This window comes from Helicobacter sp. MIT 03-1614, from assembly GCF_000762925.2.
In the GTDB taxonomy this organism is placed as follows: Bacteria; Campylobacterota; Campylobacteria; order Campylobacterales; family Helicobacteraceae; genus Helicobacter_C; species Helicobacter_C hepaticus.
Genome location: NZ_JRMS02000001.1, coordinates 57,672 through 115,342 on the forward strand (window position 1 = coordinate 57,672; position 57,671 = coordinate 115,342).

60 protein-coding genes (2 of these 60 cut by a window edge) are annotated in these 57,671 nt (G+C 36.0%); 21 read left to right on the forward strand and 39 right to left on the reverse strand.

Annotated features, from left to right (window positions below):
- Positions 1-722 carry the 5' portion of an ankyrin repeat domain-containing protein gene (locus LS66_RS00320; RefSeq protein WP_052057265.1) on the reverse strand. The gene continues 682 nt to the left of window position 1, outside the view, so 722 of the gene's 1,404 nt are visible here — the first part of the coding sequence; the start codon lies at positions 720-722; the stop codon falls past the left edge of the window.
- A gap of 156 nt (positions 723-878) precedes the next feature.
- Between LS66_RS00320 and dnaE the strand changes: the two genes are divergently transcribed.
- The 3 genes from dnaE to LS66_RS00335 are packed head-to-tail and all read left to right on the forward strand — an operon-like array spanning position 879 to position 7,957.
- Entirely contained in the window at positions 879-4,535 is a 3,657-nt protein-coding gene (gene dnaE / locus LS66_RS00325) for a DNA polymerase III subunit alpha (protein WP_034365051.1), read from the forward strand.
- Between the two features lie 53 nt (positions 4,536-4,588).
- A complete protein-coding gene (locus LS66_RS00330; RefSeq protein WP_052057267.1) occupies positions 4,589-5,005 on the forward strand; it encodes an META domain-containing protein in 417 nt (138 codons plus the stop codon).
- A 51-nt stretch (positions 5,006-5,056) separates the two neighbouring features.
- Positions 5,057-7,957 carry an FAD-binding and (Fe-S)-binding domain-containing protein gene (locus LS66_RS00335; protein WP_034365055.1) on the forward strand — a complete coding sequence of 967 codons (2,901 nt, stop codon included), beginning with the start codon at positions 5,057-5,059 and terminating at the stop codon, positions 7,955-7,957.
- An 11-nt stretch (positions 7,958-7,968) separates the two neighbouring features.
- Here LS66_RS00335 and LS66_RS00340 read toward each other — a convergent pair whose 3' ends face one another.
- The 15 genes from LS66_RS00340 to LS66_RS00410 form a co-directional block, all read right to left on the reverse strand.
- Entirely contained in the window at positions 7,969-9,159 is a 1,191-nt protein-coding gene (locus LS66_RS00340) for an MFS transporter (RefSeq protein ID WP_034365058.1), read from the reverse strand.
- 81 nt (positions 9,160-9,240) lie between these two features.
- The gene (locus LS66_RS00345; protein ID WP_034365062.1) at positions 9,241-9,585 is read right to left on the reverse strand and encodes a hypothetical protein; all 345 of its coding nucleotides are present in this window, start codon (positions 9,583-9,585) and stop codon (positions 9,241-9,243) included.
- Between the two features lie 62 nt (positions 9,586-9,647).
- On the reverse strand, positions 9,648-10,412 hold the full coding sequence (locus LS66_RS00350) for a prepilin-type N-terminal cleavage/methylation domain-containing protein (RefSeq protein ID WP_034365065.1): 765 nt from the start codon (positions 10,410-10,412) through the stop codon (positions 9,648-9,650).
- A complete protein-coding gene (locus LS66_RS00355; protein ID WP_034365069.1) occupies positions 10,412-10,711 on the reverse strand; it encodes a hypothetical protein in 300 nt (99 codons plus the stop codon). Before LS66_RS00355 ends, LS66_RS00350 begins: the two co-directional genes overlap by 1 nt.
- A 9-nt stretch (positions 10,712-10,720) precedes the next feature.
- Positions 10,721-11,353: a hypothetical protein gene (locus LS66_RS00360; protein ID WP_011116103.1), complete on the reverse strand. Its 633-nt coding sequence runs from the start codon at positions 11,351-11,353 to the stop codon at positions 10,721-10,723.
- A 16-nt stretch (positions 11,354-11,369) separates the two neighbouring features.
- The gene (locus LS66_RS00365) at positions 11,370-12,044 is read right to left on the reverse strand and encodes a hypothetical protein (RefSeq protein WP_034365072.1); all 675 of its coding nucleotides are present in this window, start codon (positions 12,042-12,044) and stop codon (positions 11,370-11,372) included.
- Positions 12,045-12,164: 120 nt separating this feature from the next.
- Complete coding sequence (locus tag LS66_RS00370; protein WP_011116100.1) at positions 12,165-12,365, reverse strand: DUF4006 family protein; 201 nt, start codon at positions 12,363-12,365, stop codon at positions 12,165-12,167.
- 11 nt (positions 12,366-12,376) lie between these two features.
- Positions 12,377-13,249 (reverse strand): c-type cytochrome, encoded by an 873-nt coding sequence (locus tag LS66_RS00375; protein ID WP_011116099.1) that lies wholly within the window; start codon positions 13,247-13,249, stop codon positions 12,377-12,379.
- The gene (locus LS66_RS00380; RefSeq protein ID WP_011116098.1) at positions 13,246-13,476 is read right to left on the reverse strand and encodes a cytochrome c oxidase, cbb3-type, CcoQ subunit; all 231 of its coding nucleotides are present in this window, start codon (positions 13,474-13,476) and stop codon (positions 13,246-13,248) included. Before LS66_RS00380 ends, LS66_RS00375 begins: the two co-directional genes overlap by 4 nt.
- Positions 13,473-14,213, reverse strand: a complete 741-nt coding sequence (gene ccoO, locus LS66_RS00385; RefSeq protein WP_034365076.1) for a cytochrome-c oxidase, cbb3-type subunit II — start codon at positions 14,211-14,213, stop codon at positions 13,473-13,475. The genes LS66_RS00380 and ccoO overlap by 4 nt, the downstream gene beginning before the upstream one ends.
- A gap of 15 nt (positions 14,214-14,228) precedes the next feature.
- On the reverse strand, positions 14,229-15,692 hold the full coding sequence (gene ccoN, locus LS66_RS00390) for a cytochrome-c oxidase, cbb3-type subunit I (protein WP_011116096.1): 1,464 nt from the start codon (positions 15,690-15,692) through the stop codon (positions 14,229-14,231).
- A 105-nt stretch (positions 15,693-15,797) separates the two neighbouring features.
- On the reverse strand, positions 15,798-17,069 hold the full coding sequence (gene tilS, locus LS66_RS00395; RefSeq protein WP_052057269.1) for a tRNA lysidine(34) synthetase TilS: 1,272 nt from the start codon (positions 17,067-17,069) through the stop codon (positions 15,798-15,800).
- Positions 17,070-17,122: 53 nt separating this feature from the next.
- Positions 17,123-17,911 (reverse strand): HugZ family heme oxygenase, encoded by a 789-nt coding sequence (locus tag LS66_RS00400; RefSeq protein WP_034365080.1) that lies wholly within the window; start codon positions 17,909-17,911, stop codon positions 17,123-17,125.
- 255 nt (positions 17,912-18,166) lie between these two features.
- Complete coding sequence (locus LS66_RS00405; RefSeq protein ID WP_034365083.1) at positions 18,167-18,940, reverse strand: sulfite exporter TauE/SafE family protein; 774 nt, start codon at positions 18,938-18,940, stop codon at positions 18,167-18,169.
- A gap of 73 nt (positions 18,941-19,013) precedes the next feature.
- Entirely contained in the window at positions 19,014-20,303 is a 1,290-nt protein-coding gene (locus LS66_RS00410) for a metallophosphoesterase (RefSeq protein ID WP_236096938.1), read from the reverse strand.
- A gap of 145 nt (positions 20,304-20,448) precedes the next feature.
- Here LS66_RS00410 and LS66_RS00415 point away from each other — a divergent pair, with 145 nt between their 5' ends.
- The gene (locus tag LS66_RS00415) at positions 20,449-22,146 is read left to right on the forward strand and encodes a cation:proton antiporter (RefSeq protein ID WP_034365089.1); all 1,698 of its coding nucleotides are present in this window, start codon (positions 20,449-20,451) and stop codon (positions 22,144-22,146) included.
- Between the two features lie 6 nt (positions 22,147-22,152).
- Here the strand turns inward: LS66_RS00415 and ung are convergent, their stop codons facing one another.
- The 7 genes from ung to LS66_RS00450 all read right to left on the reverse strand — a co-directional run bounded on the left by ung (position 22,153) and on the right by LS66_RS00450 (position 28,000).
- Positions 22,153-22,860, reverse strand: coding sequence for a uracil-DNA glycosylase (gene ung / locus LS66_RS00420; RefSeq protein WP_034365093.1), 708 nt, complete (start codon positions 22,858-22,860; stop codon positions 22,153-22,155).
- Complete coding sequence (gene gatC / locus LS66_RS00425) at positions 22,857-23,135, reverse strand: Asp-tRNA(Asn)/Glu-tRNA(Gln) amidotransferase subunit GatC (protein WP_011116088.1); 279 nt, start codon at positions 23,133-23,135, stop codon at positions 22,857-22,859. Before gatC ends, ung begins: the two co-directional genes overlap by 4 nt.
- Before the next feature lie 55 nt (positions 23,136-23,190).
- Positions 23,191-23,997 (reverse strand): shikimate dehydrogenase, encoded by an 807-nt coding sequence (locus tag LS66_RS00430; RefSeq protein ID WP_034365097.1) that lies wholly within the window; start codon positions 23,995-23,997, stop codon positions 23,191-23,193.
- A 2-nt stretch (positions 23,998-23,999) separates the two neighbouring features.
- The gene (locus LS66_RS00435; RefSeq protein WP_081947917.1) at positions 24,000-24,791 is read right to left on the reverse strand and encodes an SH3 domain-containing protein; all 792 of its coding nucleotides are present in this window, start codon (positions 24,789-24,791) and stop codon (positions 24,000-24,002) included.
- 15 nt (positions 24,792-24,806) lie between these two features.
- Positions 24,807-25,814, reverse strand: a complete 1,008-nt coding sequence (gene purM, locus LS66_RS00440) for a phosphoribosylformylglycinamidine cyclo-ligase (protein ID WP_034365103.1) — start codon at positions 25,812-25,814, stop codon at positions 24,807-24,809.
- Between the two features lie 70 nt (positions 25,815-25,884).
- On the reverse strand, positions 25,885-26,568 hold the full coding sequence (locus LS66_RS00445) for a DNA methyltransferase (RefSeq protein ID WP_034365107.1): 684 nt from the start codon (positions 26,566-26,568) through the stop codon (positions 25,885-25,887).
- 226 nt (positions 26,569-26,794) lie between these two features.
- Positions 26,795-28,000, reverse strand: a complete 1,206-nt coding sequence (locus LS66_RS00450; protein ID WP_011116083.1) for an NAD(P)/FAD-dependent oxidoreductase — start codon at positions 27,998-28,000, stop codon at positions 26,795-26,797.
- Between the two features lie 147 nt (positions 28,001-28,147).
- On the opposite strand from LS66_RS00450, the gene mutY reads away from it, so the two are divergent.
- The gene (mutY, locus tag LS66_RS00455) at positions 28,148-29,200 is read left to right on the forward strand and encodes an A/G-specific adenine glycosylase (protein WP_052057271.1); all 1,053 of its coding nucleotides are present in this window, start codon (positions 28,148-28,150) and stop codon (positions 29,198-29,200) included.
- Between the two features lie 84 nt (positions 29,201-29,284).
- Here mutY and gdhA read toward each other — a convergent pair whose 3' ends face one another.
- Positions 29,285-30,637, reverse strand: coding sequence for an NADP-specific glutamate dehydrogenase (gene gdhA / locus LS66_RS00460; RefSeq protein ID WP_011116081.1), 1,353 nt, complete (start codon positions 30,635-30,637; stop codon positions 29,285-29,287).
- Between the two features lie 112 nt (positions 30,638-30,749).
- Entirely contained in the window at positions 30,750-31,376 is a 627-nt protein-coding gene (gene recO / locus LS66_RS00465; RefSeq protein ID WP_034365113.1) for a recombination protein RecO, read from the reverse strand.
- Between the two features lie 68 nt (positions 31,377-31,444).
- Between recO and LS66_RS00470 the strand changes: the two genes are divergently transcribed.
- The 5 genes from LS66_RS00470 to LS66_RS00490 are packed head-to-tail and all read left to right on the forward strand — an operon-like array spanning position 31,445 to position 34,896.
- A complete protein-coding gene (locus LS66_RS00470) occupies positions 31,445-32,191 on the forward strand; it encodes an inositol monophosphatase family protein (protein WP_034365117.1) in 747 nt (248 codons plus the stop codon).
- Positions 32,192-32,193: 2 nt separating this feature from the next.
- Positions 32,194-33,072: an acetyl-CoA carboxylase, carboxyltransferase subunit beta gene (accD, locus tag LS66_RS00475; RefSeq protein ID WP_011116078.1), complete on the forward strand. Its 879-nt coding sequence runs from the start codon at positions 32,194-32,196 to the stop codon at positions 33,070-33,072.
- Complete coding sequence (gene rlmH, locus LS66_RS00480; protein WP_034365120.1) at positions 33,044-33,505, forward strand: 23S rRNA (pseudouridine(1915)-N(3))-methyltransferase RlmH; 462 nt, start codon at positions 33,044-33,046, stop codon at positions 33,503-33,505. Before accD ends, rlmH begins: the two co-directional genes overlap by 29 nt.
- Positions 33,506-33,514: 9 nt before the next feature.
- Positions 33,515-33,871, forward strand: coding sequence for an RNA polymerase-binding protein DksA (gene dksA / locus LS66_RS00485; protein ID WP_011116076.1), 357 nt, complete (start codon positions 33,515-33,517; stop codon positions 33,869-33,871).
- Positions 33,871-34,896: a hypothetical protein gene (locus tag LS66_RS00490; protein WP_034365123.1), complete on the forward strand. Its 1,026-nt coding sequence runs from the start codon at positions 33,871-33,873 to the stop codon at positions 34,894-34,896. Before dksA ends, LS66_RS00490 begins: the two co-directional genes overlap by 1 nt.
- Positions 34,897-34,905: 9 nt before the next feature.
- Here the strand turns inward: LS66_RS00490 and cysE are convergent, their stop codons facing one another.
- Positions 34,906-35,610 (reverse strand): serine O-acetyltransferase, encoded by a 705-nt coding sequence (gene cysE / locus LS66_RS00495; RefSeq protein ID WP_034365125.1) that lies wholly within the window; start codon positions 35,608-35,610, stop codon positions 34,906-34,908.
- Positions 35,610-37,463: an arginine decarboxylase gene (gene speA / locus LS66_RS00500; protein WP_011116073.1), complete on the reverse strand. Its 1,854-nt coding sequence runs from the start codon at positions 37,461-37,463 to the stop codon at positions 35,610-35,612. Before speA ends, cysE begins: the two co-directional genes overlap by 1 nt.
- A gap of 103 nt (positions 37,464-37,566) precedes the next feature.
- On the opposite strand from speA, the gene ybeY reads away from it, so the two are divergent.
- Entirely contained in the window at positions 37,567-38,046 is a 480-nt protein-coding gene (gene ybeY / locus LS66_RS00505; RefSeq protein WP_371414310.1) for an rRNA maturation RNase YbeY, read from the forward strand.
- 1 nt (position 38,047) lies between these two features.
- Here the strand turns inward: ybeY and LS66_RS00510 are convergent, their stop codons facing one another.
- The 10 genes from LS66_RS00510 to LS66_RS00560 form a co-directional block, all read right to left on the reverse strand.
- Positions 38,048-39,442: a penicillin-binding protein activator LpoB gene (locus tag LS66_RS00510; protein ID WP_052057275.1), complete on the reverse strand. Its 1,395-nt coding sequence runs from the start codon at positions 39,440-39,442 to the stop codon at positions 38,048-38,050.
- A gap of 312 nt (positions 39,443-39,754) precedes the next feature.
- On the reverse strand, positions 39,755-39,907 hold the full coding sequence (locus LS66_RS00515) for a DUF262 domain-containing protein (protein ID WP_081947920.1): 153 nt from the start codon (positions 39,905-39,907) through the stop codon (positions 39,755-39,757).
- Between the two features lie 283 nt (positions 39,908-40,190).
- Positions 40,191-40,607 carry a Holliday junction resolvase RuvX gene (ruvX, locus tag LS66_RS00525; protein WP_201273630.1) on the reverse strand — a complete coding sequence of 139 codons (417 nt, stop codon included), beginning with the start codon at positions 40,605-40,607 and terminating at the stop codon, positions 40,191-40,193.
- On the reverse strand, positions 40,607-40,948 hold the full coding sequence (locus LS66_RS00530; protein WP_034367473.1) for a hypothetical protein: 342 nt from the start codon (positions 40,946-40,948) through the stop codon (positions 40,607-40,609). Before LS66_RS00530 ends, ruvX begins: the two co-directional genes overlap by 1 nt.
- Before the next feature lie 59 nt (positions 40,949-41,007).
- The gene (locus LS66_RS00535) at positions 41,008-41,799 is read right to left on the reverse strand and encodes a DNA-processing protein DprA (RefSeq protein ID WP_034367471.1); all 792 of its coding nucleotides are present in this window, start codon (positions 41,797-41,799) and stop codon (positions 41,008-41,010) included.
- A 9-nt stretch (positions 41,800-41,808) separates the two neighbouring features.
- The gene (locus LS66_RS00540; protein WP_236096939.1) at positions 41,809-42,807 is read right to left on the reverse strand and encodes a divergent polysaccharide deacetylase family protein; all 999 of its coding nucleotides are present in this window, start codon (positions 42,805-42,807) and stop codon (positions 41,809-41,811) included.
- Positions 42,808-43,044 (reverse strand): cell division topological specificity factor MinE, encoded by a 237-nt coding sequence (gene minE, locus LS66_RS00545; RefSeq protein WP_034367469.1) that lies wholly within the window; start codon positions 43,042-43,044, stop codon positions 42,808-42,810.
- Positions 43,041-43,856, reverse strand: a complete 816-nt coding sequence (gene minD / locus LS66_RS00550; protein ID WP_034325394.1) for a septum site-determining protein MinD — start codon at positions 43,854-43,856, stop codon at positions 43,041-43,043. Before minD ends, minE begins: the two co-directional genes overlap by 4 nt.
- A 58-nt stretch (positions 43,857-43,914) precedes the next feature.
- The gene (locus LS66_RS00555; protein WP_138091778.1) at positions 43,915-45,429 is read right to left on the reverse strand and encodes an SEL1-like repeat protein; all 1,515 of its coding nucleotides are present in this window, start codon (positions 45,427-45,429) and stop codon (positions 43,915-43,917) included.
- A gap of 3 nt (positions 45,430-45,432) precedes the next feature.
- Positions 45,433-46,647 carry an argininosuccinate synthase gene (locus LS66_RS00560; protein ID WP_034367466.1) on the reverse strand — a complete coding sequence of 405 codons (1,215 nt, stop codon included), beginning with the start codon at positions 46,645-46,647 and terminating at the stop codon, positions 45,433-45,435.
- Between the two features lie 122 nt (positions 46,648-46,769).
- Here LS66_RS00560 and LS66_RS00565 point away from each other — a divergent pair, with 122 nt between their 5' ends.
- Complete coding sequence (locus LS66_RS00565) at positions 46,770-47,864, forward strand: cation diffusion facilitator family transporter (RefSeq protein WP_034367463.1); 1,095 nt, start codon at positions 46,770-46,772, stop codon at positions 47,862-47,864.
- A 3-nt stretch (positions 47,865-47,867) separates the two neighbouring features.
- Here LS66_RS00565 and LS66_RS00570 read toward each other — a convergent pair whose 3' ends face one another.
- The gene (locus LS66_RS00570; RefSeq protein WP_011116059.1) at positions 47,868-48,842 is read right to left on the reverse strand and encodes a catalase family peroxidase; all 975 of its coding nucleotides are present in this window, start codon (positions 48,840-48,842) and stop codon (positions 47,868-47,870) included.
- A gap of 133 nt (positions 48,843-48,975) precedes the next feature.
- On the opposite strand from LS66_RS00570, the gene cutA reads away from it, so the two are divergent.
- The 7 genes from cutA to bioD all read left to right on the forward strand — a co-directional run bounded on the left by cutA (position 48,976) and on the right by bioD (position 54,570).
- Positions 48,976-49,302 carry a divalent-cation tolerance protein CutA gene (gene cutA, locus LS66_RS00575; RefSeq protein WP_011116058.1) on the forward strand — a complete coding sequence of 109 codons (327 nt, stop codon included), beginning with the start codon at positions 48,976-48,978 and terminating at the stop codon, positions 49,300-49,302.
- A 108-nt stretch (positions 49,303-49,410) separates the two neighbouring features.
- Positions 49,411-49,632, forward strand: coding sequence for a hypothetical protein (locus tag LS66_RS00580; RefSeq protein ID WP_034325398.1), 222 nt, complete (start codon positions 49,411-49,413; stop codon positions 49,630-49,632).
- Positions 49,633-49,810: 178 nt separating this feature from the next.
- Positions 49,811-50,074 (forward strand): hypothetical protein, encoded by a 264-nt coding sequence (locus tag LS66_RS00585; RefSeq protein ID WP_034367461.1) that lies wholly within the window; start codon positions 49,811-49,813, stop codon positions 50,072-50,074.
- 342 nt (positions 50,075-50,416) lie between these two features.
- The gene (locus LS66_RS00590; protein ID WP_034367459.1) at positions 50,417-51,862 is read left to right on the forward strand and encodes an LLM class flavin-dependent oxidoreductase; all 1,446 of its coding nucleotides are present in this window, start codon (positions 50,417-50,419) and stop codon (positions 51,860-51,862) included.
- A complete protein-coding gene (locus LS66_RS00595) occupies positions 51,852-52,859 on the forward strand; it encodes a RimK family alpha-L-glutamate ligase (protein WP_011116054.1) in 1,008 nt (335 codons plus the stop codon). Before LS66_RS00590 ends, LS66_RS00595 begins: the two co-directional genes overlap by 11 nt.
- Positions 52,860-52,880: 21 nt before the next feature.
- A complete protein-coding gene (locus LS66_RS00600; protein ID WP_034325401.1) occupies positions 52,881-53,903 on the forward strand; it encodes an LLM class flavin-dependent oxidoreductase in 1,023 nt (340 codons plus the stop codon).
- A 37-nt stretch (positions 53,904-53,940) separates the two neighbouring features.
- Positions 53,941-54,570 (forward strand): ATP-dependent dethiobiotin synthetase BioD, encoded by a 630-nt coding sequence (gene bioD / locus LS66_RS00605; protein ID WP_034367458.1) that lies wholly within the window; start codon positions 53,941-53,943, stop codon positions 54,568-54,570.
- Between the two features lies 1 nt (position 54,571).
- Here the strand turns inward: bioD and LS66_RS00610 are convergent, their stop codons facing one another.
- Positions 54,572-55,885, reverse strand: a complete 1,314-nt coding sequence (locus LS66_RS00610; protein WP_138091781.1) for an adenosylmethionine--8-amino-7-oxononanoate transaminase — start codon at positions 55,883-55,885, stop codon at positions 54,572-54,574.
- A gap of 121 nt (positions 55,886-56,006) precedes the next feature.
- Between LS66_RS00610 and LS66_RS00615 the strand changes: the two genes are divergently transcribed.
- Together LS66_RS00615 and LS66_RS00620 are read left to right on the forward strand one after the other, a co-directional pair.
- Entirely contained in the window at positions 56,007-57,161 is a 1,155-nt protein-coding gene (locus tag LS66_RS00615) for an aminotransferase class I/II-fold pyridoxal phosphate-dependent enzyme (RefSeq protein ID WP_034365476.1), read from the forward strand.
- Positions 57,158-57,671, forward strand: the 5' portion of a protein-coding gene (locus LS66_RS00620) for a pimeloyl-ACP methyl esterase BioG family protein (RefSeq protein ID WP_034365446.1). 182 nt of this gene lie beyond the right edge of the window; 514 of the gene's 696 nt are visible here — the first part of the coding sequence; it begins with the start codon at positions 57,158-57,160; its stop codon lies off the right edge, out of view. The genes LS66_RS00615 and LS66_RS00620 overlap by 4 nt, the downstream gene beginning before the upstream one ends.

The window sequence follows — 57,671 nt, forward strand, 5'->3', positions numbered from 1 at the left end:
TCCTCATAAAAATAACTTCTCGTACCCTCATCATCCATTGGCTCAAATCTTTCCCATGTATAATAAACAAGTGGCTTATTTGCCTCTGTTTGATTTGTAATGAGCACTGACAAAGCATTATAACAACCATAGTTTAAGCTTAGATATGTCATAAAATCCCACGCATTATTAAAATATGATATACCCATATTATTAAAATCATCAAGTTCTCCTAGAGTGTCTGGGTAAAATCTATCATAAGGAAATATAGCGAGAGAAAGCACTCTGAGAGCAAGGAGTTCTCTCACACAAAGGCGAGCCTTATTAGAAGGGAGATTCTGACAACTTTGTAAAGTTTTAAGCCAATCGCGTTGCATTGATAAAAGCATATTTTTAAGCTCTTTTTGCCCTATTGCTTGAAGTTGTGGGTTACTTTCAACAAGTGTGGGGATATAATCTTTGACATATTTATAACGTTGTGCCATAAGCGCATCAAGCATAGCAATCTCTTTGTCTTTGCAAATCATTTGTTCTATGGCATTGTGAGCTTTTGTGCAATCAAAACTTGGTGCTTTTATCGGCTCTATATCATCTTTAAGCGTTAAGTCATCATTGAGTGCATTATCAAAGCACACTTCATCACAATTTGCAAAAACTGCCAACGGGTGCTTTCTAAGCTCATCTTTTGCATTTACCCCCAAAGGCAAAATCCACACAAAGACAAAAATATACCAAACCCTCATTAATCTATCTCCTCCATAAAATATAGCAAGATTATAAACTATGAAATTTAATGTTAAAATAAAGAATCTTTCCCATTTTAAGTGTTTCTAATGGAGTTTATTTTATAATTTCACTTACTTTTAATAAAATGAATATTACATTCAAAGGGCATACTTATGAGCTTTACACATCTTCATCTTCATACCGAATACTCCTTACTTGATGGCGCAAATAAAATTAAATTCCTAGCTAAACGCATTCGTGAATTAGGTATGGAATCTGTTGCGATTACTGACCACGGCAATATGTTTGGTGCGCTTGATTTTTATGTAAGTATGAAAGAAGAGGGGCTTAATCCCATTATCGGTATGGAAGCCTATCTGCATAATGGCGATACACTCGGTGATAAAACAATCAAACAGCGATTCCATCTCTGCCTCTTTGCCAAAAATGAAATAGGTTATAAGAATCTAATGTATCTCTCCTCACAATCTTTTATTGAGGGATTTTATTACTATCCTCGTATTAACAAAGCTTTACTAAGAGAGAGGAGCGAAGGGCTTGTTTGCTCTTCAGCCTGCCTACAAGGCGAGATAAATTGGCAACTTAATATCAGCAATCAACGCAATGTACGATTTGGAGCAAAAGGTTATGAAGTAGCCAAAGAAGTAGCATTAGAATACAAAGATATTTTTGGTGAAGATTTTTACCTTGAGCTTATGCGACACGGCATTAACGACCAACTTTTCATTGATGAGCAGATTCTAAAGCTTGGCAGAGAGCTTGATATTAAAGTGATTGCGACAAATGATACGCATTATTCTTTACAAGAAGATGCAAGTGCGCAAGAAGTAGCAATGTGTGTGGCAATGGGTAAAACATTTAACGACAAAGATAGACTAAAACATTCAGTTAAAGAATTTTATGTTAAATCCCCGCAGGAGATGCAAAAGCTCTTTTGTGATGTGCCTGAAGTGCTAGAAAATACGCAAGAAATTGCGCAAAAATGCCGACTTCATTTAGATTTGAAAAATATTGAGATTAAAAACAAACATACAGGTGAGATACTATTAAAAAATACTCCAGCAACCCCTCCTACTTTTAAACATACCACAAATTATGCGCTTAAAGAAAATTTGCCACAGATTCTTAATTGCTCTTTAGAATCTATTGATGATGCAGTGTATTTCGCCTTTAAATGTCGTCAAGGGCTAGAGGAGCGACTTAAACATATCCCCACAGAATCTCACCCTATGTATAAAAAACGTCTAGAACACGAGATAGAAGTGATTAGTTCAATGAAATTTCCCGGCTATATGCTCATTGTGTGGGATTTTGTCAATTTTGCAAAACAAAATAATATCCCCGTAGGACCCGGACGTGGTTCAGCAGCAGGCAGTCTCGTAGCGTATTCACTTAAGATTACAAATATTGACCCGCTTAAATATGATTTACTTTTTGAGCGTTTTTTGAATCCCGAGCGGGTAAGTATGCCCGATATTGATATGGATTTTTGCCAACGCAGACGCGGCGAGATGATAGAATATGTAGCAAATACTTATGGCAAGTTTAATGTCGCACAAGTTATTACCTTTGGTTCTCTCCTTGCAAAAGGTGTGATACGAGATGTCGCACGTGTGCTTAATATGCCCTATAATGATGCCGATGCTTTTGCAAAACTTATCCCAGCAGAGCTTGGTATCACCCTTACAAAACACATAGGTAAAGATGGTAAAGAAAAAGATGGTGCGTGGGAAAAAGAGTCGAGGATTAAAGAACTTGTAGAGAAAAGTCCTTTAGCAAAACAAGTATGGGATTATGCCTTGTTGCTTGAAGGATTAAAACGCAATGCCGGCACACACGCTGCAGCTATTGTAATAGATTCCCAAGAAGAGCTATGGCACAAAGTCCCTCTTTATACAAATGATAAAATGAATGGTGTCGCTACGCAGTATTCTATGAATTGGCTTGAGCCTGTGGATTTAATTAAATTTGACTTTTTAGGACTTAAAACGCTCACTGTAATTGATGATGCAATTAATCTTATTAAAAAGCGATACGAAAAAGAAATTGACTTTAGCACAATGGAAATGGACGATTACAAAGTCTATGAAACAATCCAAAGCGGAAATACGCTCGGATTATTCCAAATAGAATCTGAAGGTATGCAAGCAATAGCAAAAAGGCTCAAACCAAGCAATTTTGAAGATGTGGTGGCAATGATTTCCCTCTATCGTCCCGGACCTATGGATCTTATTGATGATTTTGTTGCGCGTAAGCACGGATTGGTAAAAATTGAGTATCTCATAGATGCTCTAGAGCCTATTTTAAAACCTACCTATGGTGTTATTGTCTATCAAGAGCAAGTTATGCAAATTGTGCAAACCATTGGTGGATTTTCTCTTGGCGGTGCAGATTTAGTCCGCCGTGCTATGGGGAAAAAGAAGCTTGATGAAATGTTAAGACTAAAAAAAGAATTTGCTGATGGAGCACAAAAGCAAGGCTATAATCGTGCTAAAGCGGAGGATTTATGGGAGATTATCGTAAAATTTGCTGGCTATGGATTCAATAAATCTCACGCCGCAGCCTATGGAATGATCACCTATCAAACTGCATATTTAAAAACTTATTATGAACACGAATTTATGGCAGCTATGCTCACAAGTGAGACAAACAAAATAGAATCTATAGCAAAATACATTGATGAGGTAAAATCTCTTGGTATTGAGATTGTCCCTCCACACGTGAATATTTCTGAAAACAATTTTGGTGTGGGTGAATTTGATGGAGTGAAAAAAATCATTTTTGGACTAAGCGCTATTAAAGGACTAGGCGATGCACCTATTGAAAATATCATAGAAGAGCGTGAAAAAAATGGTGCATACAAGAGTTTGGAAGATTTCGTCGCAAGGGTAGATTTCTCTAAACTTACAAAACGCTCTTTAGAGCCATTGATTAAATCCGGAGGATTGGATAATCTAGGCTACTCACGTAAAAGTATGCTTGAATATATAGATATACTCTGTGATAAAGGGCGAGAAAAAAGTAAAGCTCAAGAAATGATACATAATTCACTCTTTGGTGAAGATGAGGTAGAGATTAATATATACTTACCTATCACTCATAAAGGTGAATATGATATACGCACTTTGCTTGATTATGAGTATGAATGTATGGGAATCTATATATCAGGACATCCTCTTGATGACTTTAAAGACAAACTCAAAAATATCAAAGGTATAATCAAAAGTCTTGAATTAGAGAATCTAGAATTTAATTCTGTATGTATGCTTGTGGGCAAGGTTCTTTCAATCAAGCGAAGAATCAGCAAAAAAAGCAACAAACCTTTTGGGAGTATTGATTTTCTAGATTATGGTGGAAAAATTGAAATAATGGTGTTTGAAAAGCACCTTGAAGCACTTGAAGGATTCAATCTTGATGAGCCTTTGGCACTTAAATGCAAAATAGAAGAGAGAGAAGAAAGATTTAATGTGCGTATTTTAAAGATTCTTAATCTTGAAGAAGCTGCTAAAGAAAAAATAGAGCCCATAATAAAAAATATTGCACAAGAAGATGAGGATACAAAGATTATCCCACTTGATATGAAGCCTAGTGAGATTGATGTTTGCACACCCTTATGTGTGGTTATTGATGCGAGCTGCGTTGAAAATGGCATTTTAGATAAACTTAAGGCTTACTCAAAAGAGCTTAAGGGTGAACGTGAGTTACGAGTGCGTATTAAAAATGATACATTGGGCTATACTTTTATTAGTCACCTCAAAGTTCATTCGCAGATTAAAGAAGCATTTAAAGAATTAGAGTGGCAGGAATAAAAGTATTTGAGATAATAGGCTACAATATGATATTTTTTAATAAAGGAGTTTTTGTGAATCTTAAATATTTTTTCTTATCAGGTATGCTAGGAGCATTGGTAATAGGTTGTGGAAATGCACAAGATATACAAAGAGATATTATGGCTAAATGGACACTCAATACATTAAGTGATGGACATAAAGAGATTAATGTAGGGCTAAGTGAGCATAACGCATTTATCCACTTTGAATCTGATAAAGGCTTTTATGGTAATGCTGGATGCAACAATTTTTTTGGCAATTACCAAATTCAAGCAAATACCCTTATAGTTGGCGGCGCAGGTATGACACGTATGATGTGCGCACCAGAGAGTATGGAAGTTGAAGATACGCTTATGCGGATTCTTAGTGATGGCAATACCTCTGCTTATATTTCAGGCAATAATCTTATTTTGCAAAAAGGAAATATCAAGGCGGTATTCAGTAGATAGGTTTATTTTATTTTCTCTAAGCTATAATAAAACAAAGCAAAAGGAGGAAGTATGCAATCTAACACGTTAACGCCTGATTTTACAGGATTTATTACTGAAGCACAATCACATTTCAAACATAGAATCTACACAGATTATTTGCGGAGATTTGCCTATGGCACAGACGCTTCTTGTTACCGTTATGTCCCACGAGTGGTAGTTTGGGCATTTGATGAAAGTGAGATTGTAAAACTTTTTGCTTTGAGCAGAAAATACAATACTCCGCTTACATTTCGCGCAGCGGGAACAAGTTTGAGTGGGCAAGCGTGTAGTGATAGTGTGCTTGTGCTTGCAAATGCGAGATGGCAAAATATATCCATACAAGATAATGCTTCAAGTATTGTATGTGATTGTGGCGTAATAGGAAGCGAAGCAAATGAAGCATTAAAGCCATTTCGCAAAAAAATAGGACCAGATCCAGCGACTATTAATAATGCTATGATTGGCGGTATCTTTTCAAATAACTCAAGCGGTATGTGCTGTGGCGTCAAACAAAATAGCTATAATACGATTAAATCTGTGCGGGTAATCCTTCACGATGGCTTTGTGCTAGATACAAGTGCAAGAGCAAAATCAAATGAAAATATACAATCATTTTTAACTCATCATAAAGACAAAGCTAACGCGCTTTTAGCATTACGTGATGAGATTTTAAAATCTGATGAACTCCCCAAACTTATCCGCCGCAAATTTGCTATCAAAAATACAACAGGTTATAGCATCAACACTTTGCTTGATTTTAGTGATATAAAAGATATTTTAAATCATATTTTTATTGGTGCAGAAGGAACACTAGGCTTTGTTTCTCAAGTAGAATATGAGTGCGTAGATGATTATACTTTTAAAGCGTGTGCTTTACTTTTTTATGAAAATCTCAAACTTGCAGCAAAGGCGGTGCGCATTCTTGCAGAAAATGAAGATATTGTCTCTGCTGCAGAACTAATGGATTATGCGTGTTTAAAATCAGCACAACATTTAGGTGATATAGACAAGCGAATCTTAAATGTAAAACAAGGACAATGTGCGCTCCTTGTGCAATTAGAAGATTCTACCCTCAAAGATTTAGAATCTAAAATAAACACGATTTCACAAGCCCTCAAAGTAGCACCTAGTTTGTTTGGCGAAAACTTTAGCACAGATGAAAAACAAATGGCATCGTGGTGGAAGATTCGCAAAGGACTTTTACCACTTTCTGCGTCTTTGCGTCCTAGTGGAAGTATTGTTATTACAGAAGATATTTGTTTTGAAATTGAATCTTTCGCACAAGGCATTGAAGAAATTACACGACTCTTTGCCGAGTTTAATTTTGAGGGTATCATTTTTGGACACGCTCTTTCGGGCAATGTGCATTTTATCATCACACCAAATTTGAATGATAAAGATGAAAGTGCTCGTTTTGGTGCATTTATGGAAGCTATGGTGGATTCTGTCATTTCACTTGGAGGAAGCACAAAGGCAGAGCACGGCACAGGACGTATGATTGCACCATTTGTAGAGAGAGAATGGGGCAAAAGTGCCTATGCTATCAATCAAAAAATCAAATCAATCTTTGACCCACATAATCTCATTAATCCCGATGTAATCATCACAAATGATGCCCGTATTCACTTAAAAAATCTCAAACACTCAAGTGAGGTAGAGGATTTTATCAATCAATGTATGGAATGTGGATTTTGTGAAAAAGTATGTCCAAGCAAAGAGCTTACACTCACTCCTAGACAACGTATTGCCGTGCGTAAAGAAATAAAAAGGCTTGAAAATCTACAATCCAAAAGCTTAGAAGAAGAGGAATGGCTTAAAGAACTTAAAGAGGGCTATGTTTATTTTGGCATAGATACTTGTGCTACTTGCTCTATGTGTGCAACACTTTGCCCACTAGAAATTGATAGCGCAAAAATTGCTCTTACGCTTAAACCAACTCTCACTTCTAATATTGCACAATTTATTGCTTCAAACTTGGGCAAACATTTTGGTAGCACCCTCGCACTTGCTAAAGGAGGGTTGAAGTTTGTGAATATGAGTTCTCATTTTTTTGGTGCAAATACAATAAGTAAATGGAGCAAAACCACAAAAAATCTCTTAAGAACACCTTATATTCCTACAAGTATGCCACGCGCTAATGAAAAAGTCTATTTTGGAGATTCTGTATCAAAAATAGAAAGTGATAAAAAAGTAATATATTTTAGCACCTGCATAAATCGTGTTCTTGCTCCTTCAATTAAAGCATTAGATAAACGTCCTTTGCAAGAAGTCTTTGAATCTTTATGTAAAAAAGCGGGCATAAACATCATTTATCCACATAATATTACAAATCTCTGCTGTGGTAAAGCATTTAAAGATTATCCAAAAACTTCAGAACAAAAGGCACAAGAGCTTTATGAGGCTTTGGAGACGATGAAAGGAAGTGAAGAGACAATAGATATTGTATGCGACCATAGTGCGTGCAGTTATGAGCTTATACAAACAATCAAACATAAGCAAGATTTACAAAATATAAGCGGCATCAAAGTTTTTGATATGCCAGAATACATTGCAAAAGTGGTTTTAGAAAGATTGCGTATTACACCTTTAAATGAGGATATTGCACTCTATGCGATGTGTGCCACTAAAAAAGGTGGGTGGGATAATACACTTGATATTATTGCAAAAGCTTGCACGAATGGAAATATCATTAAACACACCAAAACTCAATGCTGTGGTTTCGCTGGAAATAAAGGCTTTATATGTCCAGAACTTAATGAAAGCGCATTGAGAGAGTTAAGCGAATTTTATGTCCAAAAAAAGCAAGTGGATAAACACTTAAGACGAGGATTTGCGAGCTCTAGCACTTGTGAAATTGGTTTAAATGATAAAACAAATATTATATGGCAGAATTTACTTTATCTTGTTGATGAAGTCAGTGAATCTCTATAAACGATCAAGTTTTATTTTGGTTTGCATAAAGCAAATACAGCCATAATAAGAAGGAGTAATGCTACAACCAAAAAAAGATGAACGATTCCATATCTATGCACAATGGGCTGGGAAAATAATGGTGAGACAAACTGCCCAAAACACGCGGTAGCACTTAAGATTCCAATTGCTTTTGCTATGTGTCCTTTAGGCACTTTACTAAGCAATAAAGATGAATTATTCACAATCATTGCGCCTCCACCAGTGCCCACAAGAAGTAATCCCAATACAACCGCATAAATATTGTGCAATATGAAAATAAGGGCAAATCCGCTCCCCATAAATAAAAATCCAACAATATAAATATCTTTTACGGATAAAAATTGCCGAATTCTTGGATAAAAAAGAGATGATACACCATACGCAAAAGCTGAAGCTGAGATACAAAAGCCAACTATGATTTCACTTTTACCTAAATTTTCTATAATAAAATGTGGAATCTGCGTAGGTGAAGTATAATAGGCAACCATAATAATAAAACCAAAAAAATAACAGGGCAAAATTGATGTGATATGGAAATCTTTATGCGTTTCTTCTAAGATTCTCTTAATCTTACCTGTGCGAGGTTCAAAAAGTGTGCTCGCAACGAATATACTCAAAAAGATACCAAGCCCATATACGAAAAAAGGATAATGCCAATCAAAATGTGCCAAAATACCGCCAATACACATAAAAATTGCACTGCTACACGCTGTTGCAAAACCTTGTATACCCAAAGCCTTTGAACGCTCTTCCCCCACATAATAATCTGCCACTAATGTGCTTGCAGTTGTCATAACAAATGCTGTTGCAATACCAAAAAGTGCGCGAGAAAAAAGAATCCAATAGATATTTTCCCATACAGCCCCAAGCATACCACTTATACTCCATAGAATCATAGAGCCAACGAGGAACTTTAAACGTCCAAACTTATCAATAAGAATTCCACCTAATGGTGAAAATAACATAATAAAAAGTGCAGGAAGTGTCAAAATAAGCTTTGAAAGCGTTTGTATATGTGGAATATCTGCAAAATGCTTCTCAATAGCAGGTATCGAAGTGGCAATAATCATACTTCCAAACACGGTCATAGAGGCGCTAGAAAAGAGTGCAAACATAAAGCGCGGACGATGAGTTAAAATATAGATTTTTTCTTCAAAACGATTTTTAGGTATTTCTTGCATAATCTCTCCACAAATAACATTTTATTTACTAATATCTATAACTTTTTAAATAAACATATTTTAGCCAAATAAAGAAAATTATTAAGGCACGAGAAGCACATAGCGCTTGGTAATGCGCAAAGTATTACTACTAGATGGATGTAAGATACTGCCGTGTATATCAAGCAAAAGCGTGTGAGAATCTAAACTTGTAAGTGCTGTGCGAAAATGATAATCTTGAGGGAAAGAAAATTCTTGTGTGCGACAAGTGGGTATATCTTTCTCTTTGAGGCAGAGGATAATCATATCTTTGAGGCTTCGTGCATAGAGATAAAGTTGAGTTTTGGCGTGAATATGAGCGTGAGTGTGTGAACGATGGTAAGATTGACGAAGATAAAATGTGCAAACAATTCCTACGGAGACGATGATTAATATAGCATATATCATATAGAATCCTTTACGTTTATAAGCAATCTTGGATACCTTTTGTGATGATTGTTTAGACTTTTTCACAACATATTCTCTACAATTTCATCAAGCCACACACCCCCGCTTTCACAATGCTCTTTTAATGATGTCGCAACACAAAGATGTAATTCAATAAAGATGCCTTGAGAAAAAGATAGTGGTTTAATACTAAAAGAAAGCACATCAAAAGCAAGAGGTGCTTTATCAAGCCACAATATATTATCTCGCAGTTCAATAGAGTGCGATTGTATTGGCAAGGCAAGATAAGGGGTATGCTGTGGTGTTTTATCAAGCACAAGAGTTTGTGTGTGAATGCGTGTAATAGTATAGGGAGTGAATACTTCTTTAGGCTGTGTAACAAGATAGAGTTGCTGCTGGAGCTGCCATCCTTTCAAGGTTGTAAAGTATAAAGAAGTATCGTGATGAGATTGTATATTTATAGACACTAGAGGCAGGAGCGTATCTCCTTGCATAGGCGATGGAGCATTTTTGTATCCACCCCCAAGAAGAGATTGCTCATCAATGGCTGCAAACATAAGAGATGAACTTGCTACGCTAAGTGGCACTCCGCCATCTCCAATGAGAGATTCTATAATCGCATATTGTAGTAGATTCTCAATTTTTGCGAGGATTATATGCGCATTTGGGTCATTCAAACTACGAGTATAGGTGAGATTTTTGCTCATATGCAATAGCATAGAACTGCATATTATACCAATCACGCCCAAAATAACAATGCTCACTACTACCTCAAAAAGCGAAAAAGCCCGTTGTGTAGAACGAAAATAATGCAATATTTTGTGCATCAGTGAATAGCTTTGGGCATATAAAATCTTAAAAATTCAAAATTATCAGGAATGCTATAACTATGTTCTAAAAGTTCATAGGTAAGCAGTGGTGTAGAATGCGTATTCAAAGTCACTGATGTTGTCTTAGGTGAAAGAAAAAGCTGCTTGTAAGCAGAATATGTAGAAACTTTGGGAGTTGGTGCAAACGTATATAAAAACCCAAATGCAAGGATTAGAGCAGTTGCACAAATACAAATACCCATAACTGCATCAAGCAACATAAAAGCTTGATGTGAATTGTAGAGTTGCTTACTCATTTTATTGCTTTAGTGTTGTGTGTCTTTAATAAAGACTTGACATTCAAAATATGCTTTTTGTGTTGGTGTAACATATTTTTCTATTCTACTATAAGATATTTCAAGCACAAATTTCCACCGCCCCAAAGGAAGATTGTTAAGAATCTCACTTTCCCAAAGCGCATCATTATGAGTTCTATCAAGATTTAAAGGTCTTAGCTCGCCTAAATCTTGAATCTTATTTGCTTCGTGCATAGAATCTAAAAAAAGTTGTATTTTATCAATTTTATAATCATCTGGAAGAATCTTGCGCTGAAGGTCTATATGTAGCTTTACCTCATTGGGAGAGATAATGCTTGTTGGTATCTTGGCTTTTATATCAGGACGATTAGCTGGGGTATAATATGGAAAAACAAAGCTGTTATTAGCACATATTCCTTTTTCATCACTTAGCCAAATCTTATAATCATAAATGTTGTGAAAGAGGGTTTGTTCTTTAATTATTTCATTAATATTCTCATCTACAATACGCTTTTTTGCAAAATAGGTATTTTCATCTTGGATAGGGTTTTTCATTGCAATAGTAATAGATACACTTACCATAAATACACCAAAAAGCAGCACACCTATAATAGCGTGGGGCCAATAATTCTTTTCTTTCATTTTTACTCCTTAATGACTATTTCTTGCGTGTGAGATAAATAATGCCAATGATGCCAAACATAATGAGGAGCATAGCATACATACTAAATCGCACAAACTCTCTTCCTCCGCTTTCATCAACAGGCATATTATTTTCAAGCTTTACACTAAAATGTGCTGCAATCATATCTGCAGCTTCAGAATAACCATTAAGCATAATCGCGGAAATAAGCTGTGGTGTAAGGGCTTCATCTTTCTCTTTTGGCAATAATGGCACCATATATTCATAATAAACTTTATCTTCATCAAAATATTCTTTAGGCGTAGAACTTAGAATATCCATTTTTTTATCCTCTCTCATAAAGACAAGAACCGCGTAAGGTTGGGGCAAATCCTTTGTTAAATTTTTTTTATATCTATCACGATAGAGCTTTTTCATATCTTGCTCTACAAAATTATCGCCACCAATCACGCTATGTTTTAGATTCTCTGGGATTTTATCAACAACTGCGATATATAAAGAAAAACCAGTTTTTGAAAAAATCTCATTTGAAAGTGTATCAATAAAGCCAACACTTTTAGATATGAGGAGGGAATCAGAATTATCAAGGACATAATTTTTAAAAGAATAATCCTCAATTTTTTCATTTGCATCAAGTGTAAAGGCAACCAAGAGACTAATACATATTAGTCTCCCTAGTAGCAAGAGCATTTATTAAACCAAATGCAAAAAGAAATCAGGAATAAAAGGAATGACGATTGTCATAACAATAGTGACGACAAGTAATGTCCCAAGAAGCTTCTCAATAAGTGTAAGTTTCATATCTGCCTCCTATTCTGCACTTATGCGATGTTGCGCATTTTCAATGTCAATTTGCTTAATTGCATCTACTTGTTCAATCTTGTAATAATCTGTTGCCACAGATTTCTGCGTAAGAATAGCGCAAGTGCCCAAACCTGCAACAATGCTAAGCAAAAGCACTACAGCGATAATAAACCCTGTTAAACCATTAAGTCCAAATAAACCATTCATTACAATCTCCTTTATTCAGCTTCAGATGATTCTAAAGAGCGAATATATACATTAAGCGCCTCTTTTTGGCTTGGCGCAAAATTAGCATATTCAAACGAAGGCATAACACCAATTATACCTTTTTTGCCTTTTGCAAGCACTTCTGCTAAAAAGTGCGATGTGCCATATTGGCTAAGATCAGGTGCAAATCCATCTACACCACCTCCATTGCCCTTGCCTTCATCTCCGTGACAAGCTGCACAATGTATTGCAAAGAGCTCTTTGCCTTTACTTACCTCAAGCGGATATTTGGTGCTCTTCGTATTTGAAATATCTTGCATAACATAAGCTGCTATTGCTTTTGCTTCGCTATCGCTTACTGCTACAGGCACCATTTCGCCAGCCATATAATCTAAGCCTTTACTTCCTTCTTTAATAACTTTAATAATGCCCTCTTCTTTACCCCATTTTGTAAGGTTTTCTGCCTTACCATTCATACCTTCTGCTGTGATTCCGTGGCATTGAGAACATTGCACTAAAAAAATACTTTGTCCCATACTACCAAGTTCCTCTCCACTTAAATTTTCCCAAGTAGAAGCATATTTTTGATTATAACTTTGGACTTCTTGGTTATATTCTCCAATCTGCGAATAAGCATTAAGTGGATATCCTAAAAAGATATACCAAAAACCCCAAATAAGCACACCTAAAAAGCAGGCAGCCCAACCAACAGGAAGATTATTCGTCTGCTCACCAATACCATCCCAGCTCTCACTTGTCAATTCTCCTTCAGCTTTGCCATCTTTAATCTTTTTAAGATATACCCCTATTATAAAAATAGTAAGTATTAAGATAACAAAAGCACCTAACAAACCTAGTGTTGTTATATTATCTGACCAATTCATCTAGTTCCCCTTTCATTTTTTATTCGTGGTTCAATGGGCTCATCATCAAGATTATCATTAAGAGCAAGATTAGCATATTTTTCATAATCCTTTACACCTTTGGCTTGTGAAGAATATAAATGATAAACATATCCATACAAAAATACTACAAGTAAAAGCGTAACTGCAAGATAAATCTCTTTCTGATAAGCGACAATAAACTCCAAAAATGTAGCATTATTTATCATTGTGCTGCCTGTGATACTTGTGTAGCTGCACGACGTGATTGCCCAAGACTATTCATATAAGCAATAAGTGCTACAATTTGTTTTACTTCTCCTTGCTCAAAGGCATCTTTGACATCTTGACTTATCATTTCATCAACAACCACTTTAGCTTCTTGCATAAAAATCTCTTTTGCTTTAGAAAGTGTAGCCAGGTCATTTTTATCATAAGATTGCGCACCAATTTGCACTCCACCTTCTATATCATAAGGCACACCAAAAACGACTTTTTGTGTATAAGCTTCTGCAAAAGCAGTCTCAAAATCAGCATTTTTTGTATAAAGATGCTCATAAGCTGGCATAATTGAGCCAGGTACACGCGATTTTGGGTCTCTCATATGCCCATCGTGCCAGTCTGCTGCTTTACGGCTATCACCTACTCTATGCAAATCAGGACCTGTGCGCTTTGAACCCCACAAGAATGGTCTATCATAGGCATATTCACCACTTAGGCTATAAGCACCATATCGGTCTGTTTCAGCCTTAAATGGACGAATAAGCTGTGAATGGCAATTGTAACAACCCTCTGCAATATATACTTGTCTTCCTGCAGTTTCAAGTAAAGAATAAGGCTTTAAGCCCTCAATAGGTTGAGCCTTTTTTGCAAAACCGGGCAAAACTTCTACTAACCCTGCAATAGAAAATACCAATAAAAATGCAACCGTGAAAAAGAATGGATTTCTCTCTAAAAAACTAAACATATTCTCATTCCTCCTTTACGCCGCCATCGGAGTAGCATTTTGGGGTTCTTTTTCAAGCACCCTACCTGATGAAATTGTCATAAGAATATTATAAATAAACATTATAAAACCTGCCAAATACATCAAACCACCAATTGCACGGATAAGATAATAAGGGAAAAGTGAAACAACTGTATGGATAAAACTATATGTAAGGTTTCCATTATCATCAACATCTCTCCACATCATACCCTGTGTAATACCTGCAATCCACATACTTGAAAAGTAAAGGATAATCCCTGTCGTCATAATCCAGAATTGTGCGTCCATAAGTTTTTTAGAATAAAGCTCACGCTTAAATATGCGAGGCACCATATGGAAGCACGCTGCGATAATCATAAATCCTACCCAACCAAGTGCCGCATCATGAACATGTCCAATAATCCAATCTGTAAAGTGAGCCAAGCCATTGACTGAACGAATAGACTGAATTGGTCCTTCTAGTGTAGTAAGCATATACCAAGTTGAAGCAAGGATGAGGAATTTTATCATTGGAGATTCTTTAATTTGATGCCATTGCCCACGCATTGTTAAAAGCATATTAATAGCTGTCCCCCACGAAGGCAAAATCAAAATAACTGAAAACACAGAACCAAGTGTCTGAATCCAATCAGGTGTGGTTGAGTAAATTAAGTGATGTCCACCTGCCCAAATATAGATAAACATAAGTCCCCAGAATGAGAACAAAGTAAGTTTATATGAGAAGATAGGTTGCCCAGATTCTTTAGGTAAAAAGTAATAGATTAACCCAATAATACCTGAAGTAAAGACGAATGCAACGGCATTATGCCCCCACCACCATTGCACCATCGCATCATTTGTTCCTGCATAAAATGAAATTGAATGTAAGATACTTCCTACACCTGCGATAAAATAAGTTGGAACTGCAAGATTATTAAAGATATAAAGAGCAGAAATTCCTACAAAAGTAGCAATGAAATACCACAATGAAATATAAATTGTCTGCTCACGTCTTACACCCATACTTCCAAAAAGGCTTACACCCCATAATACCCACACAACAACTACAAGAATATCAAGAGGCCAAATAAGTTCAGAATATTCTTTTGATTGTGTTAATCCAGCAAAAAGTGTAATTACTGCAAGAGCCATCAGCACAATATAAATCCAAAAATGTGCTAAACCAACTGCACGTAAAAAGCAGTGCTCTTTGTATGTAATCTTAAGCACTCTTTGTCCTAAGTAATACCACGAAGCCCAAATTCCGCTCAATGTAAAACCATAAATAATACCATTGGTATGAAGTGGTCGAAGCCTACCAAAAGTTCCATATTCTGAAGCTAGATAGTTTAAATCTGGGAATGCCATTTGAAATGCAATAACTACCCCGATGAGTAATCCTACAAATCCAAAAGCCATCGCAGAGAAAACAAATAACTTAGCAATTGAGTAATCATACTCGAGTGTATTTGTCTGCATTGCAGTCTCCTTGTCCTTTGAAAGTTATTAAAATACAAATTTGATTATAGTGCCTTTGAAGTTATAGCTGCCTTAAAAAGTTAATAAAAAAACAACAAAGCTTTTCTAAAGGGTAAAAAAGTTGTCTATTTTTGCTAAAAAATGAGTAAAAAGATGTTGGTTTCCTTGCTCATTTACCAAATAATCAGCATCTGCATATGCACTTTTACATAACATTTCCCAAGCGCAAAATTCCGCCCACAGCAAGAACCGAAGCTTTGAGGGCACACGATGGGATGCACAAAATATTTTAAATTTTTTTGACATAGGGCTTTGTGTTACTATTTTATACATACTCATAGAATCTTGTGCAATATAGATTCTATGAGTATTGCTTGTAATAATAAAATGAGCAATTTTGCAATTAAATCTGCTTTTGCTTATCTCGTCTCTTTGAGCTGCGCTAAGCACATATCCACATTGTTTGGCTACCTTATCGCAAAAAAGCAAAAGTAAATTTTCATCATCTTGCACCTTTGATTTATGAATACTAAAAATTATGCAGCATATTTTATGAGTGTGCAATGGAACATTAATATTATGTATTTGTCTTAGAATCTGGATCTTCAAAGATTCTAGCTCTAAAGTATCTGCATAGAGCATATTTTCAAGGCTTTGCCTATCACGTTGGAGATAGGATAAACTGCGTGCAATGCCTGCGCTAAACTCATTCACTAATTTATCGCAAAATTCATATCTAAAATAATTTCGCCTAAATGTCTTATCTTGATTGCTACTATCTTCAAAATACTTTATTCCACGCTCCTTACAGAATCTATACAATTCATTTTTAGGTATAGATTCTAAAGGGCGCACAATTGTATAATTATTTAGAGATTTATCATAGTTATATCGTTCGTCTGCAAAACCTAGCAAATTCCCAAGTCCTGCACCTTTTGTAAGCTGCATAAGTAACCACTCTAAGCGATCATTAAGTTGATGAGCTAGTAAAAGATGTGTGTAGTGGTGTTTAATAATTAAAGACTGAAAAAAATCAAAGCGAAAAGAGCGTGCATTGCTTTCAAAATTTGCATTAAAATGTGGTGCGTGTGCCACAAAACAAAGCTTATTATAAGTAGCGGCAAGCTCTTTAGCATAAGCAACTTCATCATCAGCTTGTAAGCGCGTATGATAATGCACAATGGCAATATCAAAGGGAATCTCACACTCAAGTAAGAGAAAAAAAAGTGCCGTAGAATCTACACCGCTAGAGAAACCAAGCAAATTACGTGTTTGTTTAATTGAGGCAAAAGAGGGGGCAAGAATATCTCCAAGATTCGTTGCAAATAAAGTATCAGAAGTATTATATGTCAGCTTATAAGCATCTTTCTTAGCCACACTTTACCTTTGTTTATGAATAATGTAATAATAACACAATCCAAAACAAGAAATTAAGAACTATGTGAATTTGTATGTGGGCTTATTTTAGAATGTGGATTGCCAATACTACCAACTTGCTTTATCTCGCCATTTGGTAAAATATCATATGCCTGTCCAAAACCCTTTACAAATCGTCCAAATCCTAATTGCAACTCTATAAGATGAAAATCACTCATTTGGCGAATCGTTTTAATACCCCCTGCTCCACCCATTGCAGATTCTAAACCATTAAGTGCTTTCTCAAATTCCTCACTATTTCGTTCTATAAAACGCGCATTTGCACGATATTTTAAACGTTTGCGCAAAATCACAGATTTTGCCTTGCATTCATCTTCTAAAAACATTACTTCAATTTTAGAAGGATTAGCGGTAATGCTATGGAAATGCTCAGCAACTTCGCTAATATAAATATAAGCCCTATTTTCTATCTGCATAAGAGGTGCATAGGAACAAATTGCGTTGCCTTCTTTATCAATACTTGCAATCAAAATAGAACCAAATTCCTTTTTAAATTGAGCAATTTCATCACTTATCATACACATATCAGATGTTTTTGCCCCTTGACATAATGTAATAATTGCATCTTTAAGCGTGTGTTCATCTGCTTTTTTTGGAAACTCTACGCGCAAAGACATATTATCATTATAGATAATATCTAAGCCCTCAAAATCCACATTTACAAGGGAAACATTTTGTATTTTATTATTTTTTAAAACACTCAAGTCGCCATACTTTTTACATAAAGCAATAAGTTCATTTTTGTGATGTTCATTCATATGTTCAATAATACGATAATTCATAAAATTCTCCTTTGAAGATTTGTATATAAATATTGCACAGAAGCTACCTGTTTTGTTTAAGGTAGCCTATTTATGCAATCAAACAACAAATAAGGAAGGAAAAGATGCTTCTAACCCGCCCAACCCTACCAAAATCACCCAGATTCTCTATATCTCTGATTTTTGTTAGAAAGCATATTTTAAAAACAAGTCTTATTTTAATATAAAAAATCTTAAATATAAATTAATAATAATTATTAATTTATAAAATGATTATTAAATACTTAAATCAAAACTTTGAGTAACTTTCCACAATGTCAATATAATAGACAATGCGTAAATACCAATAAGTGCATAACGATGGTTACTCAATGTAACCTTGTTCATAAGATAAATGCCACAAGCTACACCAAACATTGATGAAAGTCCAACAATTAAGCCTGATTGAAAATCAATTAAATCGTGGGCAGCAAGTGAAATGCTCCCTGATACAGAAGCAAAAATAATGAAAAAAAGTGAAATGGGCACTACTTTTTTAGAATCAAATCCGAGATAATATGCAAGGATAGGCGCAAGGATAAGCCCTCCGCCCACACCCAAACTCACAGCAAAAATCCCGGTGAGAAAACCAGCAATAATCATAAGAACTTTTTGTTTAAATGGGTTTGTAATAGGTGGTGTAGGATTAGCAGTAGTCTTTACATCAAAAGCATATTTGTAAAAACTTATACAAGAAAGAAGCAAAAAAAGTAAAAGAAGGATTTGAGAGGAAAGTGTATCAACAATTACCCCGCTAAAAGCCGCTCCTATAAGACCTCCTAAGCCCACAAATACACCATCGTGAATATTAAGCTTTTTTTGGAAAATATTAATGAGTGAGCCAAATGCAGAGGAAAATATCATTTGCATTATTGAAATACCAATGGCATATTCCATTTGCATACCAAGCAAAAGCAAACAAGGGACGATAATCACCCCCCCACCTATGCCAAAAAATCCAGCAGCCACGCCACTTACACAACCAAGAATGATTAAAATCTCTATACTCATTTTTATCCTTACTTGTTTATTTGGGCGATTGTAATACAAAAGAGTAAGATTATTTAAAATAATACCTCCAACTCTACTCAAGCCTTAAGCATACAATTTCACTTGGTGCCAGAAAACGAATAGCAGGTCCCCAAAATCCTACTCCACTACTTACATAAAGCTGTGTTTTCTTAGGCAAAAACGCACTATCTGCAAAAACTTTGCGTTGTGGTAATTCATACAATCCATACACATAATGCTGGTCTAGCCATACAAAAAATGACAATGGAAATACTTGTCCTGCGTGTGTATGCCCACATAACACTACATCAAAATCGCTTACATCATTTGAACGTACAAATTTAGGCTGATGTGCAAGGAGAATACTTGGTTTATGCGGATTTATACCTTTTTTTGCAGATTCTAAATCTGGTTTTAAATGATTAAAACGCAATCCTGCTAAATCACTTACTCCAGCGAGATTTAAATCTTCTAACTCAATATTTTTATTATGCAAAATTGTAAGATTCAATGTATGCAAATATGCCAAAATATCATCTATGCCGTGATAATATTCGTGATTGCCTGCAACATAATATACGCCCTCTTTGCTCTGCAAATTTTTGAGTGGGTTTAAATCTACTTTAACCTCTCCTATCTTATTATCCACCAAATCACCCACAATCACTACAATATCAGCATTAAGCGCATTAATTTTTTCTACAACTTTTAAGAGAAATGCTCCACCTAAAGCTTTCCCTATATGCACATCAGTAATCATTGCAATAGTCTTTTTGTTACGCAAATTTGGGACTTTAATATATACTTCTTTAATAGGCGGCGGCAAAAGAGCATTTGTAAAACTTCTAACGCTAAAAATTACAAATAAAGCTGCTATACTTAAATCAAAAAGCATTTTTAAAAAGATGCGGCGCGATGATGAATAAGGGGATTCAAGAGATGGGGCTATGATTGGTGTATTTGTATTGACTTTTTGATATGAGTTTTCAAAGCATTGTTGAGAATCTAAAAATGAAAGTGGTATTTTATTTGCCAAAATACGTTTTAAAAATCGCAGAGCTATTTTTAATACATCTACACACAAAACTGCCATAAAAAAACAATAAGTAAAAACTATGCACGAACTAACTATAATGTATGGCGTAAGTGTAAAAGTCGAATCTCTTATAATAAATAAAGAGATTTCTCCGATTCCTAATGCCACAAGCAAGGCAATACCTATTTTTTTATGTCGTTCAAATACAACACTATGACACATAAATCGTTTGTATATATACAATTTCATTAGACTTAAAACAACAAAAATAACCCCCACAAATATAAGAATCTTTATCACTCTATCAACCTTTATTGTCCCACTCACAACCTTAAGTTCAATTATTAAAAAATAATAAGCTTAAGTATTACATTTTGATACTTTCATTGTATATAATTAAGTCTAACAATCTTTAAATCTATGTGCGAGGTGTGCTATCGATCCATATTTTATTATTTTATGCGTATTAGCTATGGCTGTTATTTCAGGCATTATCCTTAGTCGGCTTAAAATTCCAACAATCATTGGATACATTATCACAGGTGTTCTTAGTGCATATATTTTTGGATTCGCGTTAGAAGATTCTGAAAGTCTTAATAGTATTGCCGAACTTGGTATTGTATTTTTGATGTTTATGATTGGGTTAGATTTTAGCTTCAAAAGTATCACGGCAATGAAACAAGAGGTGCTAGTATTTGGCGGAATGCAAATAGGAATTTCAATCGCTTTTTTCTTTGTTGTATGCTTTTACTTTCTAGGGTTTAACTTTGCTACTTCTATCATTATAGCAAGTGCAGTAAGTCTCTCTTCAACAGCAATCGTGCTTAAATTTCTCAATGAAAGTAATCAAACCAAAACACCTTATGGCACAGCCTCAATAGGAATCTTGATTTTTCAAGACATTGCAGTTATCCCTATTTTACTAATGATTAAACTCTTAAGCGATAAGGATTCTCATTTATGGGCACTTATACTGACTACATTTCTTTCTGCTATTATTCTTCTCATTGTCCTTGTATTGCCTGGGCGAATCGTAGCAAAGGTATTTCTACGTTTTTCTGCAAATATGAAAACTGATGAGATCTTCGTTGGAGCAGTATTTCTTATAGTATTAGGTGCAGCATATATAAGCAAATCTTTTGGCTTCTCTCTTACTCTTGGAGCGTTTTTGGCAGGTATGATTATCTCGAATACACCTTATAAATATCAAGTTTCTTCAGTTTTAGTGCATTTTCGCGACATACTTTTGGGCATATTTTTTATCACTGTGGGAATGCAAGTTGATGTGATATTTTTACTTGAACACTTTGTAATTATCGTGATTCTAGTTGCATTAATGATGGGAGCAAAAACACTTCTTATGTATCTTTTTCTGCTCTTTTTTAAAGGACAAAGGATTGGTATGCGCATTGCCCTCTCACTCGCACAAATTGGGGAATTTTCATTCGCAATTTTCCTCCTTGCAAGTCAGCATAAAATCCTTAATCTCACCCTTGATGGTGGAATTTTAAAAGCCATTTTTGGCGAAGCGATTTTTGCAAATATCACACCTGAAGAAATTTATCAATTCCTCACTTTAATGGTAATTTTTTCTATGATTGCCACACCCTTTATCCTTGATAGGCTTGATAAAGTAACTGATTTTTTCTTACGTTATATGCACCCATTACATATATTTCAAACAACAAAAAATAATGAAGAAGAAGAAACACTACAAGAGTCACACCATAAGGAAGCAGGACTTGAAGGACATATTATTGTATGTGGATATGGAGAGCTTGGACGCAAGATTCTAGAATATTTCAAAGGTTGTGATGTGCGCTATATTGCCGTAGATAAGGATTATAATAAAGTAGAAAGAGGCATTAAAAATGATGATAATGTGATTTATGGAAATATTACTCGTAGGCGCATACTTGAACAATTGGGTATAGAGCAATGTGCAGCTGTTATTATAGCAATAGATTCTATTGAAGTAGTCCAACACGTTTATCAAGAGATTCTCTCTATTGCGCCTTTGTGTAAGATTATCCTTAAAACTAAAAATTCTGCTTTTGAATCTCAAATGAAAACCCAAGGCATATATGGTATAGTGCACGAAAGACGCGAATTAGCAAAAATTTTAAGCGATTTGGCTTTGCAAGCCACAAATGAGTACTTACGAGATTAAGTCTGACTAAAGTTTCTCCCACGCAATGGGTTCTTTAGCGTGCTCTTGAAGATAAATATTAGCCTGAAGAAATACATTGCTCCCTACAAAGCCACGTGCTAAAGGACTAGGGTGAGGTGCAGTGATAATTTTATGTTTAGAGGCATCAATAAGTGGTGCTTTTTTCTTTGCATAATTACCCCATAGCATAAACACCAAATGTTCTTTGTGCGCCGATAATGCCCTTATCACACCATCGCTAAAATATTCCCACCCAAAATGCTTATGTGAAGCAGGTGCATTTGCCCGAACACTCAAAATTGCATTGAGTAATAAAACACCTTGCCTTGCCCAACCACTCAAGTCTCCGTGTGTCGGTGGTGTGATATGTAGGCTCTGAGAAAGTTCTGCATAAATATTTTTCAAAGAAGGTGGGGTAGGCATACCCCGAGGCACACTAAAACTTAAGCCCATTGCTTGAGGAGTTTCTACGCCTTCAATAATGCCACTGCCGTGGTAAGGGTCTTGTCCAAGTATTACAACCTTAAGAGAAGAAAGAGGTGTAAGGTTAAAAGCAGCAAAAATCTGATGGGGTTTTGGATATATCATTTCTTTGTTTTGAAGTGCATTCAAATAATGCGTTTTAATATCTGCAAAATAAGGGCTTAAAAACTCGCTAGCAAGGAGTTGCTTCCAATCATCTGGAATTTTTATTTTGTCAAGATTAATTGTCATTCAATGATTTTGGGGACGATAAAAAAGTTATCTTGTGCATTTGGAGCGTGAGTAAGCACATCTTGTGCAATATGAGAATCTTGTGGCTCATCTGCCCTTAATGGATTCTTAAGCGAATCCTCAAAGCATTCTTGTGGCACCTCAACAGCAGCAATATTCTCTACAAATCCAAGAATCTCGCTTAATTGTGTCTGCATATCATCACGCTTATTCTCATCAATATGGAGCATAGATAGTCGTTCAAGCTTGCTTAAAAGCGCATCATCAATACGCATTTTCTCTCCTTGATTAAATCTTAAATATACATTATAACATAAATTCGTAGGCTTTCTATAAAATCTCATTCATAAACGATGCAATACGTTGTATCTCTAAATTGCCTTTGTTATATTTTTGTTTGCAAAAAAGCTCAAATGAAAGAGCCGCTTGATTTATAAGCATTTCTTTTCCATCACTACAACTAAGATGGAATGATTGAGCTAAAGCAAGAAAAGGTGTGCATTTCCCATAAATAAGGTCAAATGCATATTTACCACAAGAGCAGAGTTCTTTAAGTTGTGATTCATCACAAGGCAATAGATTATCATTAAGCCCTGCACTTGTAGTATTAATAAGAATATCATAACTACAAGTGGGTTTAAATTCACTGTTTACATAGCATTCAAAACCTTTATGAACAAAAAAGCTAAGATTTTGCACGGAGCGATTAATAAGCGTTGTTGGAATATTATGAGATTGAAGTATCATCGCTACTGCCTTAGCTGAACCACCTGCGCCAATGATAAGGGCATTTTTAATCTTGTATTCTTTAATGCACTCATAGAATCCTTGCGCATCTGTATTATAACCAACAAGATGATTTTTGTCCTCAAGCACCCAAGTATTACAAGCGCCAATATTTTGGGCTACTCCGCGCACCTCATCACATTGATTAAAAGCTTCTTCTTTAAAGGGTAAAGTAATATTTGCTCCACTTAAGCCATTTGAAAGAAAATTTTGGCGAAGGTTTGTACCTTTATCAAGCAAAATACGACTATAATAGCCACTTAAGCCAAGTTTTGTAAAGGCGTAATTATGCAAAAAAGGGGATTTAGAATGCGTGATAGGATTGCCATAAACAGCAAAAAAACCAAGCATAGCTAGTTTGCACCTTCTTTAACAATATAATGAGACGAAACATAACCATATTGCCCATTTGAAAGCAAAATCTTTGCCCATTCTTCTTGAATTTCAAGCACAAAAGTATGGTTATTATAGTTTAGATGTCCAATAACTGTTGCTTGTAAATCCGGAGCAGCACGAACTCTAAGCACATCTGCCAAAACAATATATGCTTCTCCTTTGGACTGCTTGAAAGATTCACCAAGCAAACGAGATGCAATATAACCCTCTATACCACGAGCATTTTTTACTTTACTCCACCCATTTTGTGTATCAAGTATGTCTAATACTTCTCCTACATCCACATAAGAAATAACTGCAGATTCTAAGGAAGGTGCTTTGTGGATATTAGAGCGATACTTAGCATAACGATGTGTTTGCACATTGGATTCAGGAGGAAGAGCAGATACTTGTGGATCTTCCAAAGTTGCTATTTGTGTATTATTTGTTGGTGATTCTATGGGAGATTCATTATCAATTAATAGATTTTCAGGCTCGCGAATATTTTGTGCGAGCGAATCTGTATTTTGCAAAATAGGTTGCTCTTCTCCTTCTTCATTGCTAAGAGTATTTGATGTTGAATCTACTATTTGGGGAGATTCTTTATTTAAAGATGTCTCTTGTGTTGGTGTGCTTGATACATTATCTTTAATAGTTATAAAGTTTTTTTGGGTCATAAGCACAACAATTCCAGCATATACCCCCAACCCAAATAAAATAATTAAAAAAGGAAGCGAATAAAGTTTAAAAAAAGTCCGTGCATTCAACATATATCCTTTGTAATTTTAATTAAAATATATACCCTCATCGCCACATACCTCACCAATGATATACCCGTGAAAAGTATGATTAAGGCGCAGTATTTCATCTACTTTGGTCTTATCTACAGCAAGAATCATACCAACTCCCATATTAAAGGTGCGATACATTTCATTTTTTTCCACATATCGTCCAATAAGTGTAAAAATCGGTGGCACTTGGAGTGAATCTGCGCGTATTTTTGCCCCTAATTGAGGGGGCAATATACGAGGTAGATTCTCTATAATACCTCCACCTGTAATATGCGCTAATCCGTGCAGATATGGGCGCAATGGAGAAGCATATATATGCCTAAAAAGCGGTGTATAAATTCGCGTAGGTGTAAGAAGCGTATCAATAATCATTTGTCCCTCAAAATCCTGCTCAAAAGACATTTTAAGCTTTTCAAAAAGCACTTTGCGCACAAGCGAGTAACCATTACTATGAATTCCGCTGCTTGGCAAAGCAATAAGAACATCACCTACTTGAACACGCTGTATTTCTACCTCATCTCTCTCAGCAATACCTACTGCAAATCCTGCCAAATCAAAATCATCTTTTGCATACATACTCGACATTTCTGCACTTTCTCCACCAATAAGAGCACATTGAGCTTGTTTGCAGCCCTCTACTATGCCACTAATTACTTTTAGGGCAATATCTTTATCAAGCTTTCCAGTAGCATAATAATCAAGAAAAAACAAAGGCAGAGCAAAGTTGCAAATCAAATCATTCACACACATTGCCACCAAATCAACACCTATATTATCAAACTTTTGCGCATCAATCGCAAGGCGCAATTTTGTTCCTACACCATCAGTTGCACCTAAAATCACGGGATTTTTATATCCACTTGGTAGCGCATATGCCCCAGCAAAGGAGCCTATTCCGCCTATTACATTTTTATCAAATGTAGATTTTACAAGAGGCTTTAAGCCTTCTACAAGGGCATTCCCCTCATCAATATTCACTCCAGAATCTTTATAGCTTATCATTTAAAGTCCCTTTTTAGCTCATATCCATAAATAGCGGATTCTAACATAAAAAAATGATTTTAGAAAAGACTTATAAATTACTCCCTATAAAATGCCGGTTTAATTCTCTGCAACACTCTAATACGCTAAAACTACCGCTTGCTGGATCAAGCACCACTTCGCCTACTTTGGTGCAAGATTCTATAAGCGCACTTTGTAAACCCTTTGGCTTTGTATGAGGATGAATTTTTATAGAATCTGATGGGATTTTTTCACTCCATATATCACGGATATTTTTTCTCTCCCAAGTGCCTTTCGCTTTGAGCGGTTTTTTTTGCAAAATGAGCAAATATTCACTTTGTCGCCTAGTGCGATAGCCCATACCCATTTTTTGTTTATCCCAAGTAATCAAATCTACAATTTGCAAATTTGTATTTTTAAGCCATTGATGAATCCCCTCACATAAATGAAACTTATCAATCCACAGCATTAAATATTTACTTAATTTAAGCACACGAGCAATCTCTTGTAAAAAATGTATAATATTTTCCTCGCTCATTTGCATTAGATTTGCTCTACCTCTTTGCCGCTCACCTTCATTGCCATATTTCATTTTATCTAATACTCCTCGATATTGCGGGTCAAAAAAACATAAGTCAATACTTTGAGATTCTATCATAGACAAAAGCTCTAAGCCATCAATTTTTAAACGCGTATTAAAAAGCTTTTTTTTGCGAAATTTGCTTTTAATAATATCTTGCAAATCTTTACTCATCATTTATCCTTAAGAATTGCTTTAATTTTTTCTGAACATAATTGTAGTATTAATTAAAAATTTGTGGAATCTTTTCATCGTCTAAAAGCAATACAAAACAAATAATCTCAAATATGCTCCGTCTTTTTCTCGTATTAATTGGCTAATCCTATTTAGAAGCTACAAATTTTATCTTAGAATCTTTAATATGGCACTGCACTCATAAACTTTAGACTTTTACATTAATCTAATTACTCGTGCGATAGCGGAATTGCCCCTTTTTAAATACAAGCTCTGCCCCACCAATACCAAAAAGCCATTTATTTTCAATAAAATTCTTCAAAAATGCAGCAACTTCGCCACTAATGCTCTTTTTATAAATAATGCCCACTCCATCAGTATGCCCAATAGAACACACCGTGCCACGATGTTTAAATGCAAATACTTTTTTTTGGGGCTTATTATTGAGAATTTTTATAAGGCTTTTGCCTACATAATCTCCCATTTGAGCTGCAAGCTGTGCTGTTGGAGCGTGAATAGCATCACGTGAAGCAGAGATTGCACAATCACCTACTACATAAATATTCTCATATTGTGGGCATCGTAAATAAGGATCAACTTTAATGCGCCCTTTTGTAGTCTCAAAACAAGAACGCTCTAGGCTATCATTGCCCTTAACACCTGCACTCCATAAAATAGTATTGCCCTTAATATGCTTTATCTCTCCATTATGCTTGATCATCACGCCATCACTGCGGCATTCTTGCACATCGCCTCCACAAATCACTTCCACACCAAAAGCTTCAAGCTTCTTTTGAGCCAATGCACTTCCTTTTTTGCTAAACATAGGTAGGATTCTATCACTTCTGCCGATACAAGTAACTTTAGGCACATCGCGTGGAATCCCACCAATAAGACAAAGGTCATCAAGCCTAGAACCAAGTTCAGCCGCAAATTCAATACCTGTAAAACCTGTGCCACATACGATAACACTTAAATCATCAGCATTTTTAGTATGGCAATATTCTTTGAATCTATACTCAATAAGCTTATCAAGTTTGAGTGCAGCATTGAGTGAGGAAAGTTTGTGGGCATACTCCTCTACACCCTTAATTCCAAAATCATCGGGCTTAAATCCAAGTGCGATGACTAAATAATCATATTCATACGCTCCGCCATTACCAATAACACGCTTAGATTCTGGTTCAAATGATAAAATCTTATCTTTGATAAAATGCACTTTTTGCAAATCAAGAATCTTGCGAAAATAAACTCGCGACTTACGCGCACTTAGTGTGCCGATAGCAACCTTGTGTAAAAGTGTCGTTTGATAGTGGTAATCGTGCTTACTAATAAGTGTAACATCTGCATCAACTTTGAGCTGCTCTTGAAGCGTAATGGCTGTGCGTAAGCCCCCATACCCCCCGCCAACAATTAGAATCTTGGGTTTCATAGCCATACCTTAAAATGTAAAATTTTGTGTAAAAATTGTATCACACTTCTTAATAAAAATTACTTATTTGTAAGGCAAACAAGTAAAATATTAGTTTATTTTTTGATATTTTTACTCATTTTTAAATATTAAGCTATAATTTATATTATGAAAATATTACAACCACACGATAAAGCCATTCATATAGCACAAACTTGGCGAGAAAATATTCTTAATTGGTATAAAAAACACGGCAGAGTATATCTTCCGTGGCGAAATTTAAGTGGAAAAAATGCTCCATATGGAGTGTATGTAAGTGAGATTATGCTACAACAAACGCAAGTCAAAAGAGTATTAGAGCATTACTATATGCCTTTTATGACAGCATTTCCTACGCTTACTTCTCTTGCAAATGCACAAGAAGAATCTCTACTTAAACTTTGGGAAGGATTAGGTTACTATACACGGGTAAGAAATATGCAAAAAAGTGCTCGCATTTGTTGTCAAAGATTCAATAATACTCTACCACATACTTATGCAGAACTCATAAGCCTACCAGGCATAGGCGCATATAGTGCTGGAGCAATTTTATGCTTTGGGTTAAGGCAAAATGTAGCATTTGTTGATGGGAACATTCGGCGTGTATTTTGTCGTATTTTTGCGCTCTCCTCACCTACACAAAAATCATTAGAGGAACTTGCTTGGATACTTTTAGAGCCAAAATATAGCTTTGATTACAATCAAGCACTACTTGATATAGGCGCAATGATTTGCACACCCAAATCGCCCTCTTGCCTTATTTGCCCATTGCAACAATTATGTGAAGGGCAAATCACTCCAGAACTTTATCCTACGCCCAAAAAATCGCAGCTCCAGCCTTTGCATCTCCACCTTGCTCTTTGCATCTCCCAAAATATAAACAACAAGACTGAAATTGGACTATTGCGTTCCACACAGAATCTTTATAGAGGACTTTATAATCTTCCTTGTCTCTCCGAAGAGGAAGCCAAAACTTATGGCACAAAATGCGGTGAATACAAACATCACTATACAAAATACGCCATCACTGCTACAATCTACCATATATCTTTTGAAGATTTGATACATATTTCCACATATCAAAAAAAAGAAGAGATTACCTTTTTCACATTGCAAGACTTACAAAATAAGCCTCTTTCTTCATTGTGTAAAAAGGCACTTGTATGTGCACAAATACATTAATATTCATCGCTAGAAATTAAGAAAAGAAGTTGCGCATCTTTAGAATACTCAACTTCTTTATTAGGATTGTAACTCAATGCCAAATTAAATCACACCTTGGTCTATCATTGCTCCAGCAACCTTGCGGAATCCTGCAATATTTGCACCAAGCACTAAGTTTGTAGGCTCACCAAATTCTTTTGCAGTTTCACTTGCATTTGCATAAATGCTTTCCATAATAGTATGTAAGCGTTTATCCACAACTTCAAAAGTCCACGGATTCATACTTGCATTTTGTGCCATTTCTAAACCACTTACCGCTACACCACCTGCATTTGCAGCCTTACCTGGTCCATAGCAGATTTTTGCATCAAGAAATTGATGAACAGCTTCAATGGTTGAAGGCATATTTGCACCTTCACTGACACATTTGCAACCATTCGCAAGAAGTGTTTTAGCATCATTCCCATTGAGTTCATTTTGTGTTGCACTTGGGAATGCCGCAAAACAAGGGATAGCCCATACAGGATTGCTATCTTTTGGATAATCAGCCACTTTTGTATAAACCGCTTGAGGTCTTGCTTTTGCATATTCTGCAAGTGTTAAACGTTTGATTTCTTTGACTTCTTTGAGTAATGCTAAATCAATACCCTCTTTATCATAAATCATACCTTGAGAATCACTTGCAGTAACAGGAATTGCTCCAAGCTGAAGGAGTTTTTCAATCGTATAAATAGCAACATTACCCGCACCTGAAACGCTACAAACTTTGCCCTCTAAACTTTCACCTCTATCTTTAAGCATTTCTTGAGCAAAATATACACAACCATAACCTGTTGCTTCCGTGCGCACAAGACTTCCGCCCCAAGGAATTGCCTTACCTGTAAAGACACCTTCAAAGCAGTTTGTTAATTTACGATATTGTCCAAAAAGATAGCCTATTTCTCTACCACCTACGCCAATATCTCCTGCTGGAACATCAGTGGTTGCACCGATATGACGATAAAGCTCATTCATAAAAGCTTGACAAAATCGCATTATCTCGCCTTCACTCTTTCCTTTTGGGTCAAAATCACTTCCGCCCTTACCACCTCCCATAGCGAGAGTTGTAAGAGAGTTTTTTAGAATCTGCTCAAATCCTAAAAATTTAATTACACCTTCATTTACACTTGGGTGAAAACGCAAACCACCTTTATATGGTCCAATAGCAGCATTAAATTCAATACGATAAGCTCGGTTTGTTTGGATTTTACCATTATCATCAGTCCAACTTACACGAAAATGGATTTCTCTATCTGGTATTGTGAGACGCTCAAGTATCGCATAAGTTTCATATTTCTTATCCTTTTGAAGAGCCGGTTCTAGAGATTCAAAAACTTCCGCCACAGCTTGATGAAAAAGCGTTTGTGAAGGATATTGTTCCTTAAGTTTGTTAAGAACATTACTTGCGTATGACATAATGGTGCCTCCTTTTTTGGATATTTTAATTTTAAGATGTGCGTTAAACGCATTGCAATTATAAGCCAATTAAACTTGAATATTCTTAATTAAGTTTAATTAAAGTTAAAACTTACAATCCGAGTCCCAAAATTTCCCATAATTCATCAATTTCTGGATTCTCAAGCAAAATTGTGCTCTGTTTTTGCAAAAAATACAAAATTTGCTCTGCGCAAAATGTTTTGCCACCTATACAAGATTGATGTGCAAAAAGAAATGCTCTCCCTAAAGCAATATCTTTTGTAAGCGATTCTTGACATACAAAGCATACTCGCGTATGTTGTATATCTTGATGTGCCCTGCCTTCAAAATAAAGCAGTTTAGCATACATTTCAAGAACTACGCGTTTAGGATTCTGAAAATGAATCTTTTGTGCACCTTCTTCAAGAAGTTGAAAATAAAACTCATCAATATCATAGACATCAAATAAATGCCTATGTAAAAGCTTAATGAAATGTTGCCATATATAATAGCGTTCATTTTCAAGCTCCCACTTGTATGCTAGATGCAGGATATGCTTAAGTTTTGGTAAAAAACCTATTTGACTTTCTTCTTCAAAATCAATTTTGCGCCCTAGATTAATAATACTATGGCGCACACCATAGAATCTATAAAGCGTTTTTATATGCGTGGGAGTGAGAATCTTCACAATCATATCTTCTGTGCGCATTTTTTGCATATCTAAAATATAGCCTTGCACTTCTATCCTTAATTTAAGAAAATTCAGAGCATAATTCTAACCTAAATTCATAAGTGATGAGGTAAGTATTGAGCGAGTTTTTGCACAAGGCAATTTTAGCCACACATAAAATCATTCTTGCTTTACAAGAGAAAAATCAAGCACTCTATGTTACACATAATTTTGGTGCTGGAGGCGATAAAAGCATTGGTGCCGATTTACTCAGTGAAAAGATTTACACAGAACATCTCATCTCTTTAGCGAATATAGATTCTGAAGAAAGCGGTTTTATTAATGGTGCAGGAAATGATTGCATCGTGCTTGACCCACTTGATGGGAGCGATAATTTCCTCTCACATATTCCTTATTATGGTTCATCTCTCGCCTTATGCGATGCAAATGTCAAGGTTAAAGAAGCAGTGATATTTAACTTTTGCACCAAAGAAGGCTTTGCTCACCTTGGAGATAAACCCTTCAGATTCTATATAGAATCCTATATGCGCCAAGGAGAACTTAGTTTTATGCCACTCGTTTCTACACCTTTAGGCAAATGTGGCATTTTTGAAAAAGCTTACTGCAATCCTAGCTTTGCCACATTGCTTTACGAAAATCATTTAAAATTCCGCTCTTTAGGAGCAAGTGCACTTTCTATGGCAAAATCTTATGAGGCAAATTTTATGCTTTTTCTTGGCAATATTCGCAAGTTCGATAGTAAAGCTGGATTGTTTTTGTGTGATAAATTACACCATTTACGCACAAACAATTTTACACTTATAAGTAAAGATAAACATATTTTTGATATTATTCACAAATTTTTAATAACTCATAAAGGATAAAAATGGGCTTGAGTGATTTATTTAAAGCAAAAAAAGAAGAAAATAAAGAGACGGGAACAAAAATTGATGCCCCTAATCATTGGCTAAAATGTCCTAGCTGTAATGCAATGATGTATTATAAAGAAGTATTTTCACAATCTCATATCTGTCCTAAATGCAACTATCATTTCAGAATCTCCGCACAAGAACGTATAGAAATGCTTTGTGATAAGGATACTTTCATTGAAATTGATAAAGATTTGCGCCCTATTGACCCACTTGAATTTGTGGATAAAAAAAGCTACAAAAAGCGTATTCAAGAAAGTGAGGAAAAGACAGGTCGGGCAAGTTCGGTAATTGCAGGAGAAGCACTTGTTGGAGGAATAGAAATGCAACTTGTGCTTTTTGATTTTGCCTTTATGGGTGGTTCTTTAGGCTCTGTGGAAGGTGAAAAAATTGTGCGAGCCATTGATAGGGCAGTTGCTAAAAAGCAAACGCTTGTGATTCTCTCTACAAGTGGTGGAGCGCGTATGCAAGAATCTACTTTTTCTCTTATGCAAATGGCAAAAACCTCTGCTGCGCTAAATAAGCTCTCTGAAGCAAAACTACCTTTTATTTCCGTGCTACTTGACCCAACATTTGGTGGAGTAAGCGCATCATTTGCATTCTTAGGAGATATTATTATTGCAGAGCCGGGTGCAATCATCGGATTTGCAGGACCCCGCGTGATTAAACAAACTATTGGTGCAGATTTGCCAGAGGGATTTCAAACAGCGGAGTTTTTGCTTGAACACGGACTTATTGATATGGTGGTGCATCGTAAAGATTTAAAACAAACTTTAAGTGATATAAGCAAAATGCTTAATCCAAATTATGCAAATCAACATCTATTCTATAGCTAAAAAAGATGCAAAATACCAGGCATTACTAGAGGAGCTATGTATGCAATGTAAGCAATTTGGTGTAGAAATAAAAATTTTAAATTTACTTCCTCAAGCTGTGCTTAAAGCTCAAAAAATCTCAAGTGCAAAAGCGCAGCAATCTTACACACAAACTTTTCTCCCCTATATTGCACTTCCTACTGCGTTAAATCTCATTTTACACCCAACAGGACACAATTATGATTCTCAAAGTTTTGCTAAACTCATAGAATCTCAACATATTGTCCAATTTTTTATTGGTGGAGCTTTTGGCTTTGAAGAATCATTCGTGCAATTAGGTAAAAGCGTGAGTTTAAGCGCAATGACTTTTAGCCACAAAATCGCTAAACTTGTGCTATGTGAACAAATCTATCGGGCATTAAGTATTTTGCATTCTCACCCATACCACAAATAAGGAGGATTTATGATTGATTATACTTTTTTTGAGATACTTCTCAATGAACGTTTAAGTAAGCTTTGCGACAATATTGATAGCAAAAATACGCGTATCAAAAATATTCAAGATGCTCATCATAAAGACGAGGGCGATATTGTAGGTGCAGGTTTGCAAGGCAATCTTGAAATGGGTATGATTGATTTATATAAAGATGAAATAAAAGATATTCGCAACGCTTTGCAAAAAATTAAAGATGGCACATTTGGAGTGTGTGAAATGTGTGATGATGAAATTGATGTAGAACGCCTTAAGGTTAAACCTCACGCAAAATATTGTATAAATTGCCGTGAGCTTTTTGAACAAACTCAAAAAAAGGAGCGATAATGAAATTAAAGTATTATGTTATTTTTTCAATAGTGTTTATGTTAGTGTGCGGACTTTATCTTTATAGTCTGCAGCCCCAAAACTACACTTATACACTTCCCTTTAGCTCAATGAATATTACTTTGCCCGTGGCAGTATGGATTATGAGCATTGTATTTGTATTTTTCGTAGCAACTTTAGTATTTTTTGCTTCAGCGTGGGCAAAAGATGTGATAGAGGATTATCACCGCAAAAATGATTATGACAAGCTTCTTACCCAAATTAACGAGCAGGCTCTCAATCAGCCCATAAAAAATCGTGTTTATAAACGCAAAGCCTTTGGCGACCTCTCTAAAATATTGCAGAGATTCTATCTTAAGCCACGATTAGATTCTATGGAAAGTTTTAATCGCAAAATTGATACATTATTTGAAAATTACAAAGATGTAATGAGTGGCAAAGTCGTAGAGCTCAAAAGCTACCATTTAAACCGCGAAAATAAATTTAATATTCAAAACCTCAAAAATAAAATCAATGCAAATTATAAATTTGGATTTAATGTATTAGGCGAAGAATATCCCGATGAGCTTAAACGACACGCTGTGCTTGAGATTCTAAAACACGCTGAACCAAAAGAGCTTGATAAACTTCTCTCTCAACTCCCTCATCTTAGTATTGATAAAGCGCTTGCACAAGAAATGTTTAGAATCTATTTGAAATATCCTCAAACGATTAATGTTAAAAATATGAGAGAAGCCCTCAAAAATGTAGGGAGCGATGAGATGGAATATATTCAATATGCACGAGAAAGCAAAGGTGTGCTCACACCTGATGAATGGATTAAATTTTTTGAAGAATGCGCAGATAATGATGAAAAGGCAGAAATGGCATTCTTTTATGTGCTTTTTGAACTTGAAATGATTGATAAAGCAAAAGAAAGGCATCGCTCTCACGCTAAAGGTGAATATAAACTTATTGATGTATATTTAGAGCTTAAAAATAGTGGTAAAAATTATCCATTTGATATTTTTCTTTTCCAACCATAAAAACCTAAATTATCCTTTTAAGCTTTGCAAGAAATGTGCATAGATTTCATCAAGGCTTTGAAGCTCTGCTTTGAGCTTAGTGCAGTTTTGCTCATCTTGAGTGGATTCTAGAATTTGTATGCGTTTAAAGAGATATTCAAACAATGCCCTATCAATATCAGGTAACTTATTAATCGCATTTATACCTTGTGCTCGTCCTTTGACAATAACTCTTGCTGGGATTCCAACTGCAGTGCAATCTTGTGGCACATCTTTAATCACAACAGAATTTGCACCGATTTTCGCATTTGCACCAATTCTAATATTTCCTAAAATCTTTGCACCTGCCCCTATGACTACGCCATCTTCTATCGTAGGGTGACGCTTGACTTTATCAAGGCTCGTGCCTCCGAGTGTAACACCTTGGTATATCATCACATCATTACCCACTTCCGCAGTCTCGCCAATGACTACACCCGTAGCGTGGTCAATAAATACGCGCCTACCTATTATAGCTGCAGGGTGAATATCAACATTTGTTATAAAACCTGTAAGTCCCATCAAAATACGCGCTAATATTTTAAATCCAGCCTTATGAAAGCGATGAGCTATACGATAATGCACCAATGCAATTAAACCCGGATAATTAAAAAATAACTCCACGCTGCTATTAAGTGCTGGATCTTTTTGTTTAATAATACTAAAATCCTCTTTGATAATGCCCCACAAAGTCATTATTCTCTCCCTTTGGTAGCAATAGTGCGTAGATAACTATTTTCACTTAGCATTACATAAAGTTGTCCAAGCATTTCTTTTTTGCCTTCTTCATCAAGATTCTGATTTTCTTCAATATGCTGTTTTAAGCGGCGCTCAATCTCTTTGGTATCATAATCTAAATCATCAAGCACATCTAAACTCGTTTGAGCTTCAATCAAACGCGTAATTTCGTAGCCCTTATTAAGATCATCATCAAATTCAATACTAAATTCAGTAGGGTGAGTAAAAAGATTATGTCGCATACTTAGCACTTCCTGATATGCTCCTACAAGAAAAAACCCTAAAAAGTATTCTTCTTTGGTTACATCAACATCGTGCAAAAAAAGCGGTTGCATAGGATTAAAAGCAATTTCCCCATCAGAATCACAAGTAATATCCCACAAACTCGCACTTCTATTCGGGCGGCGATTAAGCCTATCAAGAGGCATTACCGGAAAGTTTTGCCCCAATCCCCAATAATCAGGCAGGCTCTGAAAAAAACTACAATTAAGCAAATACCGCTCTTGCACTTGCTCTTGTATTTGGAGAATCTCATTATGACTTTTATGCTTTAAAAGCTTAATGACCTTTTTAATAATCAAATGCACGAGCACTTCAGTATTAGAGCGATCTTGCAAGTCAATATAGCCTAAATCAAAAAGTGTAAGCAAAGATTCCATATGATCAAGACTATCGTGCAAATATTCAATAGCGTTTTTCTCCACCACACTATTATAAAGGTCAAAGAGCTCTTCAATAAGCGGCGGATTATGTTTTTTAAGTTTAAGAGCTTTTTCATCATACTCTTGAGAAAAAAGCTCTAGCACGGGTGCGATTAGCACAGCGTGATTTGCAGCAATAAAACGTCCGGATTCTATAAGAATATCAGGTTCGGGTTCTTTTTTGTTTTTAGCAATTTCTCGCAATGAAAACACCACATCGCCGCTAAACTCGCTCAATGTATAATTGCAACTATTTTTGCCCTCGTGCTGCGTGTATTCTACTGCCAAACCACCGCCGATATTGACGCATTGAAGATTCTTCGCACCTTTTTTACGCAATTCTGCATATATATTTCCCGCTTCTCTAATAGCCTTTTTAAGAGGTGAAATATCGCTCATTTGACTGCCAATATGAAAATGAATCATTGTAAATTTATGTAATAGCTGCTCTTTTTCAAGCATATTAATCGCCTCTAAAAGCTCCGTACTTGTAAGTCCAAATTTCGAATTTATGCCCCCACTTTTTGCCCAAATGCCTACGCCTATACTATGGAGGCGGATTCTAAGTCCGATATTAGGGTAAGGTTCGCCCAATTCTTTTGCTACTTCAATAATTGTTTCTAGCTCATTTAAACCCTCAATTGTAAGCGTAATATCGTGTCCCATATTAGCAGCGCTAAAGCCAAGTGAAATCATCTCTTTATCTTTGAATCCATTGACGGTTATGGGCGCGTTTTTATTAACATAAGCCATAGCTAAAATAAGCTCTGATTTACTCCCTGCTTCTAATCCATAGCATTTATCTTGGCTTTGTTCCACTAGAGGAAGCACAAAATTTGGCATTTGATTTACTTTTAGAGGAAAAACTGCTTTAAACTTTCCCTTATAAGAATACTCTTTAATTGCACTTTCAAAGGCTTTGAATACTTTATCAACTTGATTTTTAATTAAATGTGGAAATCTCAATAATAGCGGTCCTTTGTATCCTTTTTCTCTTGCATCTTGGACAATATCAATAAGTGCTGGTTTGTGTTTAAAATTGACTTTGACCTTGCCATCTTTAATGATAAAATCATTATTCGCCCAAAAATTAATCCCATAATCAACCATAATATTTCCTTATGAGTATAAATTACAAAATGAGTTTGAATTATATCATTTTGTGGATATACTTCACTATATTTTTATACTCAATGGAGCAAAAATGAGCATAATGCCTACACTTGATATGGACGAGGATACATTCACACAAGTAGGCTATCTTTACAATTTACTTGATAAAATAGGACATTTGGGTTTATTTGAACGTGATTTATCGTGCTATATGCTTGAAGTTTTAGCAGTAGATTCTCAAAATATGAGAGAGATAAACTTCGCCCATAGAGCAAAAAATAGCACGACTGATGTGTTAAGTTTCCCTTTAGATGTAAGTGAAGGCGTAGATTCTCACATATTAGCAAAGCAAATGAAAATATGCTTAGGAAGCGTAGTGATAAACTATGAACTTGCCGAGCAAGTCGCCAAAAAGCAAGGGCATAGCACACAAGATGAGATAAGCCTGCTTTTTATACACGGATTTTTACATATTTTAGGCTATGACCACGAAGTAGATAATGGAGAGCAAAGAGCGTTAGAGCAAAAGATTATAGAATCTTTAGGATTAAAGGAGAGCTTAATTGTAAGAAATACATAAACTACCACAAGATTGGATAGTAAATACCCACATTTAAAGAAGTGCTTTTTATGTAATCGCTATCGCTAAAGAGAGGAATGTTCGTAGTCATTTCTATACTATACATAAGCCCTGTTTTTTTAAAGCTACCAAGATATCCACCCCTTATAGGCATATAAAGTCCGTTTATATCTTTCACTATATCTCCTCCACTTCCCATAGGAATCATAGGAAATGTAAGGCTTGAATTAATGTCTTTGCTTAATCCCACACCAATGAAGAGTCCTGTTTCTGGGTGGGAGAGTTGTCCCAAAACACCCATAAATTCAATGCCAAGTCTCTCACTCTTTACCCCTATATCATCTGTATAATCGTAAGGATTTAAGGAAGCAGAGGTGCTCAGTCGCTCAGAAAAGTGTTTTGTGTATGAGATATTTGCTCCCACATAAGAATTGGCAATTTTTCTTAAATACCCCACACGAATATTTATAGGTATATTAATTGTTGATGATGTTCCATCGTCTTTAACACCTATAATATCACTATACCCAGATAATGAGGTTGGAATCACTTCATTCATTTGCCCTTGAAGAGATCCGAAGCCGACATTAAAGCCTATTAAAATCATATTTTTTGTTTGTTTTTTGGGAAGTTTGCTTGTATTGTGCTTTTCCTCTGTCCGCAAATTTGGAGGTATGTTTATACGAGATTCAAGAGGTTTGCTTGTATTGTGCTTTTCCTCTGTGCGCAAATCTCCCTTATACTCGTCTTTTTTAAGACAATCTTTGGCATTTTGACAAGTTATTGATTTATTTTCATTTTGCACACTTGTATTTGATGTTACCTTAGAGATAATCTCCTCATTATCCCATAGCACCTTACCGCTTTTTAAGTCTGTCAATACAAATAAAAACATATAATCCACGCGTTGAATCTTGTCGATTGTTTTTTTGCGCTCGATAATTCTCCCACTTAGTGCAAGTTCTGGTGCTTCTAATGTGTCATTTTCTTGCGTGGTGTGTTGATTATACATTGGATTATTGATTAAATCTCTGCTTGTGGCTATCATCTGCTCTGTGGTTGCGCCACTTCCTGCAATAGCATTTGTAAGGGTAAATTTATTACTTTGACGAATAGAGCGCACAAACTTACGACTGACAAACTCCATATCTATATCCTCATGTGTTTGATTGATGATATTTGAAATAGCAAGGAGTTTTTTAGACTTCATTTCCTTTACATAGCTTGATTGCAGTAGGGATTTTGTATTATTTGCTATTACACTATCAATATCGTGCAAGTCTATACCAAAAGATGTATAATCACTAGAATCATTCACATATCTTGCAGCCTTATCACTACAAGCACTAAGATACATACATATTGAAATAATCGTGCAAAATGTAAGGATACGCAAAAAGTTCTCCTTTATGAAATTAAGACAACTCAAGCATTCTATTGAGGGCGTTTTGCCCATTTTTGCGCTTCATTGTCCAAAATACTTCATTAATTGGCGAGATTAAACTCTATGCCAACAACTTCAAAAGATTACAACACGAAAAACGACTCTTGTTTATTGATATAATACTTTGTCTCTATTGTGCTGTATAATCCCTCTCCAAAATGTGTTTTTTTGCCTTTGATAGTAGCATTATACCCACCTTTTTTTTAAAAATTTGCTTAATGAAAAATGAGTTTGTGCCATTGTCGCTATGGTAATGTGAATAGACTAATTCCAATCTAAATAAATATTTGTAATGCCATTTTGGGCTATTTTTGCCTTTAAAGATTCTATACTTTCTTTCAAATCCTCCCATAATTCATTAAAATTTTCTGCTTTCCACGCATAATCTCTTTGATAAGTTGGAATCGTATAACACAATTTTTCTTGATAATATCCTCAAAAGTGCTATTTTCATTCATTTTATACCCTTTTTTTCTTTCCATTTTCTCTCGCTCTTTTTTTTGCCATTTTCTTTCAAATTCTGCTTCTTCTTTTGCTTTTTCTACTATTTCAGGGAGGGTAAAGAAAAACCAAAGAGCTTTGTATAAAATCAAAAAATAATTTTAAAAGTTTTTTTCACCATTGCTTTCCTTTATTTGTGCCTGTTCTAAATGAAGTTGTCCATTGTCTTCACAGATGTTTGTATTTATAAGGATTTTGCTTAGGATTTTTGCGATTGTATATATCGTTGCAAGATTTCACACGCACTTAGAGAATCTATGCGCCCATCTTTTTGGGCTTTGGCACGATTTTGCCTTTTCATATAAGAGAGAGATTGCAAAGCATTAGAGCTTGTATAGTCCTCATTGACAAAGCAAATCTCACCCTCAAAACTAAGAAGGGAGATAAAATGAGTAATGCGCTTTTGCGTATCGCTATGCTCTGCTTCCCCGCCGCTTGGCATTCCCACGACAAGTATGTGTATGTCGCGCTCTTTGAGAACATTATCAAGCTCTTTTGCAGCTTGATTACGATTAATACGGATAATAGGAGGGAGAGGGAGGATAATTTCTTGCTTGAGTGTGGCTAAGCCGATACGTTTAAGTCCCACATCACACGCAAGAATACAATGATTCATTATTCGCTTTTTTTAGAAGTATCAGCTTTGTATGCTTTAATAACAGCGAGGATATTAAGCACTGCAAAGACAACCTCAATGATAGGTATAAGCACAAACCAACCTAAAAATGGAATAAATGCACAAATAAGTAAAAGCAAAGCTTGGAATAGTGCAATGCCACAAGCCTTATTGATATTTTGTTTTGCAAAGTCTTTACGCACAATGTATGTGCCAAGCAAAGGTATAAAAGTAGCAAAAAATGCAAAAATATAAGCAATTAAAGACGCATTTTGTTCAAATGCAACATCAAGTTTTTTAGCATTTTGTTCAAATTGTTTTTGTAAATCTAAATCAGTCATAAGTTTCCTTTGAAATAAAATTAAAGTTGTGATTGTGGCATTCTTTAGTAAATATTCATTTATAGCACGCGGACGAAGCTAGATTCTCTTATAATTTTTCCCTCAAATTCATATTCATATATCTTCGCACCAAAACGCTCATAAGCCTCCTCAAAACTTGGATTATTTGCACAAAAAAGCAAAACCTCATCATCTTCGCGAATCTTTGTGCCAAAAGTAGATTCTATAAAGGCATTCACATCATAAATAGCCTGTGCCTCTCCTGTAGAAAGTAAAGCATTTGTGCCCTCACTCTCACCTATACGATGAGGCAAAACAAAAATAGGCTTACCCAGCTCTAAAGCAATACGTGCACTTTGCATTGAACCACTTTGTTTGTCAGCTTGAGGGATAATTACCTTATCACTTAAGGCAATTACAAGACGATTTCGCTCCAAAAAACTATACTTATGAGGCATATATTCCTTTTCATACTCGCTTAAAACAAGGCATTCTTTCATCATTTTTTGAATCATCTCTGCATTGCTCTTAGGGTAAAGTATCTCTAAACTCGCGGGAGAAAACATAATCGTGCGTGGATAGGCGTGTGTATGAGCGATAATATCTACTCCCAAAGCGCCACCGCTTATGACTACACCATTATTTTGTGCGATTTTACTCGCAAGTGTAGCGACAAAGGATTTTGTATAAGGATTAGGTTTACGTGTGCCAACAATAGCAATTTTATGCTCACAATCAAGCAAAGTGGAGATTACCTCATTTTTTCCACAATAAAAAAGCTTTTTTGGTGGATTTGGCAGTATTTCAAAGGCTTTTGGCAAACTTCTAAGGGGTAAAATATCAGCAATCATTGTGTAACTTTATGGCGTAAATGGCGAGCGAACATACTGATTGGTATGCGCGGAAAGATAAGATTCTAGCTCTTGGGGTGAAATAAGCTCTAAGGTAGAATTAATCTCATCTCTCATTTGGGCTAATGCTCTAAAAGTAGTAGAGTGAGGGTGGCAAATAGCAATTGCATAGCCCTTTTTTTGTGCCTTTTTAATCAAAGATTTAAGTTGAGCTTTAGTATAGGCGACATCACTTTGATTATCTAAAAAAATATCACGCGCCATAATAAGCCGCTTTTGTTCTCTAGCGATACTTTCGCTTGCAGGGTATGAAGTCGTAACGCTATCAATAAACTTCAATCCCAGCTCATCAAACACACTTAGAAGATTAATCATATCAGCTTTGCTTTGGGTGAATTTACTCCCTGTATGGTTATTGAGATATACAAGCTGGGGAAAATCATTTTTAATCGCCAAAATATCTTGCTTGATAGATTCTCTACTTGCACCCACTTTTATAGGCTCTAGCTCTTTTTGTATAAAATGCTGTGCTTCAAGGGGAAGATGAATCATAAAACTTTTACCATTTTTAAGCACGAGTTCCGCAAGATGTGGCGTAGAGGGATTATGTTTTGTCTTTGGAAAAATAGAGGGTGTTATATTAAGCTTGAGATACTCTAAATGTTTAATTTGTGCAAGCGTAGAAAGGTCATCCATAATAAGAAGCACTTTTGGCTTCGCAGCACTTTGAGGCATAGAGGGTGTATTTAAAAATTGAGAATCTTGTTGTTTTAGAGATGGGACATCTAAAGAATGCGCTTTAGAATCAAGATTGATAAAATTATCTGAATGAAGTTGCGAAAATGCTTTATTAAAGCCCTGTATAATAGGGTGTTGCATTGAGACATGCTGCTGCGTGCTTTGTGTAGATGCTGATTTATCTTGTAGCGAAGTGATAATAGAATCTGCCCACACATTTATATGGTATATACATATAAAACCACAAAAAATCAAAATACGTGTTATCACTTAGTTTCCTAATGTGATTTCTACCTCAAGGGTGTTAATATTTTGATTACTATTAGTGCTAAATTCAATCTTGCTTGAACGCGTATATTTTTGCACAACTTGGAGAATCTCCTTTTGCATATCTTCAAGATAGGGTATATTCGCTGTCCTCTCGTGCGATAAAACCAACTTAAGACGCTCTCTTGCTAAATTAGCACTTTTTTGTGAGCTATGTCCAAACATATCAAGAAGACTCATTTAAAAATCCTTTTAAGCGTGCCCATAACACCCTCACTTTCCAAAGAAACAAAAGGCACTTCTTGTCCTAAGATTCTCTTAGCAATCCGCACATAAGCTTTTGCACTTGGTGCTTGAGTGTAAATCACAGGTTCGCCCGAATTTGTTGCACTCACAATTTTACTATCCTCTGGGATAAGCCCAATAAGAGGCAAAGCAAGTATGCCTAGCACATCATCGGTTGAAAGCATTTCGCCCTTTTTTACAAGTTCTGGCTTAATACGATTGATGATGATATGTTTTTGGACTTCTTCATTTTGTTGTGCTTTGTGGCTCTTTGCATCAATAATACCAATCACCCTATCGCTATCTCGCACCGAACTCACTTCTGGCGTAACAACAATAAGTGCTCTATCTGCCCATAATATTGCGTGTTCAAACCCACTCTCAATCCCCGCTGGAGAATCTATAAGAATATAGTCAAAATTTTCTCGCAAAGATGCAATGAGTTTACCCACTTTATCCTTATCAAGGATTGTTTTATCCTTTGTCTGTGAAGCAGGAAGAAAGTAAAGATTTTTTGTTTTTTTATGATTGATGAGGGCTTGTGAGAGATTGCATTTACCTTCCATTACATCAATGACATCATATACAATGCGATTTTCTAGCCCAAGGAGCATATCAAGGTTACGCAAACCAATATCAAAATCTATCGCTACAACTTTCTTCCCACTAGATTCTAGCTCCATAGCTAAACCCACAGCGAGATTTGCTGTTGCGGTAGATTTGCCCACACCGCCTTTACCTGAAGTAATCGTAATAACTTGTGCCATATCTGCTCCCATTTATCAATTAAAATATCATTATATAATGCTAAAGTTTAGTATGCGCTTATTTGAGCTTTTGTTGCAAGCTATTAAACATTGAACAAGCATTATCTAATCCACCCTTACAAGCTTTTTGATAATATTTCAATGCTAATTCATTATTACTACTCACACTTCCAAAGCCGTGCTCATATATGCTAGCAGCACCTGAACAAGCCACATTAATAATGATTTTTGTATGCTCCTCACATCTGTAAATATTTGCCTTTTCTTCGCTCAAAGCACTCACGGCTTTGCAATTTCTTTTCACATCACTTTCACAAGCAAATAATGTATGCTCTAAGGCTTTGTTTGCATCTTTAGTTGTTCCACCTAAGCCCTGCATTTCCCATAATCCTAATTGATAACAACTATTTGCATCTTTTAGCTCACAGCCTTTTTCTAAAAGGATTCTCGCTTGTGTGTGATTCTTATTTGCTCCACCAAAGCCGTGATAATAGTAAGATGAAAGCCTCTCACAAGCAGTGCCTAAACCATCTTCACAATCATTCTTATACATTAAGCCATACCTATCAAGATTCTCATTTTCACTATATTGCTCTAAAGCCTTTAGATTCTCACAACCTGCCTTAAATCCATAATCACACGACAAAGTGGCGTATTTTTTAGCAAGGGGGATATTTTGTGCCACACCCTGCGCGTGTTCATATATAATGGAAAGATTATAGCAACCTCCACCATCTTTATTATCACAGGCTTTTTGATAATATTTTTTTGCATTACTCAAATCTTTTTTTTCAAATTTATAACTCGCACCTAACGCCCGACAGCCAAAAGGAGAATCTAGCTCACACGCCTTAAGTGCGTAAGAATGCAAGAGTGGCTTTTTGTTTTGCGGAATGCTCTCAAAAATACCGAGCCAAATCTCACTTATTGCGACTTCACACGCTGCTTTTTGCTCTTTTAAAGGTAAAGAAGCGGCAAGACATTTTTTGCCATAAAGAGATTCTCGTTCAAGAGGAAGCGGCTCTTTACTTGCCTTTTTAATATGCTCAATATAGTCCCACTCCACCAAACCGCTCTCTAGATTCACAATGCTAAAAATAAAATGATAAGACACAATATGCAAACTGCCCTGCTTTGTTGTATCATTTGTAATCCGCGCACTTAAGGAATATTTAGGAGCAATCAATGTGCCTTTAGGGATAATGTCGGCAAACTCCTCATTGTTACGCATTGCACGAATCTTATCAAGGCTCGGGTCAGCATTAAAAGCATTTCCAGCAATCGCTGCAGTAAGTGTGATTTTTTGTGAGCTTACCGTGTCCGTGATAATCTTCCGCGCCAAAAGCCCAATGTCAATATCAAAATCACTCAAATTATTAAAATCTGAAATCATTAGAACTTTTTTGTTTTTAGAATCTTTTATAAATGAAGATTCTAATAAATCCGCTCCTGCTAGAGAGGTGATTTGAGAAATATCATCAAAGTTGAGCACAAATGGACTATTTTTATTAGGCTCGGCATAAATATATGTGCAAAATAAAGATACTAAGATACAAAATCTTAACCCCATCATCACTTATTTGTCCCTATTTGCCTTTCCTGCGATGATAAAGCGTAAAGCATTAAGTTTAATAAACCCTGCGGCATCTTTTTGATTATATACAGAATCTTCCTCAAAAGTGCTATATGCTGCATTAAATAAAGAATTTTTAGATTCTCGCCCTATAACAATGACATTCCCTTTATAGAGTTTAAGGCGCACTACTCCGCTTACTTTTTGCTGTGTCTTATCAATAAGTGCTTGTAATGCCTCACGCTCTGGGCTAAACCAATAGCCATTATAAATGAGCTCTGCATACTTTGGCATTATAGAATCTTTTAAATGTGCCTCTTCCCTATCAAGACACAAAGATTCTATCGCACGATGAGCTTTTAAATATATTGTGCCTCCGGGTGTTTCATAACACCCACGAGATTTCATACCCACATAGCGATTTTCTACCAAATCAAGCCGCCCAATGCCGTGCTTTCCGCCTAGCTCATTGAGCTTTGCCCAAAAATTCGCAGGACTTAGCTTTTCTCCATTTATCGCCACGCCATCGCCATTTTGAAACTCAATGCTAATAGATTCTGGCTTATCTGGCGCATTAAGTGGCGAAACACTCCATCGCCACATATCCTCTTCTGGTTCTACATTTGGGTCTTCTAGAATCTGTCCCTCATAGCTAATATGCAATAAGTTTGCGTCCATTGAATAAGGCGATTTATTTTGCTTTTTTTCAATGGCAATGCCTGCAGATTCTGCATAGGCTAAGAGTTTTTCACGACTATTCAAATCCCATTCACGCCAAGGAGCAATGACTTTAATATCTGGATTAAGCGCGTAGGCTCCGAGCTCAAATCGCACTTGGTCATTTCCCTTTCCTGTCGCTCCGTGTGCTATGGCATCAGCCCCAACACTTTTAGCAATCTCAACAAGTCTTTTTGCAATAAGAGGGCGCGCAATGCTTGTGCCAAGCAAATATTCTCCCTCATAAATTGTATTTGCACGAAACATAGGAAAGACAAAATTTTTGATAAACTCCTCTCTTAAATCTTCAATAAAAATATTTTCACTTTTTATACCAAGCTTTAAAGCCTTTTCTCGTGCAGGCTCAACCTCTTCACCCTGTCCAATATCAGCTGTAAAGGTTACCACCTCACAATGATAATTATCTCCGAGCCATTTTAAAATCACACTCGTATCAAGTCCGCCACTATATGCCAAAACAACCTTTTTAATCGCTGCCATAATCTACTCCATATTTTTATAGAATCTAAAGTGCATATTCTATACTAAAGATACTATATATGCAATATTTTGTTATGATTGTATTTTTCAATCACTATGAGCAAAGGTAGGTTATCGCACAAATGCCACATAATAAAGATTCACATAATATTAATTATGGCACAAGTGTGCGCAATCATAAACCACGTTTTACTCCAAAGGTTGCACAATCCTTGCACCAAAGCGAATCCGTCTCGCACTCGTTTTTTAAAAATCTTAAAGATTCACTACAAGATGCCCTAAAAGCCGCTCAAAAAGAACAATTCGTGCTTAAAACCTCAATGTATAGTGCATTAGCTCTAGCCATTTTTGGCATTAGCTTTGGGATTTTAGTCAAATCTATGGCAGTTATTTTTGATGGCTTTGTGGCACTTATTAGCGTAGGTTTAGGTGCGCTTAGCGTAGTAACTTCGCGCTATATCTACAAAGAAGATGATGATATTTTCCAATATGGATATGTGCGTTTTGAGCCAATGGTTAATCTCTTTAAATCTCTTGTGCTTGTTTTTATTTGTATATATGCCTTTATCAATGCCCTGCAGAGTATTATTAATGGTGGTTATGAAGTAGAACTTGGCGGTGCAGCGATATATAGTGCGTGTGCATTTGTATTTTGTGCGGCTTTGTTTATTTATACTTCGCTGTATGCAAAGGTGTTAGAATCTGATTTAATTAAAGTAGATAATACAGAATGGAAAATTGATTGTGTGCTGTATTTGGGTGCATTGTTAGCTTTTGGTGTAATTTATATGTTGCCTTATTTTGGTGAGATTGTTGGTAAAAACGCCTTTGCAGATTCTATAAATACTCTTTCACGCTATATTGACCCATTGCTTTTAGCAGTGCTTTCATTGCTCCTTTGCATCTCACCCATTCGCATAGCACTGAGCAATTTTAAAGATTTGATTATGGTAGCTCCACCTGAAATTGATGAAAAAATCACGCAGATTATGGAAGATTTGAGCAATGAATTTGGTTTTAGCGATTATGACACCCATACAGCAAAATCAGGGCGATTTTATATGGTAGAAGTCAATATTCTCACACACGAAAATTTCAAGCCCACAACGATGAAAGAATTTGATTCTATTCGCGAACGTATTGAAAAAGCCCTTGAGATTCCAAGCTATAAAATATGGCTCTCTGTGAGCTTTACTGCAAATCCCAAGTGGTTATAGAATCTATTGTCTTCTACTAAAAGTAAGTGCATAAGTGGCATTTCGCGTATCAAATAGCGGGTCTTTTGGAGGTTGCACTCCTGCGGGTAAATCTGATGGGAAATACACTTCTGCATTGCATTTTGTGCCGTTATATTTTTGCACTTTGAGTGTGCCAACTAATGTTTCTTTATGTGCTCCCTTCCAAAGTGCTGTCGTATCATTTGTAACATCTTGCTTATTAGGATAGATGAGATACATATCATATTCCATTGGTTTATTTTTTGTATAGGACTTAAAGGAAGAAAGCAAGAAATCTTTATCTAACTTTGAAAGTTCTTGCTCACTTAAATATTTTATCCCATCTTTTGGGACAAATTTCCACCGCGCCGCAATATTGGCTTTTTTGTGTGGTGCTTGAAAATAAAAGGTATGGATACTATAAAAGCCTGTATGCTCTAGGCTTGATATACCTATATTCTTCATATATGCCTCAAAATTCCTATAAGAGCTTACTTTTTGCGTAAGTCTTTTGATTTTCTCTGTATCAGGCTTTCCATTTTCTTGAGGGATTCTCATCTCAAAAAATTGCCCAAACTCTTGAGGATTCTTAGCAAAATTAATTTCGGTATTGAGCATTACCATTGTCCAAGTGTCCTTATCTCCTTGAAATTTGAGCGCCATTCCTCTAGGCTTGCTTCTATCATCTTGTTGAGCTCCACCTAATGAATAACGAATCTCTACAGGAATTGATTGTTGGGAGAGTAAAGGAACATCAATACTAGAAATAATACCTTTATGTGGGATAAACTCGCCACTTGCACAAAAACCTTTTGTATGGTTGATTTTTTGTTTAGGCTTTATCGCATTACCATTCAAGCGGTAAAAGACATCTGCTATACTCTGTGAATCATAAGTTTTTCTCTCATCATTTGCAAAAGCAATATTGCCCAAAACACAGCACATAAGGACTAAACCCAAATTTTTCTTTGTCAGCATAAAAACTCCTTCGTTCAACATAAAACCAAAGTATAACGATTAATTATAATAAAGCAAAACCTTGTCCAAATATGAGCTAACCTTAACTTCAATGAGAATATAATTTCTTCAATCTCAACTCTAAGGAGCATTTATGCTTATTATTTACACAACTACTTCAAGCAAAAAGGAAGCCAAACGCCTTACGCAGCTATTTTTACAATCTCGCCTCATTGCGTGTGTCCAACGCCACAAAATAAAAAGCAGCTATGTATGGCAGAAAAAAGGTAAGGATACAATTTGCAAAGAAAGCGAATATCTGCTTATTCTTAAAACGTTGCCTGTGCATTATAAAGAAATTGAAAAACTCCTCCTTACTCATCACAGCTATGAAATTCCTCAAATCATTGCTTTTGAGGCAAAAGCGCAACCCTCTTATGAAAATTGGCTTACTCTTACACTCCAAAAGCCGAGTGCATAGCTAAAATATTATATTTGATAATAAATTTTCTTGTTGCTATTTGTTTTCTTTACGCTTATAGAATGAGTGCGTAGGCTATCCTACTAATTTTAATATAAAGGATCTATTATGAAAAAATTATTCATTATAGCAATGGGAATCATCTTTAGTGCCTCTATGGCAAGTGCGTTTGATGTCAAAGGAGAAACTTATGGTGCAGCTTCTGATATTGCAAATGGCAAAAGCGCAAAACAAGTAGCTTCTACTAAGAAAAAAGAAGTAAAATCTGCAACAACTAAAGAACTAGAGAAAAAGAAAAAAGATGCAATGATGAAACAAATGCAAAAATAAAACTCTATGGCTCTTGGCAGAATCTTTATGATTCTGCCAACAAACTCTCTCCTATCACTTTTCCCCCATTTTAAAACAATTTCAAATTTTAAGTGTATTTACCAATCGTTTTTTTTTTTTTTTGTCAAATTGCCTTTCGTGGTTTATCACTACAATTTTCACATTACAAGGAGATATTATGAAAAAATTATTCATAATAGCAATGGGAGTCATCTTTAGTGCCTCTATGGTAAGTGCGTTTGATGTCAAAGGAAATGCTCTTGGAGCAGCTTCTGACCTCTCAAGCGGAAAAAGTGCAAAAGATATAGCCGAAGCGAAGAAAAAAGAAGCAGTAGATGCAGCAAAAGCTGAAGCTGAAAAAAAGAAAAAAGAGGCTATAGATAAAGCTGATTCTAAAACAGGTGGAGCAGCAAGTGCGGTAGGAGGATTCCTTAAAAAGTAATCTTCTTAGATTAAAGATTAAGTATCTCTCTATTCTTCGCGTGTAATAAAGTCTGTGGGTAGGCTTTATTACACTACATTCTTATGACAAACATACAATCTCCTTATCGTTTCTTTTAACAAATTTTTTATGAGTTATATTCAGGCACAATTAAGAAAGTGATAGTTGAATTTGCTTTTAGCCTATGCTGTAGATTCTTATTTTATCTTAAAATATGAGTAAAAAAGTAGCAATAATATACAAATTTTTATGATTACATATTGTATTTTTAAAAAAATGTAAGTATAATGCACTTCATAAGTTCAAACGAACTTAATAAAATCTAAAAAATGGAGGCATCCAATGAAAAAAGCAAAACCTATCCACTTCAACGCCTTTGAAATGAATTGTATTTCTCACCTTAGCCCGGGACTATGGCGCTATCCCAAAGACCAAGCACTGCGATACAAAGATATTGAGTATTGGCAAAATATCGCAAAAGTGGCAGAAAAAGGGCTCTTTGATGCCGTTTTTATCGCTGATGTGATAGGGGTATATGACATTTATGGGGGGAATGATTTGGGTGCGCTCAAAACCGCTCTGCAAGTGCCGGTTAATGACCCTACACAACTTGCTGTAATCGGAGCAGCAGTTACGCAGCACTTAGGTTTTGGAGTAACTGCAGGTGTGCCTTTTGAGCACCCTTTTCCTTTTGCAAGAAGGTTAAGCACTTTGGACCATCTCACTAAAGGACGCGTGGGGTGGAACATCGTTACAGGTTATCTCCCAAGCGCCAATAAAAATATGGGTGAGAGTGAATTACCTCACGATGAAAGATATGCACTTGCTGATGAGTATATGGAAGTTATTTATAAGCTTTTAGAAGGAAGCTGGGAAGATGATGCGGTAATTTTAGATAAACAAAGTGGTGATTTTGCAAATCCTGCTAAAATCCATCACATAGGACATCACGGCAAATATTTTGATGTGCCCGGAATCCATATATGCGAGCCAAGCATTCAGCGCACACCTGTGCTCTTTCAAGCAGGAAATTCACCTCGTGGAAGACAATTCGCCGCTACACACGCAGAAGCAATTTTCATTGCGCCTCCCACCAAAGAATATGCTAAAATCGCAGTCAAACAAGTGCGTGATGCACTTATTAATGCGGGAAGAGACCCTTATAGCGCAAAAATATATATTCTTGCGACAATTATCACTGATACAACCGATGCTCTTGCAGAAGCAAAATATAAAGACTTGCTTTCTTATGCAAGTGTTGAGGGCTCACTTGTGATAAATTCAGGCTGGCTCGGTGTAGATTTGTCTAAATACAAGCTTGATGACCCTCTAAACAATATCAAATCAAATGCCATAGTTGCACAAGTAGAAGCTTTGAGCAATTCTACCACAGATGATGGGAGAGTTTGGACACTAAGAGATTTAATCAAACTCACAGGCATAGGCTGCCAAGGACTAAAATTTGTTGGAAGTCCGCAAAAAGTAGCAGATATTTTGCAAGAATTTATCGCATACTCTGATGCTGATGGTTTTAATCTCGCATATGCTACTACACCGGGCACTTTTGAAGATGTTGTAGAATTTATTGTGCCTGAATTGCAAAAAAGAGGTGTGTATAAGCAATCTTATACACAAGGGAGTTTGCGCCATAAGCTTTTTGGTAAAGGTGATAGACTTGGTAATGAACATATTGCTTCAAAATATAGAGTAGGTGGCGAAAAATCCACTATTAACGATTATGCAGGGACAGGGAGACCAAAATTAAGAGGAGAAGAGTATGTTATATAATTCATTACCACAAGGCATTTTTATTATTCACGAGAATCCAGAATGGATCCCACCTTTTAAAGAGGCATTTGAACGAGCAAAAGTGCCATTTCAAGAAATAATCCTTACAGAAGGTGCTATCTATCTTGACAAAGAACCGCCTAAAGGAGTATTTTGGTCACGACTTAGTGCATCTTGCCATACACGAGAACATCAATATACCAAAGAATATGGACGCGCCATTTTACAATGGTTACATTCTTACAATAGGCGCGTAATTAATGGTTCATCGGTGCTTGAATTTGAAGTGAGTAAAATCAAACAATATCTTGCGCTTAATGCAGCAGGATTCTTAACGCCAAAAACTTATGCTTGTTTTGGTAAAACAAATTTACTTGAAGTGGCAAAAACATTGCAAACACCTTTTATCTCAAAACATAATCAAGGCGGTAAAGGGCTTGGTGTGAGACTTTTTGAAAACTTTGAATCTTTTAAAGAATATGTGCATTCGGCTGCATTTGAGGAAGCGATTGATGGTATTACGCTCTTGCAAGAATATATTAAAAGCAAGGAATTTTTTATCACTCGTGCAGAATTTATTGGTGGTAAATTTCACTACGCTGTGCGCGTTGATACAAGTGCGGGTTCATTTGAACTTTGTCCAGCAGAGGCGTGCAATATTGAATCTTTACCAAAACTCGCTGGTGGAATGTGCGAGATACAAGATTCTACACCCGCTATTGCAGGAGCAATGTGCGAGACAAGCGGAGATAAATTTAGCATTAGAGAAGATATTAACGCACAAACACCACTTATTGCAAAACTTGAAACATTTTTACACGCACATAAAATTGAAGTTGCAGGCGTAGAGTTTATGGAAAACACACAAGGTGAATTAGTCGTGTATGATATTAATACAAATACTAATTATAATAAATCTGTGGAATCTAAGGCTTCTCACAGAGCAGCAGATAGAATCGTAGCCTTTCTTAATGCAGAATGGCAAAAAAATCGTTAATTTAATCTCAAGGAGGCATTTATGGAATTTGGATATTGGACACCTGTTTGGGGAAGTTGGCTTAGAAATGTTGATGATGATAGCACTCAAGGCTCGTGGGAGTATATCAAAGACTTGACACTGCGCGCTGAAGAACTCGGTTATGTGCTTACACTCGTGCCAGAGCTCTACCTTAATGATATTAAAGGTGAAAAAGCTCCTGCTCTTGATGCGTGGTCTATTGCTAATGGATTGGCAGCAATTACGAAAAAAATTGAGATTCTAGCAGCCTTGCGCCCACAATATCATCAGGTTGCTCTCACAGCAAAGCAAATTGCTACGATTTCACAAATTTGTGGTGGGCGATTTAGTATTAATATGGTGTCAGCGTGGTGGGCAGAGGAAGCGAGACAATATGGGATAAGCTTTGATGGGCACGATGATAGATACGCCCTTACACACGAATATACTGATGTTTTAAGGGGATTTTGGAGCAAAAGCCCTCTTAATCATAAAGGCAAATACTTTAGTTTTGAAAATTCATTTAATGAACCTAAACCTCCTAAAATGCCACTTGTATATGCCGGAGGAGAGAGCGAAAGAGGAAGAGAAGCCATTACGCAGTTTGCAGATAAATATTTAATGCACGGAGGCACAATAGAAGAAGTCAAAGAAAAAATTGCTGATATGAAAGGAAGAAAACAAAAGGCTGGATTAGCACCTTTTAAAGGCTTTGGAATGGCTACTTATATTATCATTAGAGACACAGAGGAAGAAGCCTTAAAAGAGCTAGAAAGAATCACAACGATTAAAAATTATGCAGATTATGAAAATTCCTATAAGAATTTCACAGGCAATTCCCAACTTGATGTAGAAGTCTCTAAATATGATTATAGCGTTTCTAATCGTGGTTTGCGCTCTAATCTTGTCGGCACAGCTAAGCAAGTAGCACAAAGAATCAAGGCGTATGAGGAAGCAGGACTTAATCTGCTTATTGTGCAATGTGCGCCTATGAAAGAAGAACTTGAGCGCATTGCCAAAGAGCTTATGCCACTTGTAAAATAGATTCTTTGTTTCTTAACTTAAGCAAGGTTTTATACTAATGAATACGATATTGCGTCAGATTTATGTTGTGGGAATTCATACAGATGTGGGCAAAACGCACTTAAGTGCGGCTTTTTGCAAGGCATTTTCATATACTTATTTTAAACTCATTCAAGCGGGAAGTCCGACAGATGCACATCGTGTGAAAGAACTCTCCCCTCACACACAGATTTTGCCATCTGCACTTACACTGAACACAGCTGCTTCTCCACACATTGGGCGCAAATATGAAAATTTAACATATAATGGACTACATTTAAGTATTCCACAATGTGATAAATTACTCATTGAACTTGCTGGGGGACTTTTCACGCCACTTGATGATAAAATTACTTTTTTTGATTTTATTCTTGCCAATCCTCGTCCTGCACTTATTGTGGGACGATATTATCTTGGTTGCATTAATCATATTTTACTCACATTGCGTGCTATGCAAAATATACCGGTTCTTGCGATTGTTATGCTTAAAGATAACCAAGATGTGCATCGTGATGATATTGATGAATTTGTGCGCTCTTATGCGAAAATACCACTTGTGCATATAGAATCTTATACAACTCAAACTTTGGATTCTGCTGCAAATGCACTCTCTTATGAGCTTACACCTTATATTCAAAAATTATTATAAATTAGAAATCATCTTCTAAGATTGCATCAAGCACATTGCATACATATTCAGCAATTTCAAGATTTATCACATAAGGTGGCATAAAATAAATTGTATTTCCCAAAGGACGCAATAACACGCCTTTTGCAAGTGCGTTTTCATACACATATAAACCAGCTCTTTTAAGCTTACAACCTTGCAAATCAAATGCAAACACCATTCCGCATACTCGTAGATTCCCTACTTTTTTATGCTTTGCGAGCATAGACCACCGCTTGGCTATGGCAACACTTAAAGAATGATTAGAAAATATAATATCATCTTGCTCAAAAATGTCTAATACGGCATTTGCAGCTGCTATAGCTAAAGCATTACCTGTGTAGCTATGAGAGTGCAAAAATGCTTTTTGTTCCTCATAAGGAGCATAGAATCCTTCATAGATATTATTGCTTGTAACCACAACAGATAAAGGAAGATATCCTCCTGTAATACCCTTAGAAAGACAGAGAAAATCAGGCGTTACATCACATTGCTCTAAAGCAAACATACTGCCTGTGCGCCCAAATCCTACGGCAATTTCATCAAAGATAATATGAATATTATGCTTCCTTGCTAATGCACACGCTTCTTTAATATAAGCTGCGGGATACATATTCATACCACCAGCACATTGCAATAATGGCTCAAGTATAAATGCACAAATGCGATGAGCGTGATGTTTTAAAATTTCCTCCAATGCTTCAAGTTCCATATGATAATCTCCACTTATTGTGCCATCATCGGGATTCCATATACCTCGTGGCACAGGTGCGCTTAAACATTCAAGTAAAAGAGGCTGATAAGTGCTTTTATATAATGCGACATCACCTACGCTTAAAGCTCCTAAAGTTTCGCCGTGATAAGCATTACTAAGGGATAAAAATGCGTTTTTATCCTTATTTCCTGCATTATAATGGCTATGAAAACTCATTTTCAGAGCTACTTCAATGGCACTTGAGCCATTATCGGCATAAAAACATTTTTGCAAGCTCTGCGGAAGCAAAGCACATAATCTCTCTGAATAGCGAATGATTCCCTCGTGTGAGAAACCTGCCAAAATAATATGCTCCAATTGTTGTAATTGTTTCGTAATTGCAGCATTGATAAAAGGATTGCAATGCCCAAAAAGATTCACCCACCAACTACTGATACCATCAATAAATGCCTTTCCTTCAAAATCATATAAATATATACCTTTTGCCGATTTGATAGGAATAATGGGCAACGTTTCGTGGTCTTTCATTTGTGTGCAAGGATGCCAAATATGCGCCAAATCCAATGCTTTTAAATCTAGCATAACTCAACCTTTATATAACAATTTAAGATATAATTTTACTCCAAAACATCTAATCACATCTCTTAACACAAGGAATATTATGCCTATCAAAACCTCATTTGATTATACTTCATCGTCTGATGTGGGCTTGAATGCACGATTAAAATCGCTTAAAAATGCACATAATTTCCGCACAATCACGGATTATCAGCACGATGGTATTTATATCACTCCTTATGCCTCACACGCTCATCATTCCTCACATAAACCTTTAATTAATTTTGCAAGCAATGATTATTTGGCTCTTTCCCTAGATACTGCACTTATACAAGAATTTCTTAGCACACTCTCGCCACAAGATATGGTTTTTTCTAGCGCATCTTCACGCTCTTTAAGCGGAGGATTCCCTATTTATGAGACTTTAGAATCTCATCTTAGCCAACTCTATGCTCCCAAAAAAGCTTTACTTTTTAACAGCGGTTATCACTGCAATCTCTCTTGTATTCAAGCATTAAGCACTCTCACGCACACGCTCTTTTTGCTTGATAGATTCTCTCACGCAAGTGTATTTGATGGAGTGCGCAATGCTCACTTTAAGCGTTTTAGACACAATGATATGACTGCGCTTGAAACACTTATTGATTTTCATCATCGTCATTATGAACGTATTATCATTGTAACTGAAGGACTTTTTAGTATGGAGGGAGATTTTGGCAATATTAAAGAAATAATACAACTTAAAAAAGCTTACCCCAATGTATTTTTATATGTTGATGAAGCACATAGTGTAGGTGTATGTGGAAATAATGGACTCGGAATAGCTTATGAATGTATTGAAGACATTGATTTTCTTGTGCTGACTTTTGGTAAGGCTCTAGCCTCTATGGGAGCTTGTATGCTTTGCAATACAACTCAAAGAGACTTTTTTATCAATACTGCACGAGGACTCATATACTCTACTGCCCTGCCCGCAATTAATATTGCGTGGAGTAATTTCATATGGAGCAAGATACTCACTCTAACAAATAAGCGCGAAAAATTGCAACTTCTAAGTCAGCATCTCCGCTCACACTTAAAAGAAAAAGGCTATGTAATAAGAGGTGAAGCACATATCATCTCGCTTATGTGTGGAGATAACCAATCTGCAGTTCAACTCTCTCATCAGCTACGTGAGCGTGGATTTTTTGCTCCCGCTATCAAGGAACCTACAATCCCCAAAGGAACAGCAAGAATCCGATTCTGTCTTAATGCTGCTTTAGAATTAGAACACATAGCTCAACTTGCGGAGACACTATGAAGTATAAATGGCTTCATAGAGCAAATACTAAAGATTCTTTGGTTAAAGATTTAATAATATTTATGGGTGGGTTTGGAAGCGACCCTTGTCATTTTCACCATCTTAAAATTTATGATTGCGATGTAGTGATGTTTTATGATTATAGAGATTTAAATACGCTCAATTTATGCAATACACACGATATTTTTAAGAATCTCTCCTACTATCAGCATATTTATCTTATTGCCTTTTCGCTTGGCGTATGTGTGGCAAATGCTATGTTTTCACCTATATGGGAGCAATTTACACATACACTCGCTATTAATGGCACACCTTTAGGGGTTGATAAAATCTATGGTATTCCTCCTGTGCTTTTTAGGCGAACGATGAAACATCTTGATTCTCAACAATTTCGTGCAGGATTATTAGGGCATAGATTAGACGCTCATTTTACTTTGCGAGATAATCAAGCCTTACGCGATGAACTTGGAGCGCTTTATGAGTTTTCTCAATCTATACACTCACATCAAT

Coding starts and splice junctions, on each gene's coding strand:
- dnaE (WP_034365051.1), top strand. CDS start 879: ATGAGCTTTACACATCTTCATCTTCATACCGAATACTCCTTACTTGAT.
- LS66_RS00335 (WP_034365055.1), top strand. CDS start 5,057: ATGCAATCTAACACGTTAACGCCTGATTTTACAGGATTTATTACTGAA.
- LS66_RS00340 (WP_034365058.1), bottom strand. CDS start 9,159: ATGCAAGAAATACCTAAAAATCGTTTTGAAGAAAAAATCTATATTTTA.
- LS66_RS00345 (WP_034365062.1), bottom strand. CDS start 9,585: ATGATATATGCTATATTAATCATCGTCTCCGTAGGAATTGTTTGCACA.
- LS66_RS00350 (WP_034365065.1), bottom strand. CDS start 10,412: ATGCACAAAATATTGCATTATTTTCGTTCTACACAACGGGCTTTTTCG.
- LS66_RS00355 (WP_034365069.1), bottom strand. CDS start 10,711: ATGAGTAAGCAACTCTACAATTCACATCAAGCTTTTATGTTGCTTGAT.
- LS66_RS00360 (WP_011116103.1), bottom strand. CDS start 11,353: ATGAAAGAAAAGAATTATTGGCCCCACGCTATTATAGGTGTGCTGCTT.
- LS66_RS00365 (WP_034365072.1), bottom strand. CDS start 12,044: ATGCTCTTGCTACTAGGGAGACTAATATGTATTAGTCTCTTGGTTGCC.
- LS66_RS00370 (WP_011116100.1), bottom strand. CDS start 12,365: ATGAATGGTTTATTTGGACTTAATGGTTTAACAGGGTTTATTATCGCT.
- LS66_RS00375 (WP_011116099.1), bottom strand. CDS start 13,249: ATGAATTGGTCAGATAATATAACAACACTAGGTTTGTTAGGTGCTTTT.
- LS66_RS00380 (WP_011116098.1), bottom strand. CDS start 13,476: ATGATAAATAATGCTACATTTTTGGAGTTTATTGTCGCTTATCAGAAA.
- ccoO (WP_034365076.1), bottom strand. CDS start 14,213: ATGTTTAGTTTTTTAGAGAGAAATCCATTCTTTTTCACGGTTGCATTT.
- ccoN (WP_011116096.1), bottom strand. CDS start 15,692: ATGCAGACAAATACACTCGAGTATGATTACTCAATTGCTAAGTTATTT.
- LS66_RS00400 (WP_034365080.1), bottom strand. CDS start 17,911: ATGAATTATCGTATTATTGAACATATGAATGAACATCACAAAAATGAA.
- LS66_RS00405 (WP_034365083.1), bottom strand. CDS start 18,940: ATGAGTATAGAGATTTTAATCATTCTTGGTTGTGTAAGTGGCGTGGCT.
- LS66_RS00415 (WP_034365089.1), top strand. CDS start 20,449: ATGGCTGTTATTTCAGGCATTATCCTTAGTCGGCTTAAAATTCCAACA.
- ung (WP_034365093.1), bottom strand. CDS start 22,860: ATGACAATTAATCTTGACAAAATAAAAATTCCAGATGATTGGAAGCAA.
- gatC (WP_011116088.1), bottom strand. CDS start 23,135: ATGCGTATTGATGATGCGCTTTTAAGCAAGCTTGAACGACTATCTATG.
- LS66_RS00430 (WP_034365097.1), bottom strand. CDS start 23,997: ATGCTTGGTTTTTTTGCTGTTTATGGCAATCCTATCACGCATTCTAAA.
- LS66_RS00435 (WP_081947917.1), bottom strand. CDS start 24,791: ATGTTGAATGCACGGACTTTTTTTAAACTTTATTCGCTTCCTTTTTTA.
- purM (WP_034365103.1), bottom strand. CDS start 25,814: ATGATAAGCTATAAAGATTCTGGAGTGAATATTGATGAGGGGAATGCC.
- LS66_RS00445 (WP_034365107.1), bottom strand. CDS start 26,568: ATGAGTAAAGATTTGCAAGATATTATTAAAAGCAAATTTCGCAAAAAA.
- LS66_RS00450 (WP_011116083.1), bottom strand. CDS start 28,000: ATGAAACCCAAGATTCTAATTGTTGGCGGGGGGTATGGGGGCTTACGC.
- mutY (WP_052057271.1), top strand. CDS start 28,148: ATGAAAATATTACAACCACACGATAAAGCCATTCATATAGCACAAACT.
- gdhA (WP_011116081.1), bottom strand. CDS start 30,637: ATGTCATACGCAAGTAATGTTCTTAACAAACTTAAGGAACAATATCCT.
- accD (WP_011116078.1), top strand. CDS start 32,194: ATGGGCTTGAGTGATTTATTTAAAGCAAAAAAAGAAGAAAATAAAGAG.
- rlmH (WP_034365120.1), top strand. CDS start 33,044: ATGCAAATCAACATCTATTCTATAGCTAAAAAAGATGCAAAATACCAG.
- dksA (WP_011116076.1), top strand. CDS start 33,515: ATGATTGATTATACTTTTTTTGAGATACTTCTCAATGAACGTTTAAGT.
- LS66_RS00490 (WP_034365123.1), top strand. CDS start 33,871: ATGAAATTAAAGTATTATGTTATTTTTTCAATAGTGTTTATGTTAGTG.
- cysE (WP_034365125.1), bottom strand. CDS start 35,610: ATGACTTTGTGGGGCATTATCAAAGAGGATTTTAGTATTATTAAACAA.
- speA (WP_011116073.1), bottom strand. CDS start 37,463: ATGGTTGATTATGGGATTAATTTTTGGGCGAATAATGATTTTATCATT.
- ybeY (WP_371414310.1), top strand. CDS start 37,567: ATGCCTACACTTGATATGGACGAGGATACATTCACACAAGTAGGCTAT.
- ruvX (WP_201273630.1), bottom strand. CDS start 40,607: ATGAATCATTGTATTCTTGCGTGTGATGTGGGACTTAAACGTATCGGC.
- LS66_RS00530 (WP_034367473.1), bottom strand. CDS start 40,948: ATGACTGATTTAGATTTACAAAAACAATTTGAACAAAATGCTAAAAAA.
- LS66_RS00535 (WP_034367471.1), bottom strand. CDS start 41,799: ATGATTGCTGATATTTTACCCCTTAGAAGTTTGCCAAAAGCCTTTGAA.
- minE (WP_034367469.1), bottom strand. CDS start 43,044: ATGAGTCTTCTTGATATGTTTGGACATAGCTCACAAAAAAGTGCTAAT.
- minD (WP_034325394.1), bottom strand. CDS start 43,856: ATGGCACAAGTTATTACGATTACTTCAGGTAAAGGCGGTGTGGGCAAA.
- LS66_RS00555 (WP_138091778.1), bottom strand. CDS start 45,429: ATGATGGGGTTAAGATTTTGTATCTTAGTATCTTTATTTTGCACATAT.
- LS66_RS00560 (WP_034367466.1), bottom strand. CDS start 46,647: ATGGCAGCGATTAAAAAGGTTGTTTTGGCATATAGTGGCGGACTTGAT.
- LS66_RS00565 (WP_034367463.1), top strand. CDS start 46,770: ATGCCACATAATAAAGATTCACATAATATTAATTATGGCACAAGTGTG.
- LS66_RS00570 (WP_011116059.1), bottom strand. CDS start 48,842: ATGCTGACAAAGAAAAATTTGGGTTTAGTCCTTATGTGCTGTGTTTTG.
- cutA (WP_011116058.1), top strand. CDS start 48,976: ATGCTTATTATTTACACAACTACTTCAAGCAAAAAGGAAGCCAAACGC.
- LS66_RS00580 (WP_034325398.1), top strand. CDS start 49,411: ATGAAAAAATTATTCATTATAGCAATGGGAATCATCTTTAGTGCCTCT.
- LS66_RS00585 (WP_034367461.1), top strand. CDS start 49,811: ATGAAAAAATTATTCATAATAGCAATGGGAGTCATCTTTAGTGCCTCT.
- LS66_RS00590 (WP_034367459.1), top strand. CDS start 50,417: ATGAAAAAAGCAAAACCTATCCACTTCAACGCCTTTGAAATGAATTGT.
- LS66_RS00595 (WP_011116054.1), top strand. CDS start 51,852: ATGTTATATAATTCATTACCACAAGGCATTTTTATTATTCACGAGAAT.
- LS66_RS00600 (WP_034325401.1), top strand. CDS start 52,881: ATGGAATTTGGATATTGGACACCTGTTTGGGGAAGTTGGCTTAGAAAT.
- bioD (WP_034367458.1), top strand. CDS start 53,941: ATGAATACGATATTGCGTCAGATTTATGTTGTGGGAATTCATACAGAT.
- LS66_RS00610 (WP_138091781.1), bottom strand. CDS start 55,885: ATGCTAGATTTAAAAGCATTGGATTTGGCGCATATTTGGCATCCTTGC.